The organism is Fodinibius halophilus (genome assembly GCF_011059105.1).
Lineage (GTDB): Bacteria > Bacteroidota > Rhodothermia > Balneolales > Balneolaceae > Fodinibius > Fodinibius halophilus.
This window is the reverse complement of sequence record NZ_JAALLS010000025.1, coordinates 1-57671: the sequence shown is the minus strand read 5'-3', so window position 1 is coordinate 57671 and position 57671 is coordinate 1. Positions and strand designations below refer to the sequence as shown.

Here is a 57671-nt window from a genome sequence, read left to right as displayed (position 1 = left end):
GCGCCGCCATGCAGCACTACTCCGCGACCGATAATGCTGTCGGCGCCGTTAAGTTCGATAGTAGAATCCATATAATCGATAGTCGCGTTTCCATCGGCGTCAGCTTCAATATTACCCATGTCCCCGACATGTCGACTTTCGGCATCAGGTCCGGCGTGTTTGTTATCCGCGGGATTGTAGTGTCCACCGGCCGAAGTTCCGTCATCAGCGCGGCAGTCGCCATACTGGTGAACGTGAAAGCCATGCTTGCCTTCACTTAACCCGCTGAGATCGGCCTGCACGCGAACACCTTTTTCCTTTTTTGTAAAGGTGACAGTTCCGGATACCTCATTGCCCGCAGTAGCATGAACAACAGCAACAGCTTGGGAATGTTTAGTTGCCGGCTCGGCCATTTCTTTTTTCTTTGTTTCTTCAGCTTCTTGTTGAGCACAGCCGATGGCTGTAACAGTTAATAAGAGCGCTACAAAAACGTTTTTTAATAATTTCATAAGTACTTTTGGTTTATTTTTAATTTCAATCCTGTCTATTAACAACACGCAAGTTGTTCACATTCAACCAGACATAAAAATGGATGAGTGTAAAAAAAGTTGAATTCTCGCAAATTAATCGCATGAATGGCAGATGATTTATATTTTCTTTCTCACTAATTATAACAAAGAAAAGTTTCTATCTAATGGCTGATCAACAAACTCCATTATTTCACTTGGCGTTTCCTGTATCTGATATCGAAGAATCGCTTACATTTTACCGGGATGTACTGGGATGCGATACGGGAAGAAGTTCTGACAAATGGATCGACTTTGACTTTTGGGGACACCAGGTTGTGGCGCATCTGAGCCCCGAAGAAGCGGGAAAATCAAGTACAAATGATGTAGATGGGCATGAAGTACCGGCCAAGCATTTTGGGTTAATCCTTGAGTGGGAGCAGTGGGAGCAGCTGGCAGAGCGGCTACAGGATAAAGGCGTAGAATTTATTATTGAGCCCTATGTTCGTTTCGAGGGAGAACCCGGAGAGCAGGCAACGATGTTCTTCAAAGATCCCAGCGGCAATGCCCTCGAATTCAAAGCCTTTCGTAATAAAGAGCAGATATTCGCGACATAAAGGCAAGTAGTGAGATTGTGAGATATGAGTATTGAGATGGTTATGAGGTGTCTCAAATCTCATAGTCTCATATCTCATCATCTAGCCTTTAACTAAACTCTTCTTCAATTTCACTCATCTTCATCGCCAGCTCTTCCCACTCGGCATAGACCTCTACCAATTCGCCCTTTAACTTTTCATACTCCATAGAGATCTCTTTAACTCGGTCCTCGTCATCATAGAAATCCGATTGTGCCATCAGATCTTCAATCTCTTGCTTACGCTCTTCTTTTAGCTCAATCTCTTCTTCCAGCGGTTCAATCTTCTTTTTGAGCGGCTTTAACTTTTTACTCTTTCGCTGACGCTTTTGTGCAGCAATGCGTCGTTCTTCTTTACGAGAGAGCCCATTCTTTTTGTTGCTTTCGGAATTATCTTGTGAGGCATCTGCTTCTTGCTCCCGTTCTTCTACTTTTTCTAAATAATAAGAAACGTTACCTACAAAGGTATTGGTGGTTTCAGGTCGTACTTCCAGGGTTTTATCAACAATAGGGTCCAGGAAATCACGGTCATGTGATACAATCATAAAAGCTCCTTCATATTGTTGCAGGGCCTGTTGCAGGATGCTTTTTGACTGCATATCGAGGTGATTCGTGGGCTCATCAAAAATAAGGAAATTAGCAGGCATCAAGAGCATGCGAGCCAGGGCCAGCCGACTTTTTTCACCGCCCGACAACACAGAGACCTTTTTAAAAACATCATCCCCCTGGAAAAGGAAACACCCCAATAGCGTACGGAGTCTTGTCTCTGTGGCTTTGGGGGCAGCATCACGCATTATTTCAAACACCGTTTTGTCAAGATCCAGCTCATCGGCCTGGTGCTGGGCAAAGTATGAAGTGGTGACATTATAGCCGGGTTCTCGATTGCCCCCGTCAATATCTTCGATACCCGAAATAATACGGATAAGGGTAGATTTACCCGCTCCGTTGGGCCCGACAACTGCAATTTTATCACCGCGATCAATAGTGTAAGAAAGATCCTCAAAAACAACATTTTTACCGTACTGCTTTCGGACATCTTCAAGCTCCATTACGACGGCACCACTGCGTTCCGGTGGTGGAAATTCAAAAAAGATCTCCTCTTCTCGTTCATCAAGTTCAATAATATCCATCTTTTCCAGCTGCTTGATACGGCTTTGCACCTGGGCCGCTTTGCTGGCGTTATATCGAAATTTATCTATAAACTCCTGTATCTCTTTGATCTCTTTCTGCTGATTTTCATAGGCCTTTCGCAGATGTTCCTTGTAGTCGGCATGTTTTTCTTTGTAGTAATCGAAATTGCCGGCATAATCGAAGAGTTCCCCATTTTCGAGAGCCAGGGTTCGCTTGGTTATTTTATTAAGAAAAGCTTTGTCGTGCGATACAATGATAACAGCGCCATCATAACTGCTCAGGAACTGTTCTATCCAACGCAGTGATTCAATATCCAGGTGGTTAGTGGGCTCATCAAGCAGCAGATACATGGGGCGCTGCAGTAGTAATTTACCGAGAGCAATACGCATCAACCACCCGCCGCTGAACTCCGTTGTCGAGCGATTGAAATCTTCGGGGGTAAATCCAAGTCCCATCAATATTTTTTCAATATTTGATTCAAGAGAATATGCTCCTGATCGTTCAATTTTACTCTGCAGCGAACCAACCCGCTCCATCGCTTTTTGATATTCCGGGCTCCCTTCATCAAGGTTCGCAAGTTTTTCTCGTGCTTGTTGAACCGCTTTTTCCAGCTTTTGAATGCCTTCAAAAGCACTTTCCACCTCTTCATAAACGGTAAGGTCGGGATTAGGATCCACCCCATCTTGGGGCAGATATCCCACCGTAGCAGCCTTCGACATATTAATGGTGCCGGAATCTTGGTTTATTTCACCGGCAATAATTTTGAGCAGTGTAGATTTACCTGCTCCGTTGGGCCCAACAAGGCCCACACGTTCACCGGGATTGATGATCGTACTGATTCCGTCAAACAGCGTATCTTCGCCAAACGTAAGCGATATATTTTCGAGTTGAAGCAATAAAATGGATTTTTTAAAATTGGCATTCAATATAACCATCACAGAGGTAGAGCTAAACGATTTTTTGAGAAAAAGTTAAACAGATCGCTTTTTTCAAATAACCCGCATTTCTACTATTTTTCGCCTATGTATTTACTGATTTTTTATTTATCACTTGCGATCGGAGTCTCATTTCTGTGTTCTTTGTTGGAGGCAACGCTCCTTTCGGTGAGCCATTCCTATATCGCTATTATGGAGCGAAAGGGAGTGCGTACCGGAAAGTTGTTGCGCCGTTATAAAGAGGATATCGATCGCCCGCTTTCCGCCATCCTCAGTCTTAACACCATTGCCCATACGGTAGGAGCTGCCGGTGTCGGTGCTCAGGCACAAATTGTTTTTGGGGATGCATACGTAGCAATATCTTCGGCTGTACTCACATTTTTGATTTTGGTGCTCTCAGAAATCATCCCAAAGACTATTGGCGCAACCTACTGGAGAAATCTGGCGCCCTTTGCAGCTCGCACCCTTCGCATTCTGATGGTTTCGCTATATCCATTTGTGGTAATGTCGCAGGCGATCACTCGTTGGTTGTCGGATGACAATAACTTGCCCAGCTTTAGCCGTGAGGAGTTCGGTGCCCTAGCAGACTTAGGGGTAGAAGAGGGGGTTTTTGAGGAAGAAGAATCCCGAATTTTTAAGAACCTGATTCGCTTTAACTCTCTGCGGGTTAAAGATATTATGACACCGCGTACTGTGGTCGTAGGATTCGAGGAAGATCTTGAAGTGGGAGATGTAAGTGAAAATGTAGAACAGCTTCATTTTTCACGTCTGCCGGTATATGGTAAAGAGCGGGATGAAATAACAGGTTACGTTCTTAAGAATGATTTGCTGTTGATGATGGCTCGGGGGGAAACCGACCAGCAATTAAAAGAGTTAAAGCGTGATATTTTAATTGTGCCCGAGATGATGCCCCTGCAGGATTTCTTTGAACGCCTGATGACAAAGCAGGAGCATATCGCTATTGTCGTTGATGAATACGGCGGTTTCGCCGGAGTGGTAACGATGGAAGACCTTGTCGAAACCTTGTTGGGGATGGAAATTATTGATGAGGTAGATAATATTGAGGATATGCAGAAGATGGCCCGTAAAAAATGGATGGAGCGTGCCAAACGATTGGGCATTGTACCGGAAGATGATGGAGAAACCAGGTCGCTGGATTCCCCACCTAAAGCTAGTTAAAACAGTTGTTGGTGTATCTTCTTTACAGAGGATCTGATATGTTCTGTTGGCAATACAATATTTAAGTTACCCTTTGCCTGGCTGAAAGAGATCATATGCATGGAAGTGCTGTTGATGGAATTTACCACCCTTTTGATTAGCGATTGGGTACTTTTTGTAGTGCAGCCGACCAGGCTGATGATACCTTGTTTCGATTCCAACTCTACCGAGCCATAGGATTGTAGCTGTTCGATGGCCTCATCAATACGCTTGCCATTCTCAATAGCGATAGAGACCGACGCTTCTGTTGTAGTAACGACATCAACAGGCAGGTGGTGCCAGCGGAGAATGTCAAAAACATTAGCTAAAAATTCATATCCCATCACCGTATTGGATGAGGTTACGGTAATAACGACACACTCTTCTTTAAAAGTCATGGCTTTAACCCCTTCGGCTTCTTTTGTCTCATGGGAGATAAAAGTACCGGGTTCGTCGGGCTCAAAAATGTTTTTCACCCCTATAGGGATCTGTTGTTCAGAAGCCGGTTTTGTTGTAGAGGGATGGAGTACTTTTGCCCCAAAATAGGCTAACTCTGTAGCTTCCTGAAAGCTTAGTTGAGAGATTGGTTCGGCATCCTCAATAAGACGCGGGTCGCAGGTATATATGCCACTGACATCCGTCCAGATCTCTATTGCATCGGCACTAAGGGCCGCGCCGACTAGACTGGCTGTATAATCCGAACCTTCGAACCCAAGTGTAGTTGTACGTTCGCTGGCATCTTGCCCATAGAACCCGCCCATCACCGGTATCTGTCCGCCACTCATCAAACTTTTGAGTTCAAGAGCTTTTTGCTCTATATAATCGATGTCGGGATTTGCTTGCCCAAACTCCGAATCGGTACGAATAATATCTGTAGCATCAACCCATTTCATAGGAGCGCTCACAATGGTGCCACATTGAACAAAAAGGTAGGATGACAAACGCTCACCAATGGAGAGAATAGCATCTTTCTGTTCGAGAGTTAATTCTTGGGCATCGTTAATCTCTACAAGAGCCTGATGAAGTTCTGCGATCTGTTTTTCGATCCATCGTATACAATTTTTATGGACTTGCGAATTATTATCAGAATAGGTGCTTGTAAAGTTTGATATCAATCTTTGGTGTCGCCGTTGAATATCTTGTGCTTTGTTTTGGGCCTCGGATAGATTTTCAATAGCATTGTTGGCCGCGGCCAATAATTTACGGGTGGTTCGGGCAGTTGCTGAAACAACAATAAAAGGAGTTTCGTATCGGTCAATGATTGTTAATACGCGTTGCCAGGTATCGGCATCGCCCATGGAAGTACCGCCAAATTTGAGGATCTTCATTCGGGATTAGGCTTATTAATTTTTAATAATTATTTAATAGGTTTGATATATCAGAATTTAGGAAGGACAAATTTATAAAAACGGTTGGTGGGTTTTTAGTTTTTAACGAAGTATATGGACATTATTGAAGAAAAAAAGAATAAGTCTGAAGAGCAGCTGGTGGAAAAGATCCGCGAGGGTAACCAGCAGGCTTTTGAGCGTCTTTTTTTCGAATACTTTTTTGATCTCTGTTCTTATGCTTTGCAGATTACAAAATCCAATGAACAAGCAAAAGATGTAGTACAGGAGGTGTTTTATAAAATATGGAAACGCCGCCGGAATTGGAGCGTTTATACCTCTATTAAAGCCTACTTGTTCCGGTCTGTTCGAAACGAGGCTTTAAATCTTATCAACAAGAGAGGTCGTCGTGAAAAACTAAAAGAACAACTATCTGACACAACAGAAAAATATACTTCCAAGCAGTCTACACAGAAAAATGAGGGTGATGAAAAGCTGATAAAAGCTGTCTGGAATGTCGTAAAAGAGATGCCTCAGCGTCGTCGTTCGGTATTTGTACTGCACCGCAAGCATGGCCTCAGTTATAAAGAGATTGCTGAGGTACTGGATATCACCAGAAAAACAGTTGAGAATCATATGGGGCTGGCATTGGATGATATTCGCGGCAGTATTGATATTGAATAAATAATATCGCTTCACTACACCTTCTTCTGCATTTCTGATAGATGTCCTAAATAAATTAGGCAAACGATACTTTTCTTAAATTTTCTTTGGGGGTAACTGTTTTCGCAACTGTCTTATAGGTGAAGATGGATTCTAAGACTAGATAGAAAATTTATTATATGAAGTTTAATGACGTTGATGGCCGATTATTGGCTCGGTACCTGGCAGACGAGTGTACAGCCGAAGAAACACAAAAAGTAGAACAGGGGGTTGCAAAAGATGTTGAAAATGCACAAAAGCTAAAACAATTTAAGCGTATCTGGGATATTTCGGAAGAGGATCACAGTTCCATGCATGGTGTTTTTGATACCGGTGAGCAATGGCAACAGTTACAATCGCGCCTGGAAAAGGAGGGAGAATTGAACCGGGAAAGTAAACGGGATTCCTTTGCTGCAAAATATCGTTCAGCCTCTGTTCATTCAATGACCCAAAAGTTAATTCGAGTAGCTGCAATATTTTTGATAGCAGGATTAATAGGGGTATTTGCATATCAGAACTGGTATGAACCGAAACCAGAAGTTTCCGAAACAGTTCTTCGGGAAGTTAGTACCGCCAATGCCCAACGCGTTAACCTCAGGTTGGCCGATGGCACAGAAGTAATGTTAAATGCGGACAGTGATATAAAGTTTCCCAATCAGTTTGATGAAGATATCCGGGAAGTTTACTTGATGGGGGAAGCCTATTTTGATGTGGCTACTAATTCCAAGCGACCTTTTGTGATACATTCGCGAGGAGCTGTAGTTCGGGTTTTAGGTACTGCCTTTACTGTTCGATCGTATGAAGAGGATCGCCAGGTGCAAATTGTGGTTGAGGAAGGAAAGGTATCCGTAGAAGACAGCAGTGCAGAATCAGCTAACAAGGCTTTGCTAACAGCCAATGAAATGGGCAGTTATTCATTAAACAGTAATGAGATCACTACTTCAAAAGTAGATGACATACAGTTATATCTCAGCTGGAAAAAAGGATACCTCAAGTTTCGAGACAAACCCATGAAAGAGGTAGCTCTGGCACTTGAACGCCGATACGGGGTAGAGGTTTCATTTCAAAGTTCAGAAATAAGGGATAAACAACTGACGGCGTTCTTAAAGAGTCGGTCAATTAAAAATGTACTTAATGTAATAGCGATGTCGCTGGATGTTGAATATGAGCTTACTGAGAACCGGGTTATTTTTACCCAATAAAGATTTTGGCATATAACTAATAACTACTAATTAATCGCTAATAAATGCGTAATAATGGACTACTAAAAGAATGCAGGGATAGAAGTAGAGCATAAATTAACAAATCACTAGAGGTTGTCTCTCAATAAATGAACAGTTTAAATGGAGGTTAGTACTATGAATAAATTGCTATCAACTCAATTAAAAAAGATGGTGTTGTGGAGTCTGTTGGGGGCTTTACTGCCTTTAAGCCAAGGTTTCTTTACCGTGGCTAATGGCCAATACCTGACGTCGGTTTCGCAGGAGGCTACGGCACAGTCATTTTATGCTGTCGAAACATATTCCGATCAGGTTTCGGAATTACAACAGATCATCTCTCTTGATCAAAAGGAAGTACCCCTTCGAAAAGTGCTTGAAACAATTGTTTCTAAGACAGGGTTGGGACTTGCCTATAATGCCGAGTTATTTTCACTTAAACAGCCGGTTACAATAAAGCAAGATTATATCACTGCAGGTGATGCCATACAGCGAATTCTAAAGACGACAGAATACGAAGCAGTGATCTCTAAAACACGAGAGATAGCTCTGAGGAAACGCACTTCGATACCCTTAAGGGAAGTGTATGTACAACAAGAAATTACTGGTACGGTAAAAGATGCTGAAACCGGTGAAACAATGGCTGGGGTTAATGTATTTGTGAAGAATACTACTGTTGGTACTTCTACAGATGAAAGGGGACGGTATTCATTGAATGTTCCGGAAGAAGCAGATACACTCATCTTCTCTTTTATTGGATATAAAAAAGAGAGAGTTCCCATTAATGATAGAACAACTATCAATGTTACAATGACGCGTGAGGCCCAAGCCTTTGATGAGCTAGTGGTCACCTCATTTGGTATAGAGCAGGAAAAAAAGTCATTGGGATATTCTGTACAGGAGATTTCAAGTGATGAGATCGCCGAAAGTGGAGAGTCTAATTTAGTAAGTGCTCTGCAGGGTAAACTTGCAGGTGTAAATATTCAAAATACCAGTGGTGCTGCTGGAGCAGGGATGGATATTACGATTCGTGGAATTTCATCTCTTAGTCCCAGTGGAGATAATCAGCCGCTGTTTGTTATTGATGGAGTGCCTGTAAGCAATGAAACCAATTATGGTAATGTACTGCCCAGCGAGGGAACCAACTCACCCGGTAGTGCAGAGCAGTTTTCATTTTCGAATCGGGGAGGTGATATAAATCCTGATGATATTGAGAATATTTCGATTTTAAAGGGACCGGCGGCAACAGCACTGTATGGTCAGCGAGCAGCTAACGGAGTGGTCGAGATTACGACTAAAAAAGGACAATCAGGAAATACCCAAGTGACTCTCAACTCGAAGGTGGGCTTTAGTGAAGTTAATAAGGTCCCCGAGATTCAGGATGATTATCAGCACGGATATTACGGGGCTTTACCTTTTCGAGAATTTGCCTATACATTTTGGCAGTATGGTCCACCTACGACAGCGTCTTCCAAAGTGTATAATAACTTTGAACGCTTTTTCCGTCGCTCAATGAATATTAGTAATTCTTTGAGCATATCCGGTGGTAATGGGAATACGACGTACTTTTAATCTGTATCTAATGTGAATGAGGAAGGGATTGTACCGAATACGGAGTGGAGTCGAACGACTTTCAAGCTATCCGGTTCACATAAAGTTTCTGATGCTTTCGATATTTCTGGATCGGTTAACTATTCGAATTCCGGTGGAGTGAGACCAACAGGAGGAGATAAGTCAATTATGAGCTCTTTGAGTTATTGGACTCCTTCTAATGATGTGAATGATTATGAATTTCCGGATGGTGACCAGAAGAACTACTCTGGGTACAAAAGTAATCCCAATTCAGGATTTATCGACAATCCGCGATATTTTGCTGAACATAGTACGCTTAAGGATGATGTGAACCGCATTATTGGAAATGCAGGATTAAGTTTTGGCCTTACCGAATGGCTCACTTTAGATTACAAATTTGGTGCGGATTACTATAACGATGCCAGAGAGCGATTTGTTCCCCCGAACTTGGATGTCGGTACACAGGTTAACGGTTTTTTAGTCAAAGAGCAGATCAACTATCGACAGTTGAATTCAAATTTATACCTTCGGGCCAATCACAGTTTTACTGATAAAATGAGTGGTTCTTTAGTAGTCGGTAACCAGGTTACCGATGTCAAATCGGAACGTTTGAATACCCGAGGTGAAGGGTTGAATATCAGTGATTTCCGATCGTTGGCAAATACAACAAATATTTTTACCAGTGAATCGGCCATGTTACGGCGGTTAGTTGGGGTATTTGCGGATGTTAAACTCGAATATGACGGGACTTACTTTTTGACCGTTACCGGGCGTAACGACTGGTCTTCTACATTGCCAGAAGATAACAGGTCTTTTTTCTATCCGTCGGTTGGTTTGGGATATGTGTTTACAGAAGATCTGGGATTAGCAAATAGTGAGTGGTTTCCTTTCGGAAAACTTCGCTTTTCTTGGGCAAAAGTGGGAAAAGATGCCCCTGCTTACAGCGTAGGTCAATATTTTGAAGGCGATTCAGATTTTCCCTTTGGGAGCGTTGGCGGTTTTAGTAAAGATACTCGGGCAGGGGATCCCAATCTAAAGCCTGAGATTACAACTTCGTATGAAGTGGGAACAGATTTGCGCTTTTTCAATAATCGTTTACGCTTCGATCTTACTTACTTTAAACAGACAAGTAAAAACCAGATTGTTGCATTTCCTGTTAGTAACCCCTCAGGTTTGTCTCGCTATACTACCAATGCCGGAGAGATTGAGAGCAAAGGACTTGAAGTACTCGTTAATGGTACCCCCATTAAAACTAGCGACTTTAGCTGGGATTTGGCTGTTAACTGGTCTTCGGTAGCAAGTGAAGTAACAGAGATGCCTGAAGGGCTGGATGTTATTGAATTTGCTAACAGTGGTTTTCCGGGAGTCGTTAACCGTATACAAGAAGGAGGAGAGTTGGGAGATCTATACGGCTATACATTTGAATATACTGATAACGAAGAACTGTTAATTGCGGATGATGGTTTGCCAACTATTAGAACTGATACCTTGGTAAAGGTAGGAAATGCCCTACCCGATTGGCAAGGTGGTATTACTAATACCTTCAACTATAAAAACCTGTCTTTGTCGTTCTTACTAGAAATTAGGATGGGGGCTGATGCTTATGATTCCGGACAACGTAACAGTATAAGAAACGGGATTTTAGAAATAACAAAATGGAGAAATGATGAGGTTATTTTCCAGGGAGTAACGAGTGATGGGTCTTCCAATACTACGCCTGTACGTTTAAATCAAAGCGTGTATCGTAGTTCAACTCGTTTTAACAGAGCATCGGAGATATTAGTACAGGATGCTTCGTGGATTCGTCTGCGAAATGTGCGTGTCTCGTACAGTTTGCCAGCTAAACTTATTCAAAAGCTACCATTGAAGTCAGCTTCATTTGGTGTTTCAGGCAGAAACCTGTTCCTGAACACTCCCTTCAGAGGTTTTGACCCCGAAGGCCAACAGTTTTCGGCTGGCTCAAATACCTATGGGTTCACCGGTCTTAATATACCGCCGACACGAAGCTTGTCATTCAGCATGAATCTTAAGTTTTAAAACCAAGTGGAAATATCCATGAATAAATTACAGCAATATATTACGACGTTAGTATGTATCCTGGTAGTTTTTGTATTTGGAGCTTGCGAAAACTATTTGGGAGGAGATACCAATAAAGATCCTAACAGGGTGTTTAAAGATGAGATTGGGCTCGATGCACTGTTGCCTCCTGTGCTCGTCTCAACCAGTAAAGCTCATTTTGATATCGCTTTTACGTTTTCTCAATATTCACAACATATCTCTTTTGTTGGTGAAACGGACTCTCATGAGGAGGCACAGTTAGCCGGCGCGTGGGTTGAAATCTATTTGTCGAGTCTAAACAACCTCGATGAGATGGAGCAAAAAGCGAAAGAGACCGGGGCTTCTCATTACTTGGGTATTGTTAAGGTTATGCAGGCTTATAATTTGAGTCTTGCTACAAATACATGGGAAAACATACCTTGGAGTGATGCCTTCAAAGAGGGTGAATTTTCACCAAGTTATGATAATCAGCAGGAGATATACAATGCTATTGACCAGCTTTTAAATGAGGGAATAACGGAACTGGAAAAAGCACCTTCTGAATTTAATGAGCCGGGAAGCGATGATATCATATATGGTGGCAATATTGATAAATGGATAAAGACTGCCTATGCCTTGAAGGCTCGTAATGCTATTCATGTGACGGAGCAAGGAGCTGTTGCAGCTGCTGATAATGCCCTCTCAGCTCTGAGCAATGCTTATACCAGTAATGCAGATGATTTCCAGATAAATTACAATAATGAGAAGAATCTGAACCCCTGGCATACCAGCGCGTACTTAGCAGCTCAAACAGGGAATCCGGCTCCGGTACACTCCGATCAACTGATCGATATGATGAACGGAGAAACTTATCCCGAGGCCGATCCACGCTTGCCCATTATTGCCGATAATGGTGGAGATACAGACTACTATGGTAGCGAAAATGGAAACTTTGGGGTTAATGAAGATGCTCCGGACAACAGCTCAAATACAGCTTTTACAGATGAGACCTTTCATTCTCGGGCAGCAGCTCCCATCATTATGATGACCTATGCAGAAATGAAGTTTATTGAAGCTGAAGCTGCTTTTCTAAAAGCCAATAATGGTAGCGAATCAGCGACCGGAGCGTCACAACAGGCTTATGATGCCTACTTGGCGGGTATTAGTGCAAATATGGATAAGCTGGGTGTATCAGCTAACGCAAAGAACAATTATATAAATGCTGCCAGTGTGGATGTTGGTGCAGGTAACTTAACTATGGAGCTGATAATGAAAGAAAAATTTAAGGCTCTATTTCTGAACCCGGAAGTCTATAATGATTATCGGCGCTATGATTTTGACTCGCAAATATTTAAAGATTTGGCGTTACCTGCTGATCACAATGACGAACTGGATGGAGTGTGGATACAGCGGGCGGTATATCCAAGTTCTGAACTGAGTCGAAATCAGGAAGAGGTTAAAAAGGCTCAAAAGAGTATTGCAACCCCAATGTGGTTTTATAATTAATCTTAAAGATATTCAGAATTATGAAAAAGTTAATTGTTATGAAAAATACCGTATTGTTTTTGGTTATGGCTTTTCTGTTCGTTTCATGCATGGAAGAGGATAACTGGTTGAAAGATAATATGAAGGAGACCGGAAACTCGTATCCTAATATCTCAGACTTTGAAATTATAGATAAAAAGGATGAGTACCAGGAAGGAGAAACGGTGCAGATGGACCTTCTTTTCTGGTCTGAAGATCCTGTTAAAGAGATCGTACTTAAAGATTCTGTTGTAAGTCAATCCTCACAGCAAGTATACGGTAAGTGGGGGTATGAAGAAGCCAGCTTTTCGGAAGCGAGTCAAACAGATTCGTTACGCATAGCGTATACCATACCCACCGTTCCAAATGATACTACAGAGATAAATTTGGAGGTTCAGGTAGTAAACGAAAATGGACTGACAATGAATAATGTTGATACCGATAACTTTGCCGCTGGTCCTATTGATATTACCGTTATAAAATAGAGTGCGTATCAAATATTTAATATGCCAGGCTCTTTACTAGGAGGGCCTGGTTTATTATTACAAGCTCGAAATAATCATATTCTTCGCCTATGATAAAAAAACGATCTGTAACGATCTTATATGCTTTTATTTTAATTGTTTTCTTCTCTTCTTGCACTTCCTCAAATTCTGTTGAAACTGTCCGTGGTCTTAAAAGTAAGATCAAGAAGCAGTTAAAAAAGGTAAAGGGCGATTTTGCAGTAGCCTTTAAAAATCTGAGCGATACCAGCCAGGCTATTTATATCAATGAGCGAGAGAAATTCCATGCTGCCAGTACCATGAAAACACCGGTAATGATTGAGCTTTTTAACCAGGCAGAGAACGGCAGATTTTCGCTGGATGATTCTATCACTGTTAAAAATGAATTTCGAAGCATTGTAGATAGCAGTCGTTATGAAATGGATATATCGGAAGACAGTGAGGGCAAGCTCTATGATATGATCGGTAAGAAAAGGTCGATCCGCCAACTGATTACTGATATGATTACCATGAGCAGTAACCTGGCAACAAACATTCTTATCCAAAAGGTTGGTGCCCACAACGTGACACAAACGATGCGTAGTTATGGTGTTGACAGTATTATGGTACTGCGAGGGGTCGAGGATATTAAGGCATACGAAAAGGGACTCAGTAATAGAACTACAGCACTTGACGAAGCAATTATTTATGAACAGCTGGGCAAGGGGCAGGCAGTGAGCAGGGAGGCTTCGGAGGCGATGATTGAAATCCTTATCGAACAACATTTTAACGAAATGATTCCGGCTCAGCTTCCGGAAAGTGTAGTTGTGGCTCATAAAACCGGCTGGATTACCGGTGTCAATCACGACGCGGGGCTCATTATTCTTCCGAATGGACATAAGTATGTATTGGTTTTACTTTCAAAAAATGCCCCTAACCGAGAAAGAGTGCAGTCGGCATTTGCTGATATTTCCGGAGATATCTACAAGTTTATAGCTAACTAATGTAAAAAGAATTACTAGAATAGTTTTATGATGAATATTGTACAAATGGGACTTGGCCCGATAGGACAGCAATTAACACGCTACCTGGCCGAGCGCGAAGGTATTTCTATCGTGGGTGGGATTGATCCGGATCCCAATAAAATTGGTAATGATCTCGGTGAACATGCAGGACTGCAAAAAATAGGAGTTGAAATTGCGCCGGACTTGGATTCCGTTGCTTTACTGGATAAAGCCGATGTAGCCGTTATTACGACCTTGTCATCCCTTAAAAAGGTATCACCGCAGATTATTGAAGCAGCAGGTCATGGTTTGGATATTGTTTCGACCTGCGAGGAACTTTCGCATCCCTGGCAAACACAGCCTGAAGTAGCAAAACGGATTGATGAACATTGTCGAAAGCAGGCGGTTAGTTGTCTGGGCACGGGAGTAAATCCCGGTTTTTTGATGGATTATCTGCCTTCAGTATTAACATCAGTATGCCAGAAGATTGATAAGGTAAAAGTGGAGCGCATTCAAGATGCCGAGCCGCGACGTAAACCCTTTCGAGATAAAATTGGTATAGGGCTTACAGAAGCAGAATTCAAAGCTAAACGCGATTCCATCAGGCACGTAGGAGTAGAGGAGTCGGTGCGTATGATTGCCGATGCTATGAATTGGCAGTTGAGTGATGTTGAGGAGACATTAGAACTGGTGAAAGCTGACCGGGATTTGAAAAATGATCGGATAGATGTTGATAAGGGGCAGGTTTCTGGAGTTAAACAGGTAGGGCGGGGTTATAGAGATGGAAAGGAGGTTATCACTCTCGTTTTTAAAGCTGCAGCAGGAGTTACTCATTCTCACGACACTATCAACATTTCGGGAACTCCGACTTTTACTTCAACTATTGACGGGGGTATTAATGGTGATATTGCAACTTCGGCTATTACAGTAAATGCAATTTGTTCGGTTCGCGAGGCAGGGGCAGGTCTCAAAACGATGTTGGATATACAGGTTCCTGCCTATTTTGATGAGGCGAGCCCATAAAACCTATTATGGCAGATCATTAAATTTATTATTATAAATATTGTTCTACTAAGTTAGTGTTGATCTTAAGATTTGCTGACGCAATAAAGTATTAATCGACATCACTTTTCTGATGAAATTATTTCGTATATCTTGTTTTATTTTTGGGTTGGGAATGTTCATGCTCGGTGGATGTCAAACAACCGAAACAATAGTTGAAACCACCACGAAGAAATCGAAGTCTCCCTTTGCGGTAATGTTTGATACTTCCAAGGTGTTTTCATCTAACCTTACCGGTTTTGCCCTGTATGATCCCCAAGAAGATACTTTGATTTACGGACATAATGAGGGGCGTTACTTTACCCCGGCATCAAATACCAAACTGTTTACCTTTTATGCCGGTTTGAAACTGTTACCGGATTCAATTCGGGCATTAGAGTATGTGGTACGCGGTGACTCACTTATTTTCTGGGGTACGGGAGATCCTTCATTCTTACACCCCGAGTTTGGCAACGGGAGCGTATATCAATTCCTGAAGAACAGAGAAGAACAACTGTATTATTCGGATTCCAACTTTAAGAGTAAACGCTTTGGACCCGGATGGGCCTGGGATGATTCTAACTACTACTATCAAACCGAAAAGAGCCCACTGCCGATGTATGGTAATACAGCTACGTTTACAATAGAAGAAGTAAAACGGCGACAGGTTGTTACTACTGATAGTGGTTTAGCAGTGTCCCCACCGATCTTTCGTTCATATATAAACAAAGAGGTAAAGAAGATCCCCAACGATCCTATACTTTTTCGAGGGTTCACAAATAACGAATTTGAGTATAAACCACAGGCCGATACTAAAAGGTATACCATTGATAAGCCATATCATTATACGCCAGAACTGATTACCGATATGTTAACTGATACCTTAGGCAAATCGGTAACGTATTTAAGAGATATAACAAAGCCAGATTCAGCACAAGTAATTTATAGTATTAAATCTGATACGGCATACAAACGAATGTTATTACCAAGTGATAACTTTATTGCCGAGCAACTACTTTTGGTAGCTGCTGCAGAATTGGGGAATCCCTTGAATTCTGATAGTACGATCGAGAAGATGAGTAATGAGTATTTCGATGTTCTCCCAGATAAACCGCAATGGGTTGATGGGTCGGGGCTGTCTCGATACAATATGTTTACTCCCCGCTCTATTATTCACCTGCTTTGGCTAATTGATGATGAATTTACTGAGGATAAAAATCTCTTTCATCTATTTCCTGCAGGAGGTGAGAGTGGTACCATTAAAGATTGGTATCTTCCTGCAGAAGGGGATAAACCGTATGTATTTGCCAAAACAGGGACCCTCAGCAATAACCATAGTTTAAGTGGTTATCTTATTACAGAAAGTGGCAGAAAGTTGATATTTAGCTTTATGAATAATCACTATGTAACATCAACATCAGTAGTTAAAGAAGAAATGGAAAAAATATTGAGGTTTATCCACAGCCGTTTATAACGTCCAAGATAAAAAAGGTTGTACTAGGTTAGCTAATCTCTTATAGAATATCGGAAGCCGTTTTCAGTAATTTGCTGCTGATGATTCTCTATAAAGTCTTTGATTGTATTAATGGGGATAGCTTGAGTAATTCCATATGAAATTCTCACTTTCTTTTGCACAAAAGCTTGGTCTGCATAGGGTTTTGCCAGCTTGCTGTAGTCTTTATTAAATGTACGTGGTACCAATATATTTTCCTCCGATGCTGTTGCAGAACGTGCCATGCCCACCCATTTAAAGTCGTGAAAATTATTCTTGCTGGCTAATACCAGCCCGCCACTAATCCCCGGATTAAATAAAGCGTCTGTAAGAAAAAAGTGTTTGTTTTTTTTGGGGCGTGTACTTGTAATACCGCGGGTTATCATTGGATATCCACTTGGGAAGCCTAACACATAAAGGAAGGACCCCATTTTCAGATCATCCGAATCTCCGAGGCCAAACTGAATAGGGGGATGAGGTAGCTTTTCATCTTCGCGGATGTCTACAGAAAGTAGTGCTATGTCATGGTTTTCATTAGCAGCAATAATATTAAAACTATAGATTCTGTTTTTGGTAAACAGTAGATTATTTTGTTTGTGTTTAATGCTTATTGATTTGACAAAAGTCTCCTCTGGAATATCGCTGCCCTCAAAATAGCTAATAACAGTATCGGGTGATGATACTACATGTTGGCAGGTAATAATTAATGAGTTGCTAAAAGCGTTCTCTAATACGATACCTGTTCCGGCAGTACTCTCTTCAGAAGAGTAGTGGGCATCAGCTAGTTCTTTCGGGGTATTGGTTTTAATATCATCGAGCGTCAGGTATGCTTCGTCGAAGGTATAGGTATCATAAAAACTTGTAGAAAGAATTCTCAAAATAGAGCTGCGAGCATCCTCTATATGTTTCGATATATCGTAGGTAGGGAAGCTTGTTGTATAGTGCTTCGTAGCGGTACTGTCCTGGTTGTTGGAAGAAAAGAGCATAGCAGAACGGCTACAACTAAGTTGAAAGCTTAACCCTGCAGTTACCAATATGCAAATCACCCATCTATACATGATAGATATATTACCCACGATTTATTGTGCTATCTACTGCAATATATAAGAATTTAGGTTATCTCAAATTCTATCAATGAAGCTACTACTCTTACTATACCTCTGTAAGCTCTTCAACATAGGGAATATAAAATATCTTATTTCCAACGGTTGCAGTAGGCGGGTTGTCTACAGTAAAGGGCTGAATTTCATTGTTGGATGTAATTTGAAATAACGGAATTTTTTCCTGACCAACTTCAGCTTCATCGGGTTTGTTATCTTCTGTCACCTCTTCAACAGTTATGACATCATCTTTTGCCATAATTTTTGATATGTGATCAAAATTGAGCTTGGGATCAAATAAGATACGTCCGCTTAGATGACTGGTAACTTCTTTCTCTTCGGTATGCTGCTTGGTGTTTGGAGCAAGTTGAAAAACATGGGACCGCCCAAAAATTTCTCCGAACCGAAGGGCTGCCAAAGAGTTGACTTCATCGTTAGGGGTTAGCGAAAGCATGCGTCCTACCCCATCCAGATTAATATCATCCAAAGCAAACTCGGAGAGGATATTACCGTGATATGTTTCAAACCCCTTCTTTCGCGCTTTTGCTATATGTTTCCAGTTTGCATCTGCTACCAATACTTTAAATCCTTCATTTTTAATTGCTTCTGCAATTTTTAAAGCCCAATCGTGAGCCCCAAGAATTAGAACACCATTGGGAACAGGTTTTGCAACACCCAGCTTTCGGGCAACCCAAGAAGCGGGTAACCCATAAATTGTAACGGTACTAATGATAACTAAAAAGACAATGGGTACTAATTGGTTGGCGTTTTCAAAACCATTTTGTGCCAAGCTGATAGCAAAGATCGAAGAAATGGATGCGGCTACAACACCTCGTGGTGCCATCCAGCACAGAAACAGCTTCTCGCGCCAGTTGATGTCCGAGAATATGGTCGAGATATACACACCGATGGGGCGGGCCACAAAGATCAGGATTGCTAAAAAGGCTACCAGGTTCCAGTTTAAGTTATCCATCAGACTACTCAGCTCAACTCTAGCTGCTAATAATATAAACAATCCTGATAGCAGAAGGACCCGGAGGTTCTCTTTAAATTCAGTTATGTGGTGTATTTGAGCTGATTTCTGATTGGCCAATGCAATTCCCATTAGTGTTGTTGCCCAAAGTCCTGATTCATGTTGTAACATGTTGGAGATGGTAAAGACCGTTACCACGACCATAAGACTGATTGGGTTTTGAAGGAAATCAGGTAACAAGTGCCTTTTTAGTAAGAAATAGATCATACCGGCACCGGCTAATCCCGTTAGAGTGCCAAAGAAAATTGTTTTAACAATACTCATTACTGCCAGACTCGTTGCGGCTGAGAGGCTGGTACTTAATATCACTTCAAAAACAAGTACGGCTAACATGGCCCCGATGGGGTCAATGACAATTCCTTCCCACTTTAATATAGAGCCTACCTGACCTGAAGGACGCACCTGCCTGAGCAGTGGGATAATAACCGTAGGCCCTGTAACTACCAGTATAGCACCTAATAGTATGGATAATTCCCACCCCAAAGGAAATAGATAAAAGGCTGAAACTCCGGTAATGACCCATGTAACAACTACACCTATACTTACGAGGTTACCGACTATGCCGGCAATATTTTTCAATTCCGAAAATCGTAGGCTCAGGCCTCCCTCAAAGAGAATGATAGCAACAGAAACAGAAATAAAAGGAGCTAAAAGGTCGCCCATGAGTTGGTCTGGGTCCAGTAATCCAAAAACAGGGCCGGCGGCAATACCGGAGATAAGTAATAATAATATAGCAGGGAGTTTAAATCGCCATGCAACCCACTGTGCCCCAATACCAAAAATGAGGATGCTTGTAATGCCAATTAGTAAGTGTTCAGCCATGGAAAAACTTTTATAGCTATAGCAGAGTTAAAAATAAATGTTGATCTTTTAGAGACTGAAAATCAATAAATGAAATATGATTAACAAAGTTTTTTGATAGATTATTGGATCTACTAGATGTATATTTAAATCAATAAAGGAATTATGTGTAAAAAAATCCCATTATTTAATGTCCAGTTAACCTTTGTTCTTCCATAGAAGAAAAAGAACCTTTGGGTAAAAATGAAACGACGTACTTCTAAACTCAGTTTATAAGGTCTAATTTAAAAAAATCTATTTTTATGAATACCCAACTCAAGAGTAAGCTTATTACAGAGCTGGTTTGGCTGGTGGGCATTGTTATAGCATCGGCAGCGGTAGAATACATCATTATAGTGCTTTTTGACCTTCACCCAATATTTAGTGTGAAAGCGCAAGGATTTATTGGCCTTATGGTAATTGCGTACGGCATTCGAATGATGGGGCGTTTGGGTAAAGAAGCGAACCTATTTGCAGATTCCGAAGATGAGAATAAAATCGAATAAGATATTAGGGCAAGATTAACTTTTTATCTAAGAGCTGTTCTCCCATCCTAAGTAACTTCAATTAATTAATATACTATTTTTAATGCTAGAAGAATCAAAAAAATTAAAAAAACAACTCGGTTCATTTGATGTTTTTGCAATTGCAACGGGAGCGATGTTTAGTTCCGGTCTTTTCCTGTTGCCGGGGCTGGCAGCTGGTGAGACAGGGCCATCGGTTTTTTTGGCTTATCTTGTGTCTGGTCTGTTGGTGTTGCCTACTATGTTAAGTAAGGCAGAACTGGGAACAGCATTCCCTAGAGCCGGGGGCACCTATTATATCATTGATAGAACGCTTGGCCCGTTGATGGGAAGTATTGGAGGGTTTGGTTCATGGTTGTCACTGGTTTTTAAGAGCGCTTTTGCTCTTATCGGTATGGGAGCCTATATCTCAATATTTTTTGATGTGCCAATTACGCCTGTAGCTATTATTTTGACAGTGGCATTTGGAGCGTTGAATATTTTTGGAGCTAAAGAGACCAGTAAGTTGCAAAATATTCTTGTGATTACTTTGCTCTCTGTTATGGCTTTTTATCTGGTGCAGGGATTCTCGCATCTGTTTTCTCTGGATATCCTGGATGTGCATCGCGAGCAATTCACCCCATTTTTTAAAGAAGGGGTTCAGGGATTTTTTGCAACAGTCGGGATGGTATTTGTATCCTATGCCGGGCTTACAAAAGTTGTAAGCGTTGCTGAGGAAGTGCAAGATCCGGATCGTAATATTCCTCGCGGGATGTTCCTGTCGATTACGACTGCTATTGTGGTGTATGTGTCGGGAGTATATCTGATGACTGCAGTTCTTGAGCCAAGTGCTTTTATGGAGGATCTTACCCCTGTTGCTACTGCAGGAGATGTTTTTCTGGACTGGCTTCCCGGTGATACCGGTTTAATTCTTGTTGTTATTGCAGCAATTGCAGCTTTTGCTTCTACCGGTAATGCAGGTATTATGTCAGCTTCCCGATTTCCGTTAGCTATGGCGCGGGATAAATTAGTCCACCCCAAGTTTTCGAAATTGGGTAAGTTTGATACCCCTACAACATCGATTGCTGTTACTACGGGAATGATGATCTTTTTACTCCTGGTCTTTAATGTAAAAGAGGTAGCTAAATTGGCCAGTGCTTTTAAGCTACTTTTATTCGGACTGCTTAATCTGGCAGTAATTGTTATGCGTGAGAGCCAGATCGAGGAATATGACCCGGGCTATAAATCCCCGTTTTATCCTTGGGTGCAGATGATCGGGATGTTAACTTCGGGACTGCTTATTTTTGAAATGGGAATTCTGTCTATTCTGTTTACCGTTGCAATAATGATTTTGTCGGTAGCCTGGTACTATTATTATGCCTACAGCAAGATCGATCGGCAGGGGGCTATCTTTCATGTCCATGAACGCTTGGGCCAGTATAAAGATTACGGGCTTGAGAATGAAATGCGCCACATATTGCAGGAAAAGGGCCTTCGTGATGAAGACCCCTATGAACTTGTTGTGAGTAGGGCAACGGTTTGTGATGTCGAAGATTCCCATACCCCATATCAGGATATCGTAGATCGGGCTTGTTCCGACTTGGCTTCAAAAGCGGGTATAAGTGAAGAAACGTTACACCAAGCTTTTGATTCTGTAAGTGATTTTGGAGCTATCCCTATTGGAGAAGGTGCGGCATTAAATCATACAAGAATGCAAACCGATGCTGATCCTGAATTGGTTATTGTACGGGTAAAAGAAGGGGTGACGATAGATGATGAACATTATGATTCCTTGGTTGGAGACCAAGAAGGGGCTAAACTCTATGCCATTTTCTTCTTAGTGAGTCCGGAGGAGTATTCTACTCAGCATCTCCGTTTTTTGGCTCACACCGCTGAAATGATTGACCAAGATGATTTTCTGAAGCGATGGAAGAATGCGAAAGATGAAGCTGAGTTGCGAGAAATACTGCTACGAAGTGAACGATTCATCAATATTAAAGTACAAAGCAGTAATAAGACAAAAGATATGATTGGAAAGAAAATGAAAGAAATAAAGTTACCCGGAGAAAGTCTTGTTACTATGTTGAAACGGAAGGGTGAGATAAACATCCCGCATGGTAATACGGTGATCCAAGAAGGAGATCGACTTTCGATTGTGGGAGATCCAGAAGACATTAAAGAAATAAAAGGATTTAGGGAAAACTAATATGCTGTTTGTTGTATGCGCAAAAGAAAACAGTTATCTCTATATAGAAGATGTAATATCATTGAAAAAGAATAATACAGAGTAGTTGAAGGGCAAAACTTTTCTTATTATTGCCCTCGATTAGAATTAATTAATGTAGGCTTTTAATTTGGTATATACTCAATATGGAACATGAAAAATTAGAAAAACAGCTGGGATTATGGGATGTATATGCCATAGCAACCGGTGCAATGTTCAGTTCTGGTTTTTTCTTGCTACCCGGCATTGCTGCTGCAGAAACAGGCCCTTCAGTTTTTATTGCTTATTTAGTTTCCGGGTTGCTTGTTTTACCAACCATGTTCAGTGTTGCAGAACTGGCGACTGCTATGCCCAAAGCAGGTGGCACTTATTATATTATTGATCGCAGTTTAGGCCCTGTAATGGGTACTGTTGGGGGATATGGCTCATGGTTAGCCCTTGTTCTCAAAAGTGCTTTTGCTTTGATAGGGATGGGTGCCTATATCTCAATTTTTATTGAGGTACCCATTGTTCCGGTCGCAATTGTATTAACTGTGGTTTTTGGGCTTTTAAATATCGTGGGGGCCAAAGAAACAACAGCGCTACAAAAAGTACTGGTGGCTGCCTTAATAAGTATTATGACGTTCTATATTGCCCAGGGACTTTTTTCAGTATTTTCAGTTGATTTCTTTGAGGTGACAAGAACACAGTTTACTCCACTTTTTATTAACGGGGCAACCGGTTTTTGGGCTACGGTTGGGATGGTATTCGTTTCTTATGCCGGGTTGACAAAGGTTGCAAGTGTTGCCGAAGAGGTAAGAAATCCCGATCGGAATATACCGTGGGGGATGTTTTTATCTATTATGTCGGCCATATTTGTCTATGTAGCAGGGGTCTTTATTATGGTTTCGGTATTGGATCCTACTGAGTTTCGTCAAGATTTAACTCCTGTAGCAACCGCAGGCGAAGCCTTTATGAGCTGGTTACCGGGTGATATGGGAATACTGCTTGTGGTTATAGCAGCGGTAGCAGCTTTTGCATCTACCGGTAATGCGGGTATTATGTCGGCTTCTCGTTATCCATTGGCTATGGCCCGTGACAAACTTATTGATAAATGGTTTTCAAAAATAGGCACAATGGGGACGCCGGTGATTGCTATCATCGCAACCGTATTCTTGATGATATTCTTCTTGGTTGCTTTTGATGTGGCTGAGGTGGCTAAGTTAGCCAGTGCATTTCAGCTGATGCTTTTTGCACTGTTGAATCTTGCCGTAATTGTAATGCGCGAGAGTAAGATTGAGGAGTATGATCCCGGATTTAATTCTCCATTCTATCCCTGGATCCAAATAGCAGGGATGATTCTTTCTGCTGTTCTTATCCTGGAAATGGGGTTGCTGTCGATTATCTTTACTGTTGTAGTCAGTATTTTTAGTGTAGGATGGTTTTATTACTATGCTTATGGCAAGATCGATCGGGAGGGAGCTATTTTTCATGTAACGGCCCGGCTCGGTAAGCGAAAAGATTACGGGCTTGAGCGAGAGATGCGTGGCATTCTCAGGGAAAAAGGGTTGCGCGAGGAGGATCCCTATGAACAGGTTGTTGCACAGGCAGAGGTTATCGATGAACCCACGGATAAGCTGAGTTATACAACCATTATTAAGCAGGCTTCTGATATACTTGCTAAACGGTTAAAGATGGAGGAGCAACAGCTCGTTGATGACTTTTGTAAAGCACAGGATCTGGGTACCATTCCTCTTGGCAATAATACGGTGATCAACCATATACGGGTTGAGAAAGATTGTGACCCGCAGATGGTACTTGTACGTATTCCCGAGAGCATTACGGTTTCTACCGAGGGATACGAAGTACTTGATGAAGATGAGACCGGGGAGGTCGAAAATTTATGTGCAATGATCTTTTTAGTAAGTTCATCTGAAAATTCCAGTCAGCACTTACGGATTATTGCTCACTTGGCAGAGATGATTGGCAGCAGACATTTTATTGAACGTTGGAACAGCGCATCAAATGAATCGGAGCTCCGTGAGATCTTACTCAGAGATGAACGTTTCATCAATATCACTATTACAAAACAAAATAGTACACGCGAGCTTATTGGTAAAAAGATAATGGAGGTTGATCTGCCGGGTGAAAGTTTAATTACCATTCTTAAGCGCAATGGCGATATTAAAATTCCCCACGGATCTACCGTAATAGAAGAAAATGATCAGTTATCAATAATTGGAGACATAGAAGATATTGAGGTTATTAAAGAATGGCGTAAGTCCGTCGAAAACTAAAGAGGGACGGCTACTCTGATAAGAGCGAAACAAGTTTATTTAACGTAAAAATTAATTCAAAATAACAGGAAAGTGACAAATAATAGTAGTATAACAGAAAAGATTAAGAGTTTTTTTCGAAAAGACTCTGCAGCGGGAATGATGCTTCTTTTTGCCACCATTCTTGCCTTGATTGTGGCTAATAGTCCACTCTATGAAATATATCATCACTTTTTAGAGATGCATATCCAAATTGGGGTTGGCAATCTAACTATTGATGAATCAGTTCATCATTGGATTAATGATGGGCTGATGGCGATATTTTTCTTGCTCGTTGGTTTAGAGATTAAGCGAGAACTTAAATATGGTGAACTCTCAACCGTTCAGTCGGCCTTGTTACCTGCTGTAGCAGCCGTAGGCGGGGCTTTGCTACCGGCCTTGATATACTGGGGATTTAATGCCGGATCGGCAAATATGAGTGGCTGGGCGATCCCCATGGCAACGGATATTGCTTTTGTGATTGGGGTTGTTGCCTTACTGGGTACACGAGTACCGGTGTGGGCGAAAGTCTTTGTTACCGCAATTGCCGTGGTTGATGATCTTATCGCAGTATTGGTTATTGCGTTTTTCTATACGGAATCTATCAGTATGATTGCATTGGGTATTGCAGCAGCAGGCCTACTGGTGTTGATGCTGCTTAACTATCGTGGGGTTGAGAAAATATCGCCCTACATGATTATTGGTTTTGTAATATGGTGGGCTGTACTCAAATCGGGTGTGCATGCCACAATTGCAGGAGTATTAATTGGATTTGCAATACCTGCAGCTCGGGGATGGAGTGTTTCTAAACTTAAGGAGTATGCTCAAGAAGGTTTTGATCTGTTTAAGCAGGCTGAGGAGGATGATATGCCCGTTACTAAAGAACAGGCACTGCACCATATGGAAGAAACCGTAGTACACGCAGAATCGCCCTTGCACAGGTTGGAACACAAGCTGCATTTTTCAGTTTATTTTCTGATTATGCCGATCTTTGCATTTGCCAATGCAGGGGTTGTTTTTGATACTGAAGTAATGGGCCATGCTTTTGCCTCAACATTAACATGGGGTATCGCAATAGGACTGTTTGTTGGTAAGCAGATTGGAATCTTAGGATTTACCTGGATCTTAACAAAGTTAGGATTTACCGACCTTGCTGATAACAAGGAAACCTGGAAGGTGGTGTATGGCGTTGCCCTGCTGGCCGGAATCGGCTTTACCATGTCACTCTTTATTGCCAATCTCTCTTTTGATGCAGGTTCAGAGTTCTTGGAGTTTGGTAAAATTGGTATTCTCTTGGGTTCTTTTGTCAGTGGCGTTTTGGGATACTATGTTCTCAGTCGTCGTCCGGACTATGGCGCGGATACCCAACAACCATATGATGTGCCTGAGGGAAGTGAGGCCACTTCATAATAGCTATTAAACATTATTGGTATTGAAAAGGCGGCTTTCGGGTCGCCTTTTTTATTTGCGGCCAATTTTGTTGCGTGATACCGTTATGCGTGTCTCGTGATGCATGAGGATAGGATGTAGGATTTAGGATACAATATACTGGAGGTTGGATTCTGAACAATTAAGAATGAGAAATTTAAAATTAGGAATTGAGAGAATCCCGGCCTGTCACTTGGTGATTAAGTCACTCAGTCCCCTAATCCATGCTTTTAGCTGTTTTACTTGGCAATATCCATTCTGGTTCCTGACTTCTGGCTCCTGACTCCTAAGTTCTGAATGCTGAGTCCAGACTACTAAATTTTTAGGGGCCAAACTAAAAGAGGTTGACTTGCTACTGATCTTGTGAGTGCAAACAGTGGTTGGGCAATTTATTTCTTGATAGAAGGATTGGAAATAGGGCCTTCCAACTGCAGGCTTATACTACCGTTTTCTTTTGGGATAGAAAAAGAGAGTAACCGTTCTATATTTGTGAGCACATTACTGAAAGAATTAGAAAATTCACTGGCTGATATTTTCATCCCCTCAATTTTGGATTGTTCCAGGGGAGTTCTGAGCTGAATAAAACCGGTAGTAGAAAACAGGGCCAGTTCAGACCTTACTGAACCTTCAATATGTAATCCATCAGCTTTATGTGTTGGTTTTGAGTGGAGTTGGGCAGATTTGAAGGGAATGGCATCAGTCGGGTATCCAAAGCCTTTAATAAAGAAGCTATAGCTATTTTGAAAGTTCGTTGAGGGGGTCCATACGAGGGAATCCAATTGGAACTGATGGCTGCCTTCTGTCCAGAAGTTTGCCTGCTCTTCAGCAATAGTTCCACTGTATTGAAAATGATGGGCTCTAACCGTAGAAAAGGTTGTTTGGGGTATAGAAAAAGTTAAGCCGGAGCTTTGGGCCTCAATGGTTTGAGAACTGGCAAAGGGTGTGCCGTTTATTGCACTGCGTAGCCCGTCAAGTGCATTGCCGTGGTAGCTTATCTTCAAAGTATCAGCTTTTATCTCTTCCAATCCCTTTTTATTAACATAAGTAGGGCGAATAGCTGCTACTTGTAGGTTTTGAAGATGATCGAGCCCATAACTTATTCCCCCTACATAGATATTTAAAAAATCGATGTAGCCTATATCAAAGCTGAGCTTATTGGCCCGTTCGATATGGTTATCCAGGATGATTGTAAGGTCGTTAATAGTCACATCTGCTGCAAAGGGAGCTACCTGAATAGCAGAATATTGTACCGAGATGGCATCGTTCTTTTGGGTCTCTTTCTGTATCGCCTCATCGATCATCTGTTCGGCCTGGGATGCTGCAAAAAAGTGATACCCAATAAGCAGAACAATAAAAAAGGCAACACCAATGAAGTAATATTTCTTTTTCATGCTACTGTGGTAATTTGTGCAGCACTCTGAAATCAATTACATACAGCGATGACTGCAAAGGGGGTTAAGTCGTTAATTTATTTAGAATCTCTTCAAAGGGGTAAGCCTCTTCTTCACTTTCCTTCATGTTCCGCAGCGTAAATTTACCTTCATTTAATTCATGACTGCCCACAATGATGGTGTGGCGCGCATTTTCTCGATCAGCGTCTTTCATCTGTGCTTTCATTGAGCGGCCGATATAATCCATAGAAGCTGAAAGACCGGCGTTTCGAAGCTTAGGCAGATGCTGAACGCCCCATTCCCGGGCATCTTCACCGAGTGTTACGATATAAACATCCAGCATCTCTTCTTCTTGTAGCTGTATATCAAGCTCTTCACAAGCAATAAGCAGTCGTTCCATACCGGCAGCAAATCCAACAGCAGGGGTGTGGCGTCCGCCAATTTCTTCGATAAGAAGATCATAGCGACCACCGCCTCCTAAGGCGTCTTGGGCACCCAGATCGGGACTGATAAGTTCAAAAGCAGTACGGGTATAATAGTCGAGCCCGCGCACCAAATGCGGGTCTTCTTCATAGCTGATCTCCAAGGAATCGAGTAAACTCTTAACCTTTTCGTAATGGGCCGCTGTCTCTTCAGTAAGGAAATCAGTGATAACCGGGGCATCTTCAATAAAAGGTTGATCTTCCTCTTCCTTGGAGTCGAGAATACGCAGCGGGTTTTTCTCAAACCGACGTTTTGAGATTTCACTCATTTCATCCAGATTTGGACGGAAATAATCTTTTAGGGCCTCGGTATAGGCTTTTCGGCTTTCCGGGTCACCTACAGAATTAATTTTCAGCGTGGTATTACTGATACCCACACGATCGTATATCGCCATCATAAAAGCGATAATATCCACATCAGCCGCGGGATCATCGGCCCCTATAACTTCGGCTCCGAATTGATGGAATTGACGCTGACGTCCCTTTTGTGGCTTTTCGGCGCGGAACATCGGTCCAATATAGTATAAGTTCTGAGTACCGCCGCGTTGGTCTAGGTGGTGCTCAACAAAGGAACGGGCCACTGGAGCAGTACATTCCGGACGTAGGACATATTGGTCATCACCGCGCTCGAAGGCAAACATCTCTTTAGAGACAATATCAGTGAGTTGCCCCACACCCCGTGCAATAAGCTCGGTCTGCTCCATTATAGGAGTACGAACCTCCTCGAAGTTAAACCTTTTGGCTTCTTCGTGGATGATGCGTTCCAGTTTTTGCCATTTTCCTACTTCGTCGGGTAGGATATCAACCATTCCTACATGTGTGCTAAACGTCGGTTGCGCCATGAATGTAAATTAGTTCTGTTGCAAAAAATTATTCGACCCAAAGATAATATTCTGCCTACAGAAATCCTTAGGCAATTTTGTAAGGATTAAGAAGATTCCGGGTCATACATGTAAGGCCACAGATAACCACAGATTATAGACAGATGAATACTTATAAGCATCATAAGTTGACGAGGAAGATTATCAAGGGATATTATGGAGTATATAATGAGTTGGGGACTGGATTTTTAGAATCAGTGTATGAAAGTGCAATGCTATTCACGTTAAAGAATGAATTGGGAATGGATGTGAAATCACAAGTACCAATTACTGTGTATTTTAGAGATATAATTGTCGGTGAGTTTAGAGCTGACTTGGTAGTTGAAAACAAAGTAATTGTAGAATTGAAGGCTGTTTCAATTCTATTGTCTGAGCATAAAGCTCAATTAATTAACTATTTGAAGGCTACAGATATAGAATTAGGGCTTTTAATGAATTTTGGTGATGAGCCAGAGTTCAAACGTTTTATTTTTGATAAATAATAATTTATACAGATTGCTTATTGATCAGTTTTAATCTGTGTAAATCAGTGGCTTTTATAAAATCACATCCCCGTTAAGACAATTTTGCCGGTGTTCTTGTTGTTTTGCATCCGTTGGTGTGCCTGCTCTGTTTCACTCCAATCATAAACAGAATCGACAACAGGAGCTAACGTTTGATTGTTAAATAAAGAGAGGGTTTGCTGTTTAAAGTCCTGGGTGAGATCAATTTTATAGTCTAATGAGCGCGACCGGAGGGTGGATCCCATAATAGACAATCGCTTTCTCAGGATTGGGATGAGGCTTATCTCCTCAACCTTGTGTCCTCCTAAAAAAGAGAGATAAACAACACGACCGTCGGTGGCAAGAATCTCCATATTTTTATGCCAGTAAGGTTGGCCTACAAAGTCAATCACAAGATCTACAGAGTCAGTCCCAATATCATTAATAATCTCTTCGGCGTAGTTCTGCGTCTTATAATTATATGCGAACTCAGCTCCCAACTCTTTTGCCGTTTCCAGTTTATGGTCTTTGCCGGCCGTACCCAGGATACGGGCATCGTACAAGTGGTGAGCCAGCTGTATGGCAGAAGTTCCCACGCCACTGCCTGCCGCATGGATAAGGATCGTTTCCCCTTCCTGAAGTTTTCCCAGCCAATCAATAGCCTGAAAAGCCGTAAAAAAAGTTTCGGGTATAGCAGCTGCCTCTTCAAATGATAATTCATCGGGGACAGGCATGGCCATATCTTTATGGATCGTACAATATTCAGCATATCCGCCGCCGGACAATAGCGCAAAAACGCGGTCCCCTTTTTCCCACTCTGTAACCTCCTTGCCGGTTTCCTCTACAATACCGGCCATCTCTAGTCCAAGAATGTTGCTGGCTCCTTGGGGGGGAGGGTAGTTGCCGGTACGCTGCAATAAGTCAGCACGATTGACAGCAGTTGCTTCAATTTTAATAAGGAGCTCATCCTTTGCTGGTTTCGGTGTAGTAGTTTCTTCTATTTCCAGTCTGTTGTCATCATCTTGTCGTATGACGTTAATTGCTTTCATAAATCTGTTGGGGAATTCTTAAAATGGAGATTTTATCTTTTTGATAGTTTCAAAAACAAGTTGATTAAACTGCTCTGAGATATTTAGCATAATGATGGGAGATAGGTAAAGGCCAGTAATTATAGTAGACCTTATTATGAGATCAATATAAGTATTAAACATCGTTGGCACTTGAGAAATAATGATCATTGTTGCAGCTCCTATCGCTAAAACGTAAAGTATTTGGGTTTCGAATGGCTGCATGGAAAAACGAAAATAAACATAGAAGAGCTTAAGAAAATTATACAGAATAACTGCAGTTGCAGTACCGATAGCTGCTCCAAGAATTCCATATACTGGAATTAAGAGATAGTTAAGTATAATTGTTACAAAAATAAGAAATATCGTTGAATACAGATCGAAGTGGTAATGTTTGGAATTTAATATAATGGCACCATTAACACCCGTTGCCATACTGAAAACGTTTGCTGAGGCAATAATTATAATGACTAGGTTTCCTCCAGAATAAGCCGGGGGTAACAGCTTCATTAGGTTTTCAATATTGGCAACAACCCCACAGAATAGTAGTCCTCCTGCAATAATCATGTTAATAGAGGATCGAGAGTAGATATCTTCAATAAGATTTAGGTCTTTTTTCTTAAATGCATCTGAGATCAAAGGAGAGGAAATCTGATAAACTGATTTCCGAGGAATGGTAATTGCTGAACCTATATAAAATGCTATAGCATAAATACCTGTTTCGGTGAGCCCAGCTAATGAGCCTAACATAATTATGTCAATATTATTAACAAGAATAGAAGCGATACCTCCGAAAAAGGCAAATAGGCTATAGTTGCCCATACTTTTAAGCAGGGATTTTCTAAGAAATTGAAAATCAGGTTTAATATTGACCTCGAATTCATTAAGTGTATATATTAGCAGCCATAGCGTAATAATTCCGTAAGTTGATACGAAGGCAATCATAAATTGGAAAAATGTGATCCAATTTAATAGGTAGAGAACAAGAATGATTGCGGCAAGCACTCGAATTACTATATTCATTAAGAAAGATGACATGACGGTATCATAGAGTGCACGCACGTATGCCGAGAGAACATGAAAGAAAAGGATAAAAGCTGCCAGGGGAAGAATTAGCCAGTAGTAATCAACGAGAAGCGCTGATCGTTCAATAAAGTGCTGGGTAATTTCGGGTCGGAAAGCGTAAAGAATGATTGTTAAAAAAAATAGCCCAATAAAGGGAACTGCGAGTGATAGAAATAAGGACCCATGGTGTTTGTTTTCTTTATTTCGGAAGATAGGAAAATACCGAATAATAGTATTTTGGGTACCAAGGTTGGCCAACTGTGTAGAAACCATTGCTAGTGACAATAGAACTCGGGTCAATCCGTATTGTTCAGGCAATAGAATATTGGGATATATCCAAATGGTAATAATAAAACCGAGTGCTACACCGATATACGAAATAATCGTATTTCGTATACTCTGCCGAATAATAATTCCCAAGACAATAATTTATTTAATTTGAAAAGAAGTGGAAGTTAATAATATTTCTGAAGAATTGAATTGCATGAGGCGTTGAATTTGCTTTTAATTAGCATTTTAATTGCTATTTATTTTATCACGATATATGAATATTCCTTTTAATGAACCTTTTATAGAAAAGGAGGAAGAAAAGGCTATTGTTAGAGCACTCCGACAGAAACATTTGAGAGGAGATGGCCCTAGTACTCAACGTGTACAAGAAGAAATGGAGGAGTGGTTGGGTGTCGATCACGTACTTATGACAACCTCTTGTACACATGCTCTTGAAATGGCAATGATGGTACTAGGTATAAAAGAGGGGGACGAAGTAATTATGCCATCCTTTAATTTTGTTTCTTCAGCTAATGCTGTGGTACTTAGAGGGGCTAAACCAATATTTGCTGAAATACGTCCAGAAACAATGAATATTGATCCAGTAGATATTGAAAGAAAAATTAATAATCGTACAAAAGCTATTGTCCCGGTACATTATGCTGGGGTGAGTTGTGATATGGATGCTATAATGGATATTGCAGCTCAACATGATCTGTATGTAGTAGAAGATGCTGCACAGGGAATCGATGCTTATTATAATATGAAGCCGGTTGGCACTATTGGTGATATCGGTTGTTATAGTTTTCACGACACTAAAAATATAACATGCGGTGAGGGAGGCGCTTTTATTACAAACAATGATGAAATCGCAAGAAAAGCTGAAATAATACGAGAAAAAGGAACTAACAGGGCCGCTTTTATTCGTGGAGAAGTTGATAAGTATACTTGGGTTAGTGAGGGTAGTAGCTATATACCATCTGATATACTGATGTCGCTGTTGGAAGCTCAACTTGAAAAACGTAAAGAGATAAAGTCTAAACGTCGACAAATTTGGCAGCAGTATATGGATTTGTTTAGTCCATATGCTGATGTATTGCGACTTCCCGTTATTCCAGAGGGGCGAGACTCTAACTACCATATTTTTCACTTTTTAGCTGATAGTGAGGAGCAACAGCAAGCATTGATTGATTCATTTAAAGAAGAGGACATTCCGGCGACATTCCATTATGTACCCTTGCACAGTGCTCCTTTTTTTGAATCTAACTATGAGGTAAATAATTTCCTTAAAAGGACACAAAAGTACAGCGATCGGTTAATACGATTGCCCCTTTATCCTGGTCTAGAAGCAAATGAATTCTACTTTTCTGCAGTAAAAAAAGCGATAGAACGAATAGTATAACCATATGGTATTTATATTAGGTATAGAACGATCGGCGACGACGTGGGTGTCTAATATATTAGATATGCATTCTGGAACAGAGTTATATATGGAACCATTGTCAGAACGTACCAGTAGGTTTAAGCAATGGCCCAATCGATTTACCAAGATTGAAGATTTACCTGGGAGAGCCCAATATTTTCAAGAGGAATTCACTTACCTAAGGGAAAGGAACAAGTTTTTTTTTAGTAGGTTAAGTGACGCAGATCTGGCTTGGCAGTTGGATTTTCTAATTGCTGAAAAACTTTGGAGGGCTTTACCTTTAGCCCGCGATTTTTTTGAACTTAACTTTAATCGTAAAGGAACTAGGGAATACCCTTCTAAACGGATATCTACTGTTGATATTATTAAAGAGGTACGACTAAATTTTAATACATCAATTCTGAAGTATATTCATCCCAATATTAAGGTTGTGGTTGTGCTAAGAAACTATGCGGCGAATGTGCAGTCAGTAGCTCGACAGATAAGTAAAGGCAACCTTTCAGAACTCGCTGAACTCTTGCAAAATCATTTTCATGACATAAATGAGCAAACTATTTTTGACTATTGGGCCAACAGTTATAACCATTTGTTAAAAGATCTGGATGAAGAAAAAATATCCTATTTTGTATTACGACAGAAAGATCTCATACAATCAGGTGAAGAAACAATTGATGATTTACTGAGTTTTCTTGAGTTATCACCAGAACCTTCTGTATATAACTATATTTCTCGATCTAATGTTAGCGGAGCGGGGAAACACAATACCAAGCGAAGCCATAATAAAATATTAGAACAAAACAGCCAGGCTCAAAATAAGCTATATCCCAAAATAGCTGAACAGATTGATACTACTGACTGGCATCCGGTGCTGCATAAAGAGATAATAAAATTGTGATTATAAATGATAAATGTTGCACATACTTCTCTGATTTATTTCCGACTCAGTGAGAATTGGATCCACACCCAAATAAAGCACTGTAGAGGTGTTAACCCATTAGTGCTGACCAATGAATCCAACAATTTGGATTCAGTAGGATGGACTCCCCCCGTTTTTTCACGAAAAGATAAGCTGCCCAGAGGTATCTTGGAAGCAGATAGCTTGGTCATGTGGATGATAGGATACTATCCAAGTTTTTTTATCCAAATGAAAAAGAAAAATATTGATCTCATTCATGCTCATTTTGGCCCGATGGGATATTTATGCTCAGAATTAGCAAGTCAGTTGAATATTCCGCTTGTAACAACCTTTTATGGGTATGATGCTACCCAATTACCAGAAAAAAAATCAAAATGGAAAAAGAAGTACCAGCGATTATTTGACAAGGGAGAACGCTTTTTGGTAGAGGGACCGGCAATGAAAAAAAAACTAGAACGTCTGGGTTGTCCCTCAGCTAAAATTGTTGTTCATCATTTGGGAGTTGAGTTAGATCACTATGAAGTTCGTTCAAGCTATTCAGAGGATAAGGAGTTGAAAATACTTATGGCTGGGCGTTTTGTAGAGAAAAAAGGATTTATTCATGGGCTAAAAGCTTTTCATAAATTTCGAAAAAAAGGCGGTGAAGGTACATTAACACTTATCGGAGATAGCAGTGGTACTGCTGCTTCTGAAAGAGTAAAAGAAGATATTATACAGTATATAAGAAGTAATGGGCTGGAGGAGGTCGTTAATTTGGTGGGTATGGTGCCGTTAGAAGAATTACGGGAAGAATATTACAAGCATAATTTGTTTTTGGCACCGAGTGTAGAAGCAGAAGACGGTGATAACGAAGGTGGGGCTCCGGTTACCACTATTGAAGCTTCAGCAACAGGACTTCCGGTTATTGGAAGCAGGCATGGAGACATCCCTGAAGTGGTAGAGGATCAGAAAACGGGTTTAATAGCTGAAGAAAAAGATGTGAAGACATTGGCAACACATCTGTACACTCTCTATGAGCAGACTGCATTGCGAAAACAAATGGGGCAAGCGGCTGCCCTACGTATGAAGTCACAGTTCAATGCAGAGATGCAGGGTCAGAAACTTGCTCAAATCTATGAAGAGTGTCTAGACTCTTGATTATGAGGATTGGTTGTATCCCTTCCATATCCACCAGCGGAACTGAAACAACATGGCGGCTTTAGAGGGTTGCAGAATTATTATATATCCAATTGCCAGTGGAAAAGAACCAAGTAATTTTGCCGCTTCAGTAATCCAATTTTTTAACTTTTGATTTGTTGTAGCCTCTCTGAGTCGCAGCCACATACTTTGTCCGAGACCCAGTGCTTGCTGTTCTATATATTCTTTGGTTAGGCGGCTCGATCCTACACGATGATATAAAAATGCATCTGGCACATAATAGATATTTTTATACTTCGAACGAATGCGCCGAAATAATTCCTTTTCTTCTCCGGCATTTAGTGATTCTCCTTTTCGTCCCAGTTCGATATCAAAGATGCCAACCTGCTCGAATACTGATTTTTTAAAGCCCATGTTTCCCCCAAAAGGGTATTTTGTCTTGGGATAGATCTTTGTGCGGTCCCCAAGATCATGATGACCAAGTAGAGGTAATAAAAAATGCGACATCCATGAGGGACGGGGATCATCAAACTGCACATGTATTTTTCCGCCGCCGGCTACAGCATTTGGATTGGTTTCAAAAAAAGATATCCATGCCGGTATCAGGGAGGGGGTCGCTTGAATATCATCATCTAAAAAAACCACATGTGTAGCTGTGGCCTCCGTGATGCCCCTGTTGCGGGCAAATGACAATCCTTGTTTTGTTTCTTTGATGTATCGGATGTATTTATCATCTTTATTGGCAATTTTTTGGTGTTTCTTTACTACTTCGGCCGTGTTATCAGTTGAGTTATTATCAACAACTAAAAATTCATATGCTGAACTATCAGTTGGCTGATGTTCTATTAAAGATCCGAGGGTGTCATCCAGGTAGGCAGCCCGATTATAGGAGCATATTATGAATGTAACAGTGAGTTGTTTGATCATACAAATAAAGCTAATGCCGACGTTAATAAACAGCTGAAAATATGTTATTATTTTAAAAATACGAATTTGTGATTCCCTCTATGAATACCTCAGCTGAGCAGAAGCCACTCGTATCGGCTATTCTTACAACACATAACAGAGAAAACTTACTTCCTCGTGCATTAGACTCAGTATTAGAGCAAACGTATGATAATTTAGAGGTAGTGGTCGTTGATGACGGTTCAACCGATAATACACCGACCATTATGCAAGAGTATAAACAGCGATATGATATTACATACATGCGGTTAGAAAAGTCGGTAGGTGCTTGCCGGGCTCGGAACAGGGGCATTCAGCATGCCCGAGGTACTTTTATCGCCGGCCTTGATGATGATGATACCTGGCACAAACAACGCATTAACATGTTAATGAACGCATATACCGATGACTATGCCTGTGTATGTTCGGATATAGATATGGTGTTTCCCCGGGGTAAAGCGGTTTGGAAAAAACAAAAAGTAGTAGACCTTGAAACCTTGTTATACACCAACCAAGTAGGCAACCAGGTGTTAGTAAAACGCGACCGTTTGTTGAAAGTAGGAGGATTTGACCCCGAACTGGAAGCGGCACAAGATTACGATCTCTGGATTAGACTCTGCGATGCCTATGGCCCGATCCGCAATGTACAGCAGCCGTTGCAAACGATATTTATGGATCGAGAAGAGGGGCGAATTACATCGCGTTCGGCTGGTAAGGGATATCTACAGTTTTATAACAAACATAAGAAGCGTTTGAGCAGAGCACAGCGAAAATATCAATTGTTTAATATCCGAAGGGCCCAGCAAAAGCCGTTAAGTTTGACTGAATTTATTTTCTGGGTGCCTGGTTTTCGTTATTGGGATGAGTTTAAAAAAATTATTTCAGGAAAATGGTGGCATTAAGTTTTAATAGTTGGCTTAATTGATTTTCGTATTATCTGAATAAAATAATTATACAATGAAGATAAATTATTTAATTCTTGCCCATACAAATTTTGAGCACCTGGACCGGCTTATCTCTGCTCTGGATCAACAAGGGGTAAACTTTTTTATTCATATTGATAAAACAGCAACACAGAACTACCATAACAATAAAGCCAATGTTCATGTTGTAGAAGATAGAATTGATATTACCTGGGGTGGCTTTGGTATGGTGGTAGCGACTATTAAGCTGTTGCAACTGGCTTACCGCACTAGTGGAGAAGGCTATTACTGTTTAATAAGTGGGGCCGATTACCCCGTACGTTCTAACGAAAGAATTACAAAGGAGCTGGCTAAAGGGTACGAGCGGATTAATATTAAAGCGGCCCCGTTGCCCCATAAAAAAATGGAACGCTTTGAATATTACCATTTTGATTTTAAGTGGCGCAAGCTGATGACATTATCCGAAAAAGTTATTACCGGGCTTGCTAAACTATTCGGTATTAAGCGCGATATCCCTTTTAAAATTTATGTTGGTTCTCAATGGTTTGTGCTGTCTCATCAATGTGTTGGTTATATCTTACAACAACTTAGTAATGAACCCGACTATATCGACTTTTTTAGATATACCAAGATTCCTGACGAAGCTTTTTTCCATACTATTATTGGCAATTCTTATTTTTTAAAGCATACAAAGCCGTGTGTTACCTATATGGATTGGGGAGACGGAACAGGGCCAGAATTGATAGCTGAGGAGCACGTGAATAGGTTGAAAAGGGTATCAAAGATAGAGGGAACATATGGCGATTTTTATCCCCTCTTTGCCCGGAAGTTTAATAACAACAGTAAAGGAGTAGTAAAAAAAATTGATGAAGAATTACGAGGGATAAAAGTATAGACTACTTACTGTTTGAATCCTCCTTTCCCCAGCCGGTATATCTTATCAATATTCCAATTCCCGACAGCCACAATATGATATGCCCGCCCCATGCAAAACGGCTCCCCCAAACGTTCGAGGCCGGTTCAAATGTCATAGTAATAGTGTGGTCCCCGGCCGGGACTTCCAAACCGCGAAGAACAAAGTTCGTTTTATGGATTTTAGCAGGTTTCCCGTCAATAGTAGCGGTCCAGCCTGCAGGATAATAGATTTCACTTAGCACCAAATAGTCTTTTTGGTTTGTGTTAGTGCTTAGCTCGATCTTATTTGCTTTGTAAGACGTTATCGTAACGCTTGACGTTGTATCAGACGTTGCAGAAACCGGGGTTCCCTTTTCTACAATAGCTGTTGTTTCGGGATTGAAGTTAGCAGTCGGTTGCATCAGGTCTACAGCCGCCTGTGGAGATGGTACCGTTTTAACAGAATCCACAAAAAAGGCCTTGGGCAGTACATCATTATTCCGATAAACCCGTTGATTATTTTTGTTAAAGACTTCGGTATAACCACTAAAAGGCAGGGCCTGCTGTGCAGTAACATATTTAACATTCAGCATATCAAGAATAGCGTGGTTAACGCCGGATGGCCCTTTCATCAACAGATTATCAACCAGATCTTGGTAGTGAGCCAGTTTCGCCCCGGTATATCCGCCAATGGTAGGATAAAAGTAGGCAGGTATCGCATTATTAAACGGGTTTCTCATCAATGGGAAAACGCGATAGGGATAACCTTGGTCGCTTTCAATATTTTCCATGATAAAGGCGTCCACCGGCTGTTGCCTCCGTTGGATCATCTGTTCAGCATCAAATGTGTCTGAAACCATTCGTTTTTCGTTCACATATCGCGAATCGACACGGAGTATGTCATAGGCCGTAAGCAACAAAAGACCGAGCAGAAGATATCCTTTGCTAATTTTTCGCTGTATAAATCCGACAATGAGTCCACCTGCCAGGAGTACCAAAATTAGGTACCGGGTGGCATCGCTGCTGGCAATCTCTTTTCGCTTCGGCTTTAGTTTGGTATTAATATAATTGTTGACGCCCTGCTGAACCCGCTGGTTATCGGGAGAAACATTGTTCTGGCGGGCTAATTGCTGGGCATATTGATTGAATTCTCCCGGTTTTTCAAATGAAAGTAACGCATTGCTACCCAAAGCAAATATAGCACCTATACCAATAGCTATACCCAAAGGCAGGAATAAATCCTTAGTTGATTTCTTAGCATCCTTAGCTAAGTTTATCAACGCCTCGATACCGAATACCGCCAACACCGAATAGCAGAAAACCGTAACGATGAGCCACATTTCCGGGGTCCGAAATTTATTGAAATACGGCATGTAGTTAAACATGAACTCATTAAGCAGGGGAAAATGGTAGCCCAGTGAGAAGAGCATCGTTAGAGATCCGACACCAAAAAACAGGTATTTTATTTTTTTGCGGTAATGGATCAATCCAATAAGGGCTAACACAAATGCGATTGCTCCAAAGTAATGGGGACCACTGGTAAAAGATTTGGGGCCCCAATAGGCTTCCCCGGATGAGCCTCCGTAGAGTCCCGGTATTATTAGGGTAAGTAGTTCACCCACTCCCTGAGACCAGCTAAAAGCATACTCCAGGGAAAGGCCGCCCCCTTGAGCTGTATCCAGCGTAGAGCCTCCTCTGGTACTATATTGTGCATATTCATAAAAACGCCAGTACAGGTCAATACTACAGATAATGGCTAATATGCCTGCACCAAAAGCGATACCGGTGCGCTGTAGCCAATCCACGATCTTGTCTTTTTGATAGGCTAACCAGCTGTCGTAGATCCACCAAAAGCCCAAAAGGTATAAAAAGTAATAGGTAACCTGGGGATGTCTTGCTCGCAGTTGTAATGTCATTGCCAAAGCAAAAACAAAAAAGGCGAGAAGTTTTTTTGAGGATCGCGAAACCATATAGTACCCCACAAACATCCAGGGGATAAACGAAAAGGCCACAACTTTGCTAACATGGCCTGCTTCGATAATAATAGGGAGGTAGGTAGTAAAGCCAATGAGAATAGCTCCCAGGGCCGAAGAGAATGGTCGTAACCCCTGGATTACAAAAAATAAGTATGAACCACCCAGTAGAATCCACAAAAAGGGGATCGGATGGGTTTTTTCTCCTAAATCTTTAATCAGGCTATCGATGTTATAGGGACTCTCGGGCGTATGTATCACATAAGAGGGCATCCCCGAAAACATGTTTGTTGACCAGAGGGGATGTTCGTCATGCTCATCAATATGTTCAACAACAGATTCGGCCCCGGCGCGCCATTGTAATACATCGTTGCCTAAAAACCGTTCGCCGCCAAAAAAGATGGCAGAATACAGAATCAGGGGTAACAAAAACAGGATTGATAAGGCTATCCAATGTTGTTTTTTTTCGGAGAGCCGTGAGATGAAATCGTTTTTTGGATCGGACTTCTGCTTTTGTTTACTCAAAGTAGCAAGAGGTTAAATGAACGTGTTTTTTTAAAACCGGTAGTATGCCGAATTGAAGTTGGCTGATCTCAGTTATACCCCTTTTGATTATATAAGAGGTATTTAATCGATAACTCGTGGAACTCGGAAATAGTCAGAGTCGGCATCAGGAGCATTTTTAAGAGCATCGTCGTGAGATAACGGTTCTTCAGCTTTGTCATCACGAAGTCGGTACTCCAGGTCAATAACATGTTCCAGGGGTTCTACATCAGAAGTATCAACCTCTTCAAGGGTAGCGATATGATCAAGAATCTGGTTCATATCTCCTGCCAGCGATTCGGTTTCCTCTTCAGTTAGTTCTAGACGCGCAAGATCTGCAACGTAATCAACATCTTTTTTCGTTACGGACATGGAAGATATTTTTTTAATAGGAGTTCAAAATGAGCAACAATTTAAGAAATCAGCAGAACAGTTGACAATATTGTCATGGGCAACTTCGCAATAGTTTTTAATACCTAATATTGCCGGTATAGTGGTAGGATTTTCATGTAACAGTTGTGGATAGTTACGGCAATAATTGGCATCTTAAGCCTCAATTAAAGAATTTTATAGGATGATAAAAAAGAACGTTACTATTGTTAATGATGCCGGTCTGCATGCCCGACCTGCAGCCGCTATGGTAAAGTTGGCTTCGAAATATGAATCTGACTTTTATATCCATATGTATGGCTATAAAGTAAATGGGAAAAGTATTTTGGGGGTTATGACCCTGGCTGCAGAAAAAGGAGCAGAACTTGAACTGGAACTCGACGGCGAAGATGAAGAAGAAGCACTAGAAGCGATTGTTGAACTCATAGACAGCGGTTTTGGTGAAGTTTATGAAGAAGATGAACAGTAAAAATACTAGGAAATGATGTTGTCTGGAGCGCCGGGAGCACCGGGCATTGTTATTGGTAAGGCCAGTACGTATAAGCGTCGTCTTCCATCGGTATCTGAGACCTTTGTCACTGATGGACAGATCCAGTATCAGCTGGATGAATTTCAACAGGCTCGCACAAAAGTTGAAAATGAACTTAATCAGATTCTGAGCGAACAGGACGAGGCGAATACGGAAGAGCTTGTGCGGATGCAGGTTGAAGTAATTAAAGATCCGGAGCTGAATAAGCAGGTTAAACAGAAAATTATTGATGAAAACTTAACGGCTGATGCGGCTGTAGATTCCGTTTTTGAGACCTACCTGCGTATTCTGAAACAAAACCAGGCCGAAGACCGCTCTGTTGATATTACCGATATCAGAGATCGCCTTATCCAGGTATTGCATAATTATGACGCCCATGATGTGGCTGAAGGAGCTATCGTTATTGCAAATGAGTTAAGTCCCCGTGAGGTTATTGAGTTCGCCGATCAGGGGGTAAAAGGGATTGTCATGGATAGAGGGGGTGTTAATTCACATGCTGCAATTATTGCTCGTTCTATGGGGCTGCCAACAGTTCTGGGAACCCAAGAGGGAACATCAAAAATTACCGGGGATGACCAGGTGGTTGTGGATGGCAGGCTGGGAAAGGTTATCGTTAATCCCGATGGGGATACCCAAGAAAGGTATCGCAAGCAGATTGATGATTATCAGAAGATACTTCGGGATGCAAAAAAGATCTGCCAACATCCCAATAAAACAAAAGATGGAATCTCGTTTTCTTTACGTGCAAATATTGAGTTTGTCGAAGAGTTAGAGGCTGTTGAAAAATATTGTGCCGAAGGTATTGGATTGTTACGTACCGAATCAATCTATTTGCGGAATCAACAGTTTAAAAATGTTGATGAGCAGGAATCCTTTTATATAAAAATGCTGGAAAATACGGCCCCTCATCCGGTAGTTATTCGACTATTTGACGCGGGGGGTGATAAAGTACTCGATAATAGTAGTTTGGAGCAAAATCCTTTTCTGGGGTGGAGAGGCATACGGATGCTGCTGGATCAAGAGGAGCTTTTAGAGCAACAACTTAAAGCAATCTGTAAGGCAGCTGCTGAATTTAAAGGCCGGGTGCGCATTTTAATCCCCATGGTTTCAACAATAGAGCATATTAGCAGGGTTCGTGCTCTGTTGGACGCTGCCCAAGAAGAACTTTCCGAAAATGGTGTTGAGCCTGACAAAGATATTGAGTTGGGAATAATGGTGGAAGTTCCCAATGTTGCACTGCAGGCTGATTTTTTTGCTCAGCATGTTGATTTTATGAGCATCGGAACCAACGATTTAACCCAATATTTGCTGGCTGTAGATCGCGGAAATGAACGCATTTCAAAACTATATGATCAGCGTCATCCTGCTGTGTGGAAACTCATCAACCGGGTATCGCAGGCTGCTCAAAAAGAAAGTATCCCTTTAAGTATTTGTGGCGAGCTGGCTTCTGATCCTGTTTCTGCTTGTTGTCTGGTGGGAATGGGCATTGATGATTTAAGTATGAATGCGGCGGCTCTACCTGCTGTCAAAAAAGCTCTTCGGTCTCATGAGTCATCGGAACTACATGAGTTAGCCCAAAATGTGTTAGATGCTCAAACAATTGGGCACGTTAATGAATTATTTTCTAATTGGAACAGTATTTAAAAAGAGTTAGATAAAGTATATGGATAAAAAGCATATCCAGTCGCTGGATAGCCAAGATATGTGGCAAAAGCTGGTTGACTTTCCAAGACAATGGCAGGAGGCTGTTGATTTAACAGCGAATATCGAATTTACCATTGATAAAGAACGGATAGATAAACTGTGCTTTGTTGGGATGGGCGGTTCAGCCTCGGGCGGAGAGCTAATTCAGGCTTACGTTTATGATGAGTGTCCTTATCCGGTAGAAATAACCCGCCATTACAAAATTCCCGGTTGGGTTGATGAAAATACATTAGTCGTTGCCTGTAGCTTTTCCGGTAATACCGAAGAAACACTCACGGCATTAGTTGCGGCACGTGATAAGGGAGCCCAATCTATTGTGGTAACCTCGGGTGGCGAATTGATGTTGAAAGCTGCCAAAGAAGATATTGATTATATTAAGCTTCCCGGTGGGGTGGAGTCTCGCACAGCGATTGGATATATCTTTATTCCCCTGTATCGCATAATGCAGTATTTGGGAATAATTAATGAGAGTGAGCAGATACTGAATGAGACGCAGCAATTTTTGGCGGATGAAAATGAATTGTACTCTAATCCCGAGGACAATGAGGCACTAAATCTGGCACACGATATTAAGGATACCTTGCCCATTTTTTATTCAGATGCAGTGACCTTGCAACCGGTATGCCTGTGGTGGCAAAATCAGTTTCAACAGAATGCCAAAACGCTGGCCTATAGCAATACATTGCCCGAAATGACGCATAACGAAATTGTAGGATGGGAGCGGGTAGTCCATCTAACCGGACGCCTATCGGTAATTATATTAAAGGATAAAGATGACAGTCCTCGTGTACAGCGGAGGATGCAGATTGTAGAAGAGCTTATTGAAGATCAAACGGCATCGTTGCATATTATTAATTCACGAGGCCCTAACTACCTAAGCAGAATCTTTTCTCTTATCCAGATGGCCGACTGGACCAGCTTTTATTTGGCTATGCTTAGTAATATTGATCCAACGCCGGTAACAAAAATTGATCTATTAAAAAGCAAATTATCTGAAGCGTAAATTTTATAACGTTTTATCATAACTCATTTTGAGTACTCAATTTGATACTTCTGCCTTTCAACAAAAGTTGACGACCCAGTGGATAGGTCAAAGTTTGACCTACTTTGAGGAGCTGGAATCCACAAATTCGTATGTGAAATCATTACCAGCCGACAAAATTGACCATGGTATGCTTTGTGTTACGGATAATCAAACGCAAGGCCGTGGGCAGTATGAGCGTGAATGGGAATCGGAATCGGGACAGAACTTAACATTTTCACTCGTTTTTAAGCCACAGGCACGAGAACGGTTTCATGTACTTACATTAGCATGTGCATTAGCAATTGTTGACCAGCTTCAAGAAATTTTTAATGATCCGCAGGTTTGTATTAAATGGCCCAATGATGTATTGCTAAATGGTAAAAAAGTAGCTGGGTTACTAACAGAGACCATGTTTGCCGGAAATAAATTAGATCGCCTGGTCATAGGTATTGGGATGAATGTTAATCAGACCTCCTTTTCACCGGGTATTTCATCCGAGGCTACTTCTGTTCAGCTTAAGAAGGGGCATAGTGTTGAGCGCGAACCATTGCTAAGTAACCTGCTTCGTCGTATAGAGTATAAATATAATCTGTGGCAGCGTCAGCATCGCGCTTTAATAAAAGGAATAAACCGGAATATCGTGGGGTACGGGCAGTGGGTAGGATTGAAGGTAAATGGGGAATTGAAAAAGAATACCTTTAAAATGCTGGGTATCAACGAGAAGGGACAGCTGTTAATGTTAAACCAAGATGGCGGAATTGAATCGTTTTCTTATGAGCAGATCCGACTTATTACCGATTGAAAAAGAGGTCCGCCGCCAGGTTGTACGTCATTGTGGTGACCCCTCATCCCCATTTTTTATCGTTGCTGTTAGTGGCGGGGTAGACTCTATGTGTTTGCTTTATCTGTTCAAAAGGCTGGGGATAGAGGCTTTGGTTTCTCATATCAACTACCAGAAGCGAGGAAAGGAGTCCGACAAAGATGCTGAACTTGTTGAACAAATGGCTTTTGAATGGGGCTATAAATGCCATACCGTCAATGCCGACCCTGCTAATGGCCAAGGTGAAAATTTTCAACAATGGGCTCGCAACCTGCGGTACCGTGTATTTGAAGGACTATATAATGAATATGATGCTGATGGCATTGCTGTTGCTCATCACGAAGATGACCAGGTAGAAACCATCTTGCAAAAGATCTTCAGAGGTGCCGGTTTAGCCAGCTGGACCGGGATGGAGCCTTGGAATGGGAAGCTGTTCCGTCCACTGCTGAATTTTTCCAGAAGTGAGATTGAAGAGTATGCCGATAAATGTGCTATCCCATATCGAACAGATCAATCCAATTTGGACACCAATTTTGCCCGAAATCTTCTTCGTAATAAATGGCTTAAGAAGTTGGATAACTTTTTCCCGGGTTGGAAAAAGAATGTGCTGCGTATCAGTGAAGAAGCAGATAATTATGAGCAGTCTATTGCCTGGATTGCCGATAGGATTACAGATGATAAGGGGATTCGAGAACAGGGTTTCCACTCACTTGATGCTGGACTTCAGAGAGCAGTAATTCTATACTTGTTGAAAAAACAAGATCCGGGAGTACAAGTATCACGACAAAGTTTAAGCAGGGTAGAAGAGTTGGCAGATTTGCAGACGGGCAAAGAGCTTGAACTCACACCACAGTATTCAATTTTTCGGGATCGCAGTTATTATGTGCTAAACAGTACCAGTGAAGAACTGTTTAGCACTATCACCTTGCACAAAAATACCTTAGCGGATGGGCCGTATATTCATGCTAATATTTCTCTACAAATTACAGTTGATATAGATCGCGATTTTAAAGAGGGTTTATATTTGGATGCCGATAAAATACAGTGGCCAATAACCATTCGCCGCTGGCAGCCGGGCGATGTTCTACAACCCTTGGGGATGAGCGGGCATCAAAAGGTGGCAGACCATCTGACTAACCGAAAAGTGAGGGCTTCAAAGAAGAACCAGGCAATTGTAGTTGAATCTTTTGAAGAAACAATCTGTGCCCTTATCTTTACGCCAATTAAAAAACAATCAGCAACAGGCACAGTTTCAGAACAGTTCAAATGTGAAGCTGATACGAAGCAATGCCTGTTAATAACTAATCGAACGTAGTATACATGTCGCTTTATAAGCCCGAAACGGTTCAGTGCAACGGTGAAACTTTCAGCATTTATCTTACAGAGGAGGAGCTCGAAGAACGCATTGCCGAATTGGGTAAAGAACTATCAGAAAAGTATGAGGGCCAAAACCCAATTTTTATAGGGGTGTTGAATGGGGCCTATATTTTTCTGTCAGATTTGATGCGCTCGGTAGAGATCCCATGCGAGGTCGACTTTTTGAAGCTCAGCAGTTATGGTGATGAAAAAGTATCCTCGGGAGAAGTGACGGATCTCAAAGATATTGATGCTGATATTGAAGGTCGTAATGTGATTCTTGTTGAAGATATTGTTGACACCGGGCTGTCAATGAATTATTTGTTGGATAAACTGGAGAAGAAAAATCCCGAATCCATTGCCACGGTTACATTGCTCCACAAAACCGAAGCTACTCATCACGAAGTACAGCTGGATTATGTAGGGTTTAAAATTCCCACCCTTTTTGTATTGGGGTATGGGTTGGATTATGCCCAGGAAGGTCGAAACTTAGCCCAGATTTATATCCTGGACGAAGAAGACCAAGAAAATGAATAATATTTATATTTTTTATTGATAAGGATTGCAAAGCAGCTTATATTTGCGACTTCACTTGGAGAGGTGGCTGAGTGGTCGAAAGCGCTCCCCTGCTAAGGGAGTATACCCCCAACGGGGTATCGAGGGTTCGAATCCCTCTCTCTCCGCTCAACTGCGCCACCCACTGCGCATAAAACTTCTGTGGATCCAGACGGCTTCGTTGAGCAAGCTCTTATGCTTGTTTAGCGAAGCCTTTGTTATTTCAAGAGAAAAGAGAGTATGTATTACGTATATATATTGAAAAGCAAAAATAGAGATTGGCGATACATCGGTTATACAAAAGAGTTAAAAGAGCGATTTGCAGCTCATAATGCAGAGAGCGTCCAATCTACGAAACATTATGCTCCTTTTACGCTCGAGGCATATGTAGCTGTTCAGACCAAAAGGCAAGCCCGGGAACTGGAAAAGTACTTTAAGACGGGATCAGGTCGATCGGTGCTTATGAAACGAATCTTGCAGTCGACGTAGCTTTAGCGTAGTCGACCCTCTNGAAAAGTACTTTAAGACGGGATCAGGTCGATCGGTGCTTATGAAACGAATCTTGCAGTCGACGTAGCTTTAGCGTAGTCGACCCTCTCTCTCCGCTCAACTGCGCCATCCACTGCGCATAAAGCTTCGTGGATCTAGAAGGCTTCGTTGAGCAAGCTCTTATGCTTGTTTAGCGAAGCCTTTGTTATTTTGGAGCATTTCTGATTGTAATGGTGGTGTGGGTATCTCGCTTGAATAATATCCCCAATTGAGGCGTCACTCAGCAAAAGTAAGTCCGAGCTCTGGCCTTTCGTCGGGCGACTGGGAGGGAATCATAAAAGGAAGTAAAGAATGTTCTATTACGCTGGAGTAGTAGGACGGATGTGTTTGAATAATCTTTTGGCTCGCCTGGAGTGCAATTCCCTTGGAGCTAGCAGGATTTTTAATCCCTTTAAAACAATATGGCACAGGCGGGGTGCTTGCAGTATAGTTAAGTGATGGATTAGTAGGGGGGCACACGCACAAGAATAATGGCAAGTTAACTTCTTTTAGTTTGTCTGTAGTAAAAACTATATCTCCCGCTAGTTGAGATGACATTAAGATATTGTAGTGAGGGAAATACACACCGTTTTAACAAGCGAGTCATTTCGAACGCAGTGAGAAATCTGGATTCAGATTTCAGGGTTAGAAGTTGGAATATGCCATATAATCCTAATTCAAACGTCTCTCCTCCCCGGGAGGAGACCAAGAGGTGGGTTAGTCATGCTATGACTATCTTGTCTTTCCGTTGAAGATCTTTGTTCCTCTGTTAATTCCTGGCAAAAGCGTAAATAATAGCAACCTAGCATTCGTGGGTGCCAGAATGGGAGCAAAGATGCTAAAGGATCATGAGTTACATAAGTTATTAAAAAACCATTATTCCCAATATTAAGTACTTCAACTGAAGCCTGGGTCTAAGCGAGCTATTTCTAACCTTCAGCATCTGCAGTTTCTGAATTTCCGGTATAGCGTTCCGGATAGGCTGCCCGATTAACAACCGACCGACTCAACTCAAGCATCCAGCGTAACTGCCGACTCAAATAGTTGATGTGTGCATAGCGCAGATAGGTCTCTGAATGATGTTGGGCCGGGATATCTTCGGGTTCAAGTTTGTTTTTAAGGGTATAGATCTGTTTTGACAGTGCTTCGCTGGCTTCTTCAATACGTTCGGACTTAGCGACTTCTTCATCAGGAGCAGAAGCGGAAGAATATCTGAAGCAGCGCTCAGAAAGAGCCATATTATCGTAAATTCCTTTGCCTATAATTTCAAACTCGGGATGGTGAAATTGCTGTTTAGGATGTCGCTGTAAGAAGATACCCAGTGATGTTGTGGCAGAAAGAATCATATAATTCAATAATGCCAGATCGTAGGAAAGTCGAGCTCCTTTTTGTTTTGATTTGGGATCACCGGAAAGGCGGTGATAGGAAGAGATAAGATTAGCCATATCCACATAAGCCTGTTTACGAGCCAGACGGTATTCTTTTTCATCGAATTTACCCCGAAACAGATAGCTGAGTACCTTATCAAGATACTTTTTGTTGGCTTTTAGCGACTGCCGTAAGAGATACGGAAACTTTTGATACTCCCATGAAGGCCAAAGGTAGTGAACTGCTCCTATAACCAAGGTAGCTCCTATAATAGTATCAACCACCCGGAATACTACCATAGAGGGTATCTCACGGTTTAAAAAGCTGTACATAAAAATCACAAAAATGGTAAAAAAGGAAGAGGCAACAACATAATTACGCACGACATAGGTAAAGGCCAGGGTAAGGGATATGCCGAAAATAGCAAGTGACGCTGCATGGCTGGGATCAAGCAGATATAATCCATAGGCAATAATAGCTCCAATAAGGGTACCTGCAATACGTTGGAAAAAGCGCTTGCTGGTAACACCGTATCCGGGCTTCATTACCACAAGTATTGTTAATAATACCCAGTAGGCATTTTGGAGACCAAGGATGTGGGCCAGTCCATAACCTGCTACAGCTGTTGTTGCTGTTCGCAGGGCATAACGAAAGTAGCTGGATTCAAAACTCAGGTTGTCAATAAAACTTTCCCAGTTTAGTGGGTTTGGGGTGATGAATTGAGGTAGGTCTCGAGAACTGAGTTCGGATTCCGATTGTTGGCTAAGTTCCTCAGGAGCATCAGCATATCCTTGCCAGTTTAGGATGGCTTTCTGAATTACTTCCACTTTTTGAAGCTGTTTGTGTAAGTAGAGTTCAATACGCTTCAATGTGTGATAGGTCTCTTCATCGCGCTCGTCATCCTCAAAAACTTTCTGCTTGAGTTCGCCCAGTTTTATTTCGAGGTTTCCAAGTTCATCCTGCAATTGCATGGGATTCTTATAATCATTTCCATGCTGTAGAACATCTGCGAGGATATCCATCTCTTCGTGAATTTTGGTAATAATGTCTCGAATAATACTATACTCGGGATATCGGTGTAGTAAATCTCGAACCTTGGGATAATCGATAGGAGTCGCCATGGCAAGCTCGTGCATATCGATGAGCTCAATGAATATCAGATTATAAAGTCGGCGTTCACTGCTGCGCCCGGATAGCAAGGAGGTGTTACTAAACAGTAACTCTCGTACACTTTCCTGCGTCTCATTTAAATCGTGTTGTATTTCGGCTATTTCAAAAATGCCTTCTTCATGATCAATATCCGGCTCTACCATGGTAATGCGTTGTTGAAAAAAGTGTCCTGTCTGGCGCATGCATGTAGCCAGTCGTCGTGTAATGGTACGAGTGCCGGTAAAAAAGTGGATCACTAACGCAAAAAAAGTGTACCACAGAGAACCACTCAACATTAGTGAGCAGTGGTATAGAATATCATTGAGTGAATTAAAGCGTCCTACCAAGCTAATGGCAATAATGATGGCTAAATACCCCATTAAGCCCATAAGAGAATAGCGCAGACTAAATGGAGAAATATAGGCCAGGCCAAAGACAAAGAGGAACAGCATAGCCAGGATTAACATAAGGTTGCCCCCGGTGAGCAACAGCAGAAAGGTAATAGTGATCGATATTCCCGTAGTGATAAGCAGAGCAGAAGCTTTGGAACGGAATGTACCTGCAATATCAACACCGGAGACAAAGAAAGCACCCAGCATCATCTCAAGGCCAATGGTTGGATAGCCCAGCAGTTCGCTGATTACAAGGGGAATTAAAGCCCCGGCGGCATGGCGCAGGCTGAGGTAGAACTGTTCGTCCCTGGAGACCTCCCCTATATATTTTATCGCCTGTTGGAGTTGGTCAGTTATCTTAAAAATGGTAATGAGTCTCTTTTATACTACACAGATCTTTGATTTTTATGACCCTTAATATAAGAAGTTACAATCGGCAAAGAAGGGGGGTAAAAAGATTTTATCTATTCTTAATGCAAGGAGTGGTAGTCCTTCTTATGATCGAATCCATCACGGAGAGAGTGGGAACAGAAGAAGGTGCAGGAGGATGGTATTACATATCGTTTTGTTGCCTTGTTCAACGAAATCTTGGCTTAGTTGCGCTCTGCGTAAGAACGAGACTCTCCCGATTTTGGCAATAGTTTATTACCACTCTGCGGTACAACTTTTTTCGCTTGTTCTATTTTCGCTGGTAGTTGGATCAGTAAAGTTGGAACTACCAAAAATTGATTGGCTGTTGAGAATACCAAACCAATAGCGCGAGCGTCTTGCTCGTGCTATATTGACCCACCCTTGGTCCCTCCCTAAAAATTCAGGGAGGGAAATTCTTTTCCCTAATAAAAGCAGTGTCATTACGAGGGAAGAGTGTTTTTACTCTGACCGAAGTAATCTTCGATCGCGTGGATGTTCATTTTTGTAACCAAAAAACGAACCCAAAAAGTACAGGCACTACTATGCCAAGGTGAAATCTGCCGAAGCCCATAGGCGTAGGTATGGCTTCGTAGCACGCAGGGAATCGCAAATTTTGTTCTGGTTAAAGCAGTGAGGTCGCATGCTGCTTTAACTCGACAGTTGTTATTAACACGCTTTTCCCGCGATTTGTCTCCAGGCCCCCGACTTTAAAAACCATATTATAATTCCTTGTCATCCCGAACCATGTGCTGAGCTCAGCGAAGTATCTCTTTCGGGATCTCGGTTTTATTCTCTGCGTGGAAATGCATGTACTACTATTGACCCACCCTTGGTCTCGTCCTGCGATCAGGTAAGGAAACTCCGTTCTTCAGCAGAATCACTGTCATCCTGAGCGCAACGTAGTGAAGCCGAAGGATCTCCTCGAATAAGTTCGCGTAGTAGCTAAAGGGGGGGCATATATCATAGAGCTATTTTCGAGAACGGAACACCTCCCGACCAATTCGAAATCCGCGAATTGCCCATCCTCCTCGAGGAGGGATCTTTTTCGGAGTTCTGTTGAAGGGCAAGAAAAAGCTCCCCCTTCAGACATTATCCGAATGAAAAGCGTTGAGTGTAGTAAGAAGGGGGCTGGGGATGTTATAGTTCATCTTAAGGTAATTAAATCACCAAATTTAAAGCAGTCTCCCTTTCTTAGATCGCATAGGAGCTAAAAGGATATCCTTTAACGTATCAAGTAGCTATGTCAGGGAGATCGCCGCGCTTCACTCGCGATGACAGGCGTTGATAGAGCAAGAAATAATCCTCTTTGTGCTTCTAACTATGATATGGCAGGTAATGTGAAGGGAAGGAAGTACAGCTATGGCCTCGAAGTTTTAACGTAGTGGCGGAGGATGGCCGTGATACATTTTAGTACCCCTAAAGCGTACTATGTTGTCCCAAGTCTGTACAGCTCGCAGGGAGGAGACACATGAATCTTTTTTTAAATAAATAGTGAAATATAAAAGTAAGCCACGGATTATCTCCCCTCGAGGGGAGTACCGCGAAGCGGGAGGGGGGGTTGTCCTGTCACATATCATCTCGTTCCGATACTCAGCTGCGGAACGAGAGTGAAGCACTTAGCTTTAAAAAATAATCTTCATTCTTAATTGCAGATCCCGCTATTTTGTTGAAAGATAAATATCAACCTCAGCATTATCCCAATCTTGACTTTTGGAGCCATATACCTCAAAATCAGCGAGATACTTCCTGTTTAGCTCTCCATCTTTTTCCCATATTTCGCGCCAGGCATTAGCTACGCAGTCGGGTATTTCTCCTTTAGCAGTGATTTTTTGGTACTTCCCTTCGGGGATTGTCAGTTGATCCATTCCTTTAGGAACTTCAGTTTCTGCAGGTACTTTACAACCTATAAAATAGGAATATGGTTGGGTGAAATCCCCCTCATAATCGTGGTAAACGGCAAAGACTTCATCACCGAGTTTATTGGGAATATTAGATATACAATCCTCAGATTGAAATCTTTCCCATAATTGCCCACAATCTTTTTGGGCCTGATTATTCTCATTGGTCGTTTTTTCGGGCAATGACAATCCTATTAATGTAATCTCTTGAAGTTCTGTTAATTTCATAATAAATAATTTTAAAATGTAAAATCCAGATGATAATTATATCTGGGAATCTAAATCTTGGCTATGCTATTTCAAAATAAATTGTAAGAAAATCTAGCTAAGGGGGAGGGCTAACTATTTTAAGTGTTTTGCAAAACCAGATACATCATCCTGAATTTATTTCAGGATCTTCGCTTTAATGCTACTGTACATGAGATACTGATTCTCCAGTAGAAATGAGAAGGTGCGGATGGTTTTGCAAAGCCTCCTTACTTTGTAAGAGTAATAACGGTATATTCTCGTTCCACCTCGTCACCACTTTTGCTGGTAACTTGTTCAGTTTTATCGCGGACAGAAGCAACCTGGAATGCTGTTTCTGCAACGAGCTTTTTAACATCGTCAGTATTAAAAAGGTTAAACCCATACTCTGCAAAAGGCAGCTGTTTCATAAAAGACTTCTGGGCAAAACCGATGCTACAGGAACCGCCGGGTTTTAGCACCCTGAAGACTTCGTTAAGTAGATGAACGGATTTCTCCCAAAAGTATATCGTATTGACAGTCATAGCATGATTGAAGGTGAGATCTTCGAATGGAAAGTTAAGACCGTCATATAAATGAAAGGAAGCGAGATTCGAGTCAATTTTATCCCTGTTAATCCTTTCTGCTTCTCTCTTCATGGTTTCTGAAATTTCCAGGCCGTGATATCGTATATCTTCAGCTTGATTGAGTACTTTATCCAAATGACTGCAGTTGCCGTGGCCAATTTCTAAAATGGTATCATTATCAGAAATACTAAGTGAATCAATAGTACTCAATGTCATGCTAATGTTAGTTTCTTCCATCTTTTGGGCAACCTCAACACCTTTTTCTCCCTCAGGAGAACATAGCTGTGAAGCTAACTCTTGCAGGTCTTCATCCCTAAACTCGTTTTCGATATTCTCTTGTCTGTTGCTCATTTTTTGAAGGCCTAAATTGTGAAAAGCTATTCTCCATGCAGCGTTACGACCAGCTTCCTGCGTCCACCATTATTCCGGTGTTCACATAAATAGATACCCTGCCAGGTTCCAAGGTTTAGTTTGCCATCCGTAATGGGGATACTTACCGATGAACCCATCATCGAGCTTTTAATATGAGAGGTCATATCATCGGGGCCTTCAAGGGTATGCTCATACATCGAGGTATCTTCCGGGACCATCCGTTTGAAATGAGTTAAGAAGTCGCGACGTACCGAGGGATCTGCATTCTCATTGATGGTGAGGCTGGCACTGGTATGTTGGATAAAAATATGAGCCAAGCCCGTTCTAATCTCTTTGATTTTAGGAATGGTTTCTAAAATCTCATCTGTGATAATATGATAGCCCCGAGATTTCTTGGAAAGGGTTATCTTCTGCTGATGCCACATAGTCAGTTAGATTGTAATACTAATATTTTATGAACAAATTCTGACCGAACTTAAATATTGGTAGGCCCAAATGTACGCTCGGTATATTGTCCAAGATAATAAAATCCGGCTAAAGGAATCAGAGAAAAAGTGGTATAGAAATCAGCCCAGTCCAGGTATATAATTACTGATAACATAATACCCATGAAAATAATTATTGAATAATCGAATAGTTCCCTATTCATAGCAGTGTTGGTTGTTAGTCTATTAATGGTCACTCGTTATCCCCGAAACCTATTAGGGGATCTCTATTGAAAAAATGATCTAAAGGGAGTAGCTAGCCAAAAATTCCCTGTATGCTGCCGCCGTCGTGGCTTATTGTTTGCCCCGTTACGTATGAGGAATGGGGGGATAACACCCAGCCGGCCAATGAAGCGATCTCTTCGCCTTTCCCAAAACGTCCTACCGGGATAGCAGCTTCCATCTCCTCTTTTACCTCTTCATATGATTTATCGGAGTTGTCGACTTTCTTTTTGATGACGCGTTCAATGGCAGGAGTATCGTGAGATCCGGGGGCCAGAACATTGACCGTTACCCCGGTATCGGCAACTTCCTGCGAGAGAGATTTCGCAAAACCGACGATACCGGCTCGAAATGAATTGCTTAACACGAGCGACGGAATAGGCTGTTTTACAGATTGGCTTTCTACAAATAGGATACGTCCGTATTCTTTGGAGGTAAAATAAGAAACCAATCGCAGAACAAGCTCAATTTTCCAGCGCATTACCTTCTCATAGGCTTGGTCCCAGTCATAAATGGCTGTTTCTAACGGGCTTAAGGCCGGAGGTCCACCAGCATTGACAACGACGCCATGAAGTTGCTCATTGCCAATAGCTGCTTCAATTTTGTTGTGTGTATCATCATCGGTGAGATCGCCGGCAATAATATCGGTAGCGTCAGGGTAGTTATCTTGCAGCTCTTTAAGCTTTTCTTCGCGACGAGCAACCGCAATTATGCTGGCCCCTTCGTCTAAAAGTAATTCTGCTATAGCTCGCCCAAATCCACTACTTGCACCACAGATAATAAACCGCTGGTCTTCAATCTCTAAGTCCATCAAAAATAATAATTTTGTTTTAAAACTGGTTGTCTATCCTACCCTGGGAAAACCGGTGCTTTAAACCTGCGTTTTACCCGGAAAATATTTAAGAGGAGTTAAAACTCTAAATTGCTGAATCTATATATACCAAAATACCTGCTGATGAGCAATTTAGGGAGTGCTAAAGCATATTAGAAAAAAATGAACTTTCTAATAATGAATTACGCAAATAAAGTCGTATCTTTGCACGCTTGTGAAAATAGGATGTAGGCCCTTATGTCATTCTGAACTTATTTCAGAATCTACCCTCTTCTCTTTTTAGAACGAAGAACCTGATCTGTCGGACGTTAGACAGGCTGACACGAACTTCTGAAGGACCTATCTAAATAATACTCAATTTTTTATGTACAACGATTTAAGAAATATAGCCATCATAGCCCACGTTGATCACGGTAAAACAACCCTGGTCGACCAAATGTTAAAGCAGAGCGGTACCTTTCGCGAAAATGAAGAGGTTGCAGAACGGGTGATGGACTCCGGGGATCTGGAGAAAGAGAAAGGGATTACCATTAGTTCCAAGAATACGGCTGTTAAGTGGGGAGATACCAAAATAAATATTGTCGACACCCCCGGTCACGCTGATTTCGGTGGAGAAGTAGAACGTATCCTTAAGATGGTAAACGGGGTGATTATATTGGTGGATGCTGCCGAAGGTCCACTCCCGCAAACGAAGTTTGTGCTTCGCAAATCATTAGATTTGGGCTATGAACCTATTGTAGTGATCAACAAGATCGACCGAAAAGATGCGCGTCCTGATGCTGTGCTGAATGAGATCTTCGACTTGTTCGTGATGCTGGATGCCTCTGATGAACAGTTAGATTTTCCAATTATTTATGCCGAAGGGATTAACGGAATTGCCAAGCACGAGCTTGAAGACGATAACGATGATCTTACCCCACTTTTTGATAAGATTGTGGAAACCATACCAGCCCCCGAGCAAGAGTTTGATGCACCCTTTAAGATGTTGGTCAGCAGTATGGACTGGAATGATTATGTCGGTCGTATTGCCATCGGACGTGTGGAACAGGGGACTATTGAACAGGGCCAAGAGATTGCCCTGCTTGATCGGAACGGGGATCTCAAAGAAAAAGCAAAAGCTACCAAACTCTTTACTTTTACCGGCTTGAAGCGCGAACCGGTAGAGAAAGCAGTAGCCGGAGATATTTTTGCATTGGCCGGATATGAAAAGGTGGATATCGGGGACACCCTGACGGCCACGAACGAAATGACCGCCCTCGACTATTATGATATCGATCAGCCGACAATGGCGATGTTTTTCCGGGTTAATGATTCACCTTTCGCAGGATTAGAGGGTGAGTATGTGACTTCAAATATGATTAAAGATCGATTGATGCGTGAAATTCGCACTAATGTTTCTATTGAAGTTGAGCAGACCGACGACCCTGACATTTACAAGGTTGCCGGCCGTGGAGAGTTACAGTTGGCTATTCTGACGGAAACAATGCGCCGAGAAGGATATGAGTTTGCGGTATCGCGCCCTGAAGTACTGTATAAAGAAATTGATGGGCAGCGGCACGAGCCTTTTGAAGAGGTGGTTGTAGATGTACACAAAGATTACAGTAACCGTGTAATTGATAACCTGCAGCAGCGCAGAGGAATTATGACCTCAATGACCCAGGAGGGAGACAATAATCGCCTGATCTTTAAGGTGCCATCTCGTGGCCTCATCGGTTTCAGGGGAGAGATGCTCACCGAAACGCGCGGTACCGGTATTATGCACCAGCAGTTTGATGCCTATGAGCCCTATGCCGGTGAGATTCCCGGACGTAACAGTGGTACGCTCATCTCTTTAGAAAAAGGGGAAGTCACCAGTTATGCGCTTGAAGGCCTGCAGGATCGGGGTACGTTCTTGGTTGAACCCGGTGATTCAGTGTACGAAGGACAGGTAGTAGGTATTAACAATCGTTCTGATGATCTGGTTGTTAACGTAGTGAAGAAGAAAAACCTTACGAACCACCGTGCTACCCAGAGTGCTGATGAGGTTAAGATTGCCCCGGCCAAAAAGATGAGTCTGGAACAGTGCATCGAGTTTATCGATGATGATGAACTTTTGGAAGTAACGCCCAAAAGCTTGCGGATTCGTAAAAAATATCTCGATTTCAACGAGCGAAAAAGAGCTAAGAAAAAAGCTGAAGCATAGTTATACAGCAGTTATTTATTAGGGACCTTTGCAAAACCAGGCAGTCATCC

General features: G+C 41.7%; 47 protein-coding genes and 1 tRNA gene (1 of these 48 running past the window's edge). 30 read left to right on the top strand and 18 right to left on the bottom strand.

Features of this window, described 5'->3' with window-relative positions; translation table 11 throughout:
* Positions 1-488: the 5' portion of a superoxide dismutase family protein gene (locus G3569_RS15780; protein WP_165270956.1), read on the bottom strand. The gene continues 85 nt to the left of window position 1, outside the view; 488 of the gene's 573 nt are visible here — the first part of the coding sequence; it begins with the start codon at positions 486-488; its stop codon lies off the left edge, out of view.
* 185 nt (positions 489-673) lie between these two features.
* Here G3569_RS15780 and G3569_RS15775 point away from each other — a divergent pair, with 185 nt between their 5' ends.
* Positions 674-1102 (top strand): VOC family protein, encoded by a 429-nt coding sequence (locus G3569_RS15775; protein ID WP_165270954.1) that lies wholly within the window; start codon positions 674-676, stop codon positions 1100-1102.
* Between the two features lie 88 nt (positions 1103-1190).
* Here G3569_RS15775 and G3569_RS15770 read toward each other — a convergent pair whose 3' ends face one another.
* On the bottom strand, positions 1191-3185 hold the full coding sequence (locus tag G3569_RS15770; RefSeq protein ID WP_240894746.1) for an ABC-F family ATP-binding cassette domain-containing protein: 1995 nt from the start codon (positions 3183-3185) through the stop codon (positions 1191-1193).
* Between the two features lie 87 nt (positions 3186-3272).
* Between G3569_RS15770 and G3569_RS15765 the strand changes: the two genes are divergently transcribed.
* Positions 3273-4364: a CNNM domain-containing protein gene (locus G3569_RS15765; RefSeq protein WP_165270950.1), complete on the top strand. Its 1092-nt coding sequence runs from the start codon at positions 3273-3275 to the stop codon at positions 4362-4364.
* On the opposite strand, the gene G3569_RS15760 is transcribed toward G3569_RS15765, so the two are convergent.
* Positions 4361-5710 carry an aspartate kinase gene (locus tag G3569_RS15760; protein WP_165270948.1) on the bottom strand — a complete coding sequence of 450 codons (1350 nt, stop codon included), beginning with the start codon at positions 5708-5710 and terminating at the stop codon, positions 4361-4363. The two genes, G3569_RS15765 and G3569_RS15760, sit on opposite strands and share 4 nt — an antisense overlap.
* Positions 5711-5824: 114 nt before the next feature.
* Here G3569_RS15760 and G3569_RS15755 point away from each other — a divergent pair, with 114 nt between their 5' ends.
* The 9 genes from G3569_RS15755 (at position 5825) to G3569_RS15715 (ending at position 16760) form a co-directional block, all read left to right on the top strand.
* A complete protein-coding gene (locus G3569_RS15755) occupies positions 5825-6391 on the top strand; it encodes an RNA polymerase sigma-70 factor (RefSeq protein WP_165270946.1) in 567 nt (188 codons plus the stop codon).
* 158 nt (positions 6392-6549) lie between these two features.
* Positions 6550-7611 (top strand): FecR family protein, encoded by a 1062-nt coding sequence (locus G3569_RS15750; protein WP_165270944.1) that lies wholly within the window; start codon positions 6550-6552, stop codon positions 7609-7611.
* 156 nt (positions 7612-7767) lie between these two features.
* Positions 7768-9198 (top strand): TonB-dependent receptor plug domain-containing protein, encoded by a 1431-nt coding sequence (locus G3569_RS15745; protein WP_165270942.1) that lies wholly within the window; start codon positions 7768-7770, stop codon positions 9196-9198.
* Between the two features lie 12 nt (positions 9199-9210).
* On the top strand, positions 9211-11235 hold the full coding sequence (locus G3569_RS15740) for a SusC/RagA family TonB-linked outer membrane protein (protein ID WP_165270940.1): 2025 nt from the start codon (positions 9211-9213) through the stop codon (positions 11233-11235).
* 18 nt (positions 11236-11253) lie between these two features.
* Positions 11254-12741 (top strand): SusD/RagB family nutrient-binding outer membrane lipoprotein, encoded by a 1488-nt coding sequence (locus G3569_RS15735; protein ID WP_165270938.1) that lies wholly within the window; start codon positions 11254-11256, stop codon positions 12739-12741.
* 20 nt (positions 12742-12761) lie between these two features.
* Positions 12762-13244, top strand: a complete 483-nt coding sequence (locus tag G3569_RS15730) for a hypothetical protein (protein ID WP_205720241.1) — start codon at positions 12762-12764, stop codon at positions 13242-13244.
* A gap of 89 nt (positions 13245-13333) precedes the next feature.
* Complete coding sequence (locus G3569_RS15725) at positions 13334-14245, top strand: serine hydrolase (protein WP_165270934.1); 912 nt, start codon at positions 13334-13336, stop codon at positions 14243-14245.
* Positions 14246-14272: 27 nt separating this feature from the next.
* On the top strand, positions 14273-15268 hold the full coding sequence (locus tag G3569_RS15720) for an NAD(P)H-dependent amine dehydrogenase family protein (RefSeq protein ID WP_165270932.1): 996 nt from the start codon (positions 14273-14275) through the stop codon (positions 15266-15268).
* 112 nt (positions 15269-15380) lie between these two features.
* Positions 15381-16760: a D-alanyl-D-alanine carboxypeptidase/D-alanyl-D-alanine-endopeptidase gene (locus G3569_RS15715; RefSeq protein WP_165270930.1), complete on the top strand. Its 1380-nt coding sequence runs from the start codon at positions 15381-15383 to the stop codon at positions 16758-16760.
* 32 nt (positions 16761-16792) lie between these two features.
* On the opposite strand, the gene G3569_RS15710 is transcribed toward G3569_RS15715, so the two are convergent.
* On the bottom strand, positions 16793-17764 hold the full coding sequence (locus G3569_RS15710; RefSeq protein ID WP_165270928.1) for a S1 family peptidase: 972 nt from the start codon (positions 17762-17764) through the stop codon (positions 16793-16795).
* 166 nt (positions 17765-17930) lie between these two features.
* Complete coding sequence (locus tag G3569_RS15705; protein ID WP_165270926.1) at positions 17931-19733, bottom strand: cation:proton antiporter; 1803 nt, start codon at positions 19731-19733, stop codon at positions 17931-17933.
* A 281-nt stretch (positions 19734-20014) separates the two neighbouring features.
* Here G3569_RS15705 and G3569_RS15700 point away from each other — a divergent pair, with 281 nt between their 5' ends.
* From G3569_RS15700 to nhaA, 4 genes are all read left to right on the top strand, one after another.
* Positions 20015-20257 (top strand): hypothetical protein, encoded by a 243-nt coding sequence (locus tag G3569_RS15700; RefSeq protein WP_165270924.1) that lies wholly within the window; start codon positions 20015-20017, stop codon positions 20255-20257.
* Between the two features lie 82 nt (positions 20258-20339).
* The gene (locus G3569_RS15695) at positions 20340-22460 is read left to right on the top strand and encodes an amino acid permease (RefSeq protein ID WP_165270922.1); all 2121 of its coding nucleotides are present in this window, start codon (positions 20340-20342) and stop codon (positions 22458-22460) included.
* Between the two features lie 164 nt (positions 22461-22624).
* Positions 22625-24754, top strand: a complete 2130-nt coding sequence (locus G3569_RS15690) for an amino acid permease (protein WP_165270920.1) — start codon at positions 22625-22627, stop codon at positions 24752-24754.
* Positions 24755-24826: 72 nt separating this feature from the next.
* The gene (gene nhaA, locus G3569_RS15685) at positions 24827-26182 is read left to right on the top strand and encodes a Na+/H+ antiporter NhaA (protein WP_165270918.1); all 1356 of its coding nucleotides are present in this window, start codon (positions 24827-24829) and stop codon (positions 26180-26182) included.
* 407 nt (positions 26183-26589) lie between these two features.
* Here nhaA and G3569_RS15680 read toward each other — a convergent pair whose 3' ends face one another.
* Positions 26590-27591, bottom strand: a complete 1002-nt coding sequence (locus tag G3569_RS15680; RefSeq protein WP_165270916.1) for a hypothetical protein — start codon at positions 27589-27591, stop codon at positions 26590-26592.
* Between the two features lie 64 nt (positions 27592-27655).
* A complete protein-coding gene (hisS, locus tag G3569_RS15675; protein WP_165270914.1) occupies positions 27656-28915 on the bottom strand; it encodes a histidine--tRNA ligase in 1260 nt (419 codons plus the stop codon).
* 143 nt (positions 28916-29058) lie between these two features.
* Between hisS and G3569_RS15670 the strand changes: the two genes are divergently transcribed.
* Complete coding sequence (locus G3569_RS15670; RefSeq protein WP_165270912.1) at positions 29059-29436, top strand: GxxExxY protein; 378 nt, start codon at positions 29059-29061, stop codon at positions 29434-29436.
* Between the two features lie 62 nt (positions 29437-29498).
* On the opposite strand, the gene G3569_RS15665 is transcribed toward G3569_RS15670, so the two are convergent.
* Both G3569_RS15665 and G3569_RS15660 read right to left on the bottom strand, forming a co-directional pair.
* Complete coding sequence (locus G3569_RS15665; protein ID WP_165270910.1) at positions 29499-30485, bottom strand: NAD(P)H-quinone oxidoreductase; 987 nt, start codon at positions 30483-30485, stop codon at positions 29499-29501.
* A gap of 18 nt (positions 30486-30503) precedes the next feature.
* Positions 30504-31988, bottom strand: coding sequence for a lipopolysaccharide biosynthesis protein (locus G3569_RS15660; RefSeq protein ID WP_165270908.1), 1485 nt, complete (start codon positions 31986-31988; stop codon positions 30504-30506).
* Between the two features lie 124 nt (positions 31989-32112).
* Between G3569_RS15660 and rffA the strand changes: the two genes are divergently transcribed.
* From rffA to G3569_RS15645, 3 genes are read left to right on the top strand one after another with little or no spacing between them, the layout of a single operon-like run.
* Positions 32113-33240, top strand: coding sequence for a dTDP-4-amino-4,6-dideoxygalactose transaminase (gene rffA, locus G3569_RS15655; RefSeq protein ID WP_165270972.1), 1128 nt, complete (start codon positions 32113-32115; stop codon positions 33238-33240).
* A 4-nt stretch (positions 33241-33244) separates the two neighbouring features.
* Entirely contained in the window at positions 33245-34156 is a 912-nt protein-coding gene (locus G3569_RS15650; protein WP_165270906.1) for a sulfotransferase, read from the top strand.
* A 6-nt stretch (positions 34157-34162) separates the two neighbouring features.
* Positions 34163-35314, top strand: coding sequence for a glycosyltransferase (locus G3569_RS15645; protein ID WP_205720240.1), 1152 nt, complete (start codon positions 34163-34165; stop codon positions 35312-35314).
* Here the strand turns inward: G3569_RS15645 and G3569_RS15640 are convergent, their stop codons facing one another.
* The gene (locus tag G3569_RS15640) at positions 35315-36241 is read right to left on the bottom strand and encodes a glycosyltransferase (RefSeq protein WP_165270902.1); all 927 of its coding nucleotides are present in this window, start codon (positions 36239-36241) and stop codon (positions 35315-35317) included.
* An 80-nt stretch (positions 36242-36321) separates the two neighbouring features.
* Here G3569_RS15640 and G3569_RS15635 point away from each other — a divergent pair, with 80 nt between their 5' ends.
* Both G3569_RS15635 and G3569_RS15630 read left to right on the top strand, forming a co-directional pair.
* The gene (locus G3569_RS15635) at positions 36322-37161 is read left to right on the top strand and encodes a glycosyltransferase (protein WP_165270900.1); all 840 of its coding nucleotides are present in this window, start codon (positions 36322-36324) and stop codon (positions 37159-37161) included.
* Between the two features lie 55 nt (positions 37162-37216).
* A complete protein-coding gene (locus tag G3569_RS15630; RefSeq protein WP_165270898.1) occupies positions 37217-38077 on the top strand; it encodes a beta-1,6-N-acetylglucosaminyltransferase in 861 nt (286 codons plus the stop codon).
* Between the two features lies 1 nt (position 38078).
* Here G3569_RS15630 and G3569_RS15625 read toward each other — a convergent pair whose 3' ends face one another.
* Together G3569_RS15625 and gatC are read right to left on the bottom strand one after the other, a co-directional pair.
* Complete coding sequence (locus tag G3569_RS15625; RefSeq protein ID WP_165270896.1) at positions 38079-40574, bottom strand: YfhO family protein; 2496 nt, start codon at positions 40572-40574, stop codon at positions 38079-38081.
* A 102-nt stretch (positions 40575-40676) separates the two neighbouring features.
* The gene (gene gatC, locus G3569_RS15620) at positions 40677-40964 is read right to left on the bottom strand and encodes an Asp-tRNA(Asn)/Glu-tRNA(Gln) amidotransferase subunit GatC (protein WP_165270894.1); all 288 of its coding nucleotides are present in this window, start codon (positions 40962-40964) and stop codon (positions 40677-40679) included.
* A gap of 202 nt (positions 40965-41166) precedes the next feature.
* Here gatC and G3569_RS15615 point away from each other — a divergent pair, with 202 nt between their 5' ends.
* The 8 genes from G3569_RS15615 (at position 41167) to G3569_RS15580 (ending at position 47459) form a co-directional block, all read left to right on the top strand.
* A complete protein-coding gene (locus tag G3569_RS15615) occupies positions 41167-41451 on the top strand; it encodes an HPr family phosphocarrier protein (RefSeq protein WP_165270892.1) in 285 nt (94 codons plus the stop codon).
* A gap of 12 nt (positions 41452-41463) precedes the next feature.
* A complete protein-coding gene (gene ptsP, locus G3569_RS15610) occupies positions 41464-43155 on the top strand; it encodes a phosphoenolpyruvate--protein phosphotransferase (protein ID WP_165270890.1) in 1692 nt (563 codons plus the stop codon).
* A gap of 19 nt (positions 43156-43174) precedes the next feature.
* Positions 43175-44218 (top strand): bifunctional phosphoglucose/phosphomannose isomerase, encoded by a 1044-nt coding sequence (locus G3569_RS15605; RefSeq protein ID WP_165270888.1) that lies wholly within the window; start codon positions 43175-43177, stop codon positions 44216-44218.
* A gap of 28 nt (positions 44219-44246) precedes the next feature.
* Positions 44247-45041 carry a biotin--[acetyl-CoA-carboxylase] ligase gene (locus G3569_RS15600; protein WP_165270886.1) on the top strand — a complete coding sequence of 265 codons (795 nt, stop codon included), beginning with the start codon at positions 44247-44249 and terminating at the stop codon, positions 45039-45041.
* On the top strand, positions 45013-46374 hold the full coding sequence (gene tilS / locus G3569_RS15595) for a tRNA lysidine(34) synthetase TilS (RefSeq protein ID WP_165270884.1): 1362 nt from the start codon (positions 45013-45015) through the stop codon (positions 46372-46374). Before G3569_RS15600 ends, tilS begins: the two co-directional genes overlap by 29 nt.
* 5 nt (positions 46375-46379) lie before the next feature.
* A complete protein-coding gene (gene hpt / locus G3569_RS15590) occupies positions 46380-46952 on the top strand; it encodes a hypoxanthine phosphoribosyltransferase (protein ID WP_165270882.1) in 573 nt (190 codons plus the stop codon).
* A 57-nt stretch (positions 46953-47009) separates the two neighbouring features.
* Positions 47010-47098 (top strand) — tRNA-Ser (locus tag G3569_RS15585).
* 112 nt (positions 47099-47210) lie between these two features.
* Positions 47211-47459: a GIY-YIG nuclease family protein gene (locus tag G3569_RS15580; RefSeq protein WP_165270880.1), complete on the top strand. Its 249-nt coding sequence runs from the start codon at positions 47211-47213 to the stop codon at positions 47457-47459.
* Positions 47460-48427: 968 nt separating this feature from the next.
* Here the strand turns inward: G3569_RS15580 and G3569_RS15575 are convergent.
* The 6 genes from G3569_RS15575 to G3569_RS15550 all read right to left on the bottom strand — a co-directional run bounded on the left by G3569_RS15575 (position 48428) and on the right by G3569_RS15550 (position 55418).
* Positions 48428-50617: an FUSC family protein gene (locus tag G3569_RS15575; protein ID WP_165270878.1), complete on the bottom strand. Its 2190-nt coding sequence runs from the start codon at positions 50615-50617 to the stop codon at positions 48428-48430.
* A 1859-nt stretch (positions 50618-52476) separates the two neighbouring features.
* The gene (locus G3569_RS15570; RefSeq protein WP_165270876.1) at positions 52477-52944 is read right to left on the bottom strand and encodes a GyrI-like domain-containing protein; all 468 of its coding nucleotides are present in this window, start codon (positions 52942-52944) and stop codon (positions 52477-52479) included.
* Positions 52945-53192: 248 nt separating this feature from the next.
* Positions 53193-53879 (bottom strand): class I SAM-dependent methyltransferase, encoded by a 687-nt coding sequence (locus G3569_RS15565; protein WP_165270874.1) that lies wholly within the window; start codon positions 53877-53879, stop codon positions 53193-53195.
* A 26-nt stretch (positions 53880-53905) separates the two neighbouring features.
* Positions 53906-54325, bottom strand: coding sequence for a secondary thiamine-phosphate synthase enzyme YjbQ (locus G3569_RS15560; protein WP_165270872.1), 420 nt, complete (start codon positions 54323-54325; stop codon positions 53906-53908).
* 50 nt (positions 54326-54375) lie between these two features.
* Positions 54376-54549, bottom strand: a complete 174-nt coding sequence (locus G3569_RS15555; RefSeq protein WP_165270870.1) for a hypothetical protein — start codon at positions 54547-54549, stop codon at positions 54376-54378.
* A 92-nt stretch (positions 54550-54641) separates the two neighbouring features.
* A complete protein-coding gene (locus tag G3569_RS15550) occupies positions 54642-55418 on the bottom strand; it encodes an SDR family oxidoreductase (RefSeq protein ID WP_165270868.1) in 777 nt (258 codons plus the stop codon).
* Positions 55419-55803: 385 nt separating this feature from the next.
* Here G3569_RS15550 and typA point away from each other — a divergent pair, with 385 nt between their 5' ends.
* Positions 55804-57621: a translational GTPase TypA gene (gene typA, locus G3569_RS15545; protein ID WP_165270866.1), complete on the top strand. Its 1818-nt coding sequence runs from the start codon at positions 55804-55806 to the stop codon at positions 57619-57621.
* Positions 57622-57671: the final 50 nt, after the last annotated feature.

What these genes read in the sequence shown, in the direction of transcription:
- G3569_RS15775 (WP_165270954.1), top strand. Translation starts at nt 674, where the DNA reads ATGGCTGATCAACAAACTCCATTATTTCACTTGGCGTTTCCTGTATCT.
- G3569_RS15770 (WP_240894746.1), bottom strand. Translation starts at nt 3,185, where the DNA reads ATGGTTATATTGAATGCCAATTTTAAAAAATCCATTTTATTGCTTCAA.
- G3569_RS15765 (WP_165270950.1), top strand. Translation starts at nt 3,273, where the DNA reads ATGTATTTACTGATTTTTTATTTATCACTTGCGATCGGAGTCTCATTT.
- G3569_RS15760 (WP_165270948.1), bottom strand. Translation starts at nt 5,710, where the DNA reads ATGAAGATCCTCAAATTTGGCGGTACTTCCATGGGCGATGCCGATACC.
- G3569_RS15755 (WP_165270946.1), top strand. Translation starts at nt 5,825, where the DNA reads ATGGACATTATTGAAGAAAAAAAGAATAAGTCTGAAGAGCAGCTGGTG.
- G3569_RS15750 (WP_165270944.1), top strand. Translation starts at nt 6,550, where the DNA reads ATGAAGTTTAATGACGTTGATGGCCGATTATTGGCTCGGTACCTGGCA.
- G3569_RS15745 (WP_165270942.1), top strand. Translation starts at nt 7,768, where the DNA reads ATGAATAAATTGCTATCAACTCAATTAAAAAAGATGGTGTTGTGGAGT.
- G3569_RS15735 (WP_165270938.1), top strand. Translation starts at nt 11,254, where the DNA reads ATGAATAAATTACAGCAATATATTACGACGTTAGTATGTATCCTGGTA.
- G3569_RS15730 (WP_205720241.1), top strand. Translation starts at nt 12,762, where the DNA reads ATGAAAAAGTTAATTGTTATGAAAAATACCGTATTGTTTTTGGTTATG.
- G3569_RS15725 (WP_165270934.1), top strand. Translation starts at nt 13,334, where the DNA reads ATGATAAAAAAACGATCTGTAACGATCTTATATGCTTTTATTTTAATT.
- G3569_RS15720 (WP_165270932.1), top strand. Translation starts at nt 14,273, where the DNA reads ATGATGAATATTGTACAAATGGGACTTGGCCCGATAGGACAGCAATTA.
- G3569_RS15715 (WP_165270930.1), top strand. Translation starts at nt 15,381, where the DNA reads ATGAAATTATTTCGTATATCTTGTTTTATTTTTGGGTTGGGAATGTTC.
- G3569_RS15710 (WP_165270928.1), bottom strand. Translation starts at nt 17,764, where the DNA reads ATGCTCTTTTCTTCCAACAACCAGGACAGTACCGCTACGAAGCACTAT.
- G3569_RS15705 (WP_165270926.1), bottom strand. Translation starts at nt 19,733, where the DNA reads ATGGCTGAACACTTACTAATTGGCATTACAAGCATCCTCATTTTTGGT.
- G3569_RS15700 (WP_165270924.1), top strand. Translation starts at nt 20,015, where the DNA reads ATGAATACCCAACTCAAGAGTAAGCTTATTACAGAGCTGGTTTGGCTG.
- G3569_RS15695 (WP_165270922.1), top strand. Translation starts at nt 20,340, where the DNA reads ATGCTAGAAGAATCAAAAAAATTAAAAAAACAACTCGGTTCATTTGAT.
- G3569_RS15690 (WP_165270920.1), top strand. Translation starts at nt 22,625, where the DNA reads ATGGAACATGAAAAATTAGAAAAACAGCTGGGATTATGGGATGTATAT.
- G3569_RS15680 (WP_165270916.1), bottom strand. Translation starts at nt 27,591, where the DNA reads ATGAAAAAGAAATATTACTTCATTGGTGTTGCCTTTTTTATTGTTCTG.
- hisS (WP_165270914.1), bottom strand. Translation starts at nt 28,915, where the DNA reads ATGGCGCAACCGACGTTTAGCACACATGTAGGAATGGTTGATATCCTA.
- G3569_RS15670 (WP_165270912.1), top strand. Translation starts at nt 29,059, where the DNA reads ATGAATACTTATAAGCATCATAAGTTGACGAGGAAGATTATCAAGGGA.
- G3569_RS15665 (WP_165270910.1), bottom strand. Translation starts at nt 30,485, where the DNA reads ATGAAAGCAATTAACGTCATACGACAAGATGATGACAACAGACTGGAA.
- rffA (WP_165270972.1), top strand. Translation starts at nt 32,113, where the DNA reads ATGAATATTCCTTTTAATGAACCTTTTATAGAAAAGGAGGAAGAAAAG.
- G3569_RS15650 (WP_165270906.1), top strand. Translation starts at nt 33,245, where the DNA reads ATGGTATTTATATTAGGTATAGAACGATCGGCGACGACGTGGGTGTCT.
- G3569_RS15645 (WP_205720240.1), top strand. Translation starts at nt 34,163, where the DNA reads ATGATAAATGTTGCACATACTTCTCTGATTTATTTCCGACTCAGTGAG.
- G3569_RS15640 (WP_165270902.1), bottom strand. Translation starts at nt 36,241, where the DNA reads ATGATCAAACAACTCACTGTTACATTCATAATATGCTCCTATAATCGG.
- G3569_RS15635 (WP_165270900.1), top strand. Translation starts at nt 36,322, where the DNA reads ATGAATACCTCAGCTGAGCAGAAGCCACTCGTATCGGCTATTCTTACA.
- G3569_RS15630 (WP_165270898.1), top strand. Translation starts at nt 37,217, where the DNA reads ATGAAGATAAATTATTTAATTCTTGCCCATACAAATTTTGAGCACCTG.
- gatC (WP_165270894.1), bottom strand. Translation starts at nt 40,964, where the DNA reads ATGTCCGTAACGAAAAAAGATGTTGATTACGTTGCAGATCTTGCGCGT.
- G3569_RS15615 (WP_165270892.1), top strand. Translation starts at nt 41,167, where the DNA reads ATGATAAAAAAGAACGTTACTATTGTTAATGATGCCGGTCTGCATGCC.
- ptsP (WP_165270890.1), top strand. Translation starts at nt 41,464, where the DNA reads ATGATGTTGTCTGGAGCGCCGGGAGCACCGGGCATTGTTATTGGTAAG.
- G3569_RS15605 (WP_165270888.1), top strand. Translation starts at nt 43,175, where the DNA reads ATGGATAAAAAGCATATCCAGTCGCTGGATAGCCAAGATATGTGGCAA.
- tilS (WP_165270884.1), top strand. Translation starts at nt 45,013, where the DNA reads ATGAGCAGATCCGACTTATTACCGATTGAAAAAGAGGTCCGCCGCCAG.
- hpt (WP_165270882.1), top strand. Translation starts at nt 46,380, where the DNA reads ATGTCGCTTTATAAGCCCGAAACGGTTCAGTGCAACGGTGAAACTTTC.
- G3569_RS15580 (WP_165270880.1), top strand. Translation starts at nt 47,211, where the DNA reads ATGTATTACGTATATATATTGAAAAGCAAAAATAGAGATTGGCGATAC.
- G3569_RS15575 (WP_165270878.1), bottom strand. Translation starts at nt 50,617, where the DNA reads ATGATGCTGGGTGCTTTCTTTGTCTCCGGTGTTGATATTGCAGGTACA.
- G3569_RS15570 (WP_165270876.1), bottom strand. Translation starts at nt 52,944, where the DNA reads ATGAAATTAACAGAACTTCAAGAGATTACATTAATAGGATTGTCATTG.
- G3569_RS15565 (WP_165270874.1), bottom strand. Translation starts at nt 53,879, where the DNA reads ATGAGCAACAGACAAGAGAATATCGAAAACGAGTTTAGGGATGAAGAC.
- G3569_RS15560 (WP_165270872.1), bottom strand. Translation starts at nt 54,325, where the DNA reads ATGTGGCATCAGCAGAAGATAACCCTTTCCAAGAAATCTCGGGGCTAT.
- G3569_RS15555 (WP_165270870.1), bottom strand. Translation starts at nt 54,549, where the DNA reads ATGAATAGGGAACTATTCGATTATTCAATAATTATTTTCATGGGTATT.
- G3569_RS15550 (WP_165270868.1), bottom strand. Translation starts at nt 55,418, where the DNA reads ATGGACTTAGAGATTGAAGACCAGCGGTTTATTATCTGTGGTGCAAGT.
- typA (WP_165270866.1), top strand. Translation starts at nt 55,804, where the DNA reads ATGTACAACGATTTAAGAAATATAGCCATCATAGCCCACGTTGATCAC.